This is a genomic window from Rhizobium sp. P1_C7 (assembly GCF_056406295.1).
On record NZ_JBFUAL010000025.1, the window covers coordinates 1 to 54,794 of the forward strand.

A 54,794-nucleotide genomic window follows, 5' to 3' on the forward strand; every position below is an offset into this window, starting at 1 on the left:
GCGTCCTCCGTTTGCTTAGCGGTCATTGCGCAGCTTCCGCTCGCCAACAGAATACACGCACGGCTTACATGGCAAAGCGTGGCAACGACTGCCATATCGGGCCTCCTGTCGATGGCCCTGGGTATGACACTCCTGCTATTCGCTCTGTCCGGTGGCCACGTCGGGATCGTATCGACGATATCCGCCACCACTCCTGTTCTCGTGCTCCCCATGAATTGGATGCTCACGCGAGACCTGCCAGCGTTGGGCGCCTGGATCGGCGCGGGAACGGTCCTGCTGGGGATGGCCCTCATTTTCGCATAGTAGCGCGCAGCCTGCGGTCGCTCGCGATGGCACGCCGGCGTTCAGCTCCGCCGTACCCGCGACTTGGCGATCTCGACGATGTCATCCCGCGATGCCGTCGCGCTCTGGTCAGTTTTGAAGTTGTAGGTGTATCGTGTGTGCCGCCGCTCTCCGGTGCGAGCCAGTGAGCCGATCTCGACAAGTTGCTGAAGGTCACGCGTTGCCGTCGCTCGCGATGTGGCAGTGATCGAAATGTAATTTTCCGCGCTCAGCCCGCCTTTGAAACCCTCGATACCCTCTCCATCTTTTCGTGAAGCTTCGATCGCGACCTCTTTATAGCCTTGAAAATCTGCCATTTGGCAGTATATTGGCTGTCAGATGGAGATTGCCATGGTCGTAGCGCAAGCAATTCGTGATAATGGGGCGCCGCAATCACCGGTAAATCTAGGCGATGAGGCGGCCCGCAAACGGCTTACCCCCGCAGCAGTATCAGGTGTTGTTCGACTGGCCGAGATATGGCGCTTAACCAGCGTCGAGGTCTGCGCCCTCATGGGTGACGTGTCAGAGCGCACGTGGTTCAGAATGAAAAAGGGCGATTGGAGCGGGAGCCTCTCTCAAGACACGTTGACCAGGGTCAGCGCGTTGATCGGCATCTTCAAAGCCCTCCGACTGCTTTTCTCTGAACCACTCGCCGACGAATGGGTCAAACTTCCAAACAAGGGACCGCTTTTCGAGGGGCGCCGGCCAATCGACGTGATGATCGACGGCGGTATCCCAAAGCTGCTTCTTGTGCGACGCCACGTTGATGCGTTGCGGGGTGGGCTGTGATCGAGCCGGCTCGCACGGATACTGTCCAGCGAGATACAGTCCGCCTCATATCGACCGCTAGGCTGAAGGAACCAGCGTTGCTGGCTCTCGCGCCAAATCATGGCGCCATGGAGGATCTGGCCGAGTTGGAGGGCGCTACCAGCGGCCGCCTGCAAGCCCAGGAAGGTGGCCTGTTAGACCTCGATCCGAAAGAGCTCGTCTTTGGCCGTCCCGGCCATACATTCATCAAYGCCGCGTTTACATACACGCGCCCCGGCGGCAACCGGTTCAACGATGACGAGCGCGGTGCGTGGTAYTGCGCATTTTTGGCGGAGACGGCATTAGCCGAGGTCACTTTTCATCTGRCAAGAGAACTGGAAGCAATCAACCGCTTCGAGAACGTTACAGACTAAGCAGAATTGATCTCTGATTTTGTCGGGCATTTCCACGACCTTCGCGGCGATGCTTTTTTGACAGACGACAGCTTAAACGCCGCCACGGCCGTCGCATATCCCGCGGGACAGGCATTGGCCAGATGGCTTCGCAAAGTGAAGGACAGTCCGGGCCTGATCTATCCTTCCGTGAGATCATCGGGGGGCGAATGCCTCGTGGCATTCCATCCCTCACTGGTTCAAAACCTACGCCAAGGCGGAACATGGAGGCTTGAATGGCAGGGTTCTCCGGAACCGGACATCTCAAGGCTTTAGATGAGCTCGAAATCGGCCGCAGCAGATTTTGAGGCGCCGGAATCGATTCCTTGACCTTGTCCGACAAGGCCTGCGTCACGATCAGGTTGGGTGCATCCGGCATCTTGGTGAAGGCTGATGTCATCCAGGAACTGCGAGCGGATGATGCAGCCATCGCGCCAGATCTTAGCGATCGTGGGCATTGGCAGCGACCAGTTGAATTCGCGCGAAGCTTCCGCCATCACGGCAAAGCCCTGCGCATAGGCGCCGATCGAGGCGGCGAAAAGCGCCAGTTCAAGGTCCTTTTCAAGTGCGGGCCATAGGCGATCGGGAAGTCACACTTCGGTTACCGATTTCTCAGGTGTCCGGTTGAATACCGCGATCTTATTGCCTTTCTATGCGATGTTGAGCGCCAGGTTGGAACCCATGACCGCAAGGCCGATCAGCCCGATTTCTGCCTTTTCCATGCCTCAATATTTCTTGACGTTCGAATTGATCAGAACGCGAGCTGGACTTTCATCGACTTCGTACGGTCGCCGGCTGCTTCGAAGGCGCTCACGGCATCCTCGAGCGGATAGGTGCCAGTCAGCAGTGGCTTCAGATCAACCCTGCGCTGATTGATCAGATCGACCGCAAGGCCGAACTCTTCCTGGAACCGGAATGTCCCTTTCATCTCGATTTCCTTGGCAACCACCATGTTCTGCGGGATGGAAACATCACCACCCAGACCGAGCTGAACAAGCGTAGAGCGCGGACGCAGGACCTCAAGGCCGGAACGAACCGCCCGCTCATTGCCGGATGCCTCGAACTGCACGTCGAAGTATCCCTTGTTCGTGGAGTAGGCAGAGAGCTCTTCCGGATGATGGGCAACGTTGATGACGCGGTCGGCGCCAATCTCCAGAGCTTTATGCAAGACCGCGTCCATTACGTCCGTCGCGACAACTTCACGCGCGCCATGCGCACGCGCCGCTATGATCGCCAGTGCTCCGATCGGACCACAGCCTGAGACGAGAACGCGCTTGCCGGTGAGCGGGCCGGCGCGGTTGACGGCGTGAAGCGTCACGGCGAAGGGTTCGGCCATGGCGGCTTCGTTGATCGAGATGCCATTGGCGACCTTGTGGCACTGCCAGGCTTCGGCAACCAGCCGCTGGCGGAAGGCGCCCTGGATGTGCGGCATGGGCATGGCGGAGCCGTAGAACCGCATGTTCAGGCAGTGGTTCTGCTCTCCGCGCAAGCAATATTCACAGGCATTGCATGGGCGACTGGGCGAGACGGCCACTCGATCGCCAACGGCAAACGCCGAAACGCCCTCACCCAACGCCTTGATCGTTCCCGCCACCTCGTGTCCGAGGATCATCGGCTCCCGGACACGTACCGTCCCGAAGCCGCCGTGATTATAATAGTGGAGGTCGGAACCGCAGATGCCGCCAGCCTCGATGGCGACCTCTACCTGTCCGGTCCCAAGGGCTTCGACCGTGCGTTCTTCGACGCGCAGATCCTTGGCTGCGTGAATGACGATTGCTTTCATGATCTTGTCCTCACACGACGGGCGTCGGCAGGGATTTGCCGGCAAAATGCGCCGCAAGATTGTCGCGGACGAGTTGCCCCATGGCCCTACGGGTCTCAACTGTGCCCGACCCATGATGCGGCTGGAGCACGACATTGTCGAGTTCCAGGAACCGTAGATCGATCGTCGGCTCGTTGTAGAAGACATCCAGGCCGGCGGCTTTGATACTACGATGCTGGAGGGCCGTGATTAGCGCTTCTTCGTCGACGGTTGACCCGCGTGACACGTTGATAAGGATACCCTCCGGTCCCAGCGCCTCGAGCACTTTCCGATTGATAATGTCCTTAGTCGCATCTCCGCCGGGAACGATGACGATGAGGAACTCGGCCCAACTGGCCAATGCGATCAGATCGGGCTCGCGTGCAAATGATACCTTGGGCTGCGGATTTCGGGAGAAGTAACGAATGTCGCATCCGAACCCGGCGGCGCGGTGCGCAAGCGCCTGACCGATGCGGCCCATTCCCACCACACCCACTCGCTTTCCGCTAACGCGTGTGACGAGCGGCATGGCGGTTTTTCCCCACAATCCGGAACGGACGAACGCATCACCGTGGGGTATCAGCCGCGCTGCAGACAAAAGCAGCGCGATCGCCATGTCGGCCACGTCCTCCGTCAAGACGTCGGGCGTGTTGGTAACACGAATGCCGTTTTCGCGCGCATGCGCAAGATTAACCGCATCCGTACCGACGCCATACACCGAAACCACTTCGAGCTTGGGAAGGCTCTGCATCAGCTCCGCGGAGGCGCCGAGTTCACCGCGCGTGGCGATGGCCCGGACGTTTCCGCCGACGTCTTTGACGAATGCTTCACGATCGGTAGCTTCGTACAGCTTGTGAACCACATACCTGTCCTCAAGATCGACCATATCCCATTGCGGATAGGGGCCAGCGAGCAGGATTTCGGGCTTGGACATCCGTTCCTCCGTCAGATTGTTGTATCGCCGCGCCTATAGGCAATCGTTGCAGCGTGTGCGATGGCGGTCGAGGCGATCCGCTCGACCGGCTGATTAATTTCGATGGTGATGACGTCGCGTTCGGCGGTCGGCAGTTCCAGAGTCTGCAGTTGGCTGTCGAGAAGCGAAAGCGGCATGTAATGTCCGTTGCGGGCGGCCAATCGTGTCGCCAGCGTTGCGCGTGATCCTTGAAGGAAGACGAAGGTCACGGGTCCGGCAGCCCGTACCCTCAAGAGATCTCGATAAGAGCGCTTGAGCGCCGAACATGAGATGACCGTTTCCCTGCCGGCTTTCAGTTCATCCCCGAGGTTCTCCAGCCATGGCCAGCGGTCGTCATCGTCAAGGGCGATGCCCGCTCTCATCTTCTCGACGTTTCCTTCCGGATGCCGGCTGTCGCCCTCGATGAAGCGGTAGCCGAGCTGGGAGGCAAGCAGTTTGCCGACCGAGGTCTTCCCGCATCCCGACACCCCCATCACCACGAGGGGGCCGAGCTTCGGACTAGAGACAAGTTGTGATGCCGCCGTCGACATAAAGCGTGTGTCCGTTCACAAAGGAGGAGGCCTTGCCGGAAAGGAAAACGGCAGCACCGACGAGCTCATCGACGTTGCCCCAGCGGGCGGCCGGCGTGCGTTTTTCAAGCCAGGCGGAAAACTCGGCGTCATCGACGAGCGTCTGATTGAGCGGCGTCTTGAAGTATCCCGGCGCGATCGCGTTGATCTGAAGACCATATTTGGCCCAGTCGGCACACATGCCACGCGTCAGGTTTTTTACCGCACCCTTTGTCGCCGTGTAAGGTGCAATTCCGGGACGAGCGAGTTCACTCTGGACGGAGGCGATATTGATGATCTTACCACCACCGCGTTTGATCATGTAACGGGCGACAGCCTGACCGACGTAGAACACGCTCGAGACGTTCGTCGCAAGAAGGGCCTCCCAGCGGTCGGCCGGAAAGTCCTCGAGCGGCGAGCGAAACTGCATACCCGCGTTGTTCACGAGAACGTCGATCGACCCGATCTCACGCTCGATTTTGTCGACGCCTTGTTCTACCGCCTTGGCGTCGGTGACATCGAAATCGGCGGTGGCAACTTGATGCCCCGAATTGCCGAGATCTCTCGCGGCCACAGCCAGCTTTTCCGGATCTCGCCCGTTCAGGACAAGGCTCGCACCGTGCTCGGCAAGCCCCTTCGCCAATGCCAGCCCAATGCCCTGAGACGAACCGGTTACCAGGACCCTCTTTCCGGAAAGATCAAAGAGCGGATAGGTCATTTCTCACTCCATAGCGCCACGTGGGCTCAGGCCGCTACGACCAATCCCTTGGCCTTCAGCACGGCCTCTAGATTAGACACTTCCACGACTGACTTTCCAGCCTTGTAGGCAGCGATGTAGCCGGCCTCCGCATCTTCGCGCGCCTGTGAAAGCTTGGCGACATCCAGCACCTCATTCTTCCTGACGACAACGAGGCCGTCAGCGTCACCGACGATAATGTCACCCGGATTGATAATTTCGTCCCCGATCGTGATCGGCTCGTTTGTGGCTCCAAGCGTTTCTTTCACCGTACCCTTGATGCACACGCTCAGAGAGAACACCGGGAAACCGAGCTCGCGGAGCTGAACCGTGTCTCGAACACCCGTATCGGTGACGAGGCCACCGATACCTTTCGCAAGGCAGGCGTTTGCCAGCACGTCCCCGAAGGAGCCAGCCTCTTCATATTCGCCTGCTGAAACCACGATGATGTCGCCAGGCTGGGCGTAATTGATCGCGACCTGGAGCATGATGTTATCACGCGGCGCGCACTTGACGGTGAATGCAGGGCCGCAAAGCTTCATGCCATGATCAACCGGCTTGATGCGCGACGAAAGCGCACCCTTGCGGCCCTGCGCTTCGTGGATTGTAGCAGGCGAAAACTTTGCGATGGCGGCGATCTCATCCTTAGATGGACGCTCGATCTTCTGGTTCAGCTTGATCATCTTTTCCTCCATTGCGGCCAGACGATCCTCGCCTGCCCGATACTGCCAGCGTTTTATCAAGGCGCCGATCCATCGCGCAAATATATGTTCTTGATGTCAGCTATAACTTATCTGTATGCAACAGCATTGGGCGCAACGCCACGTCAACAGCTGCATCCGTCGAAATGCAGCAGCGAGGGTGACTTGAAACGAGGAAGGCGAGCAGAGCCTAGTGCAGGATCTGGCTAAGGAAGAGCTTGGTGCGCTCGTGCTGCGGATTGTCGAAGAATTCGGCCGGTGAATTCTGTTCGACGATCTGCCCCTGGTCCATGAAGATGACCCGGTTGGCCACCTGACGGGCAAAGCCCATTTCGTGGGTGACGCACAGCATCGTCATGCCTTCTTCAGCAAGCCCGACCATCGTGTCGAGCACTTCCTTGATCATTTCAGGGTCAAGCGCCGATGTGGGCTCGTCGAACAGCATGATCTTCGGGTTCATGCASAGCGAGCGSGCAATCGCCACGCGCTGCTGCTGGCCGCCCGAAAGCTGGCCTGGATACTTGTTCGCCTGCTCGGGGATYTTGACRCGCTTCAGGAAGTGCATCGCGACCTCYTCGGCCTGCTTYTTCGGCATCTTGCGCACCCAGATCGGCGCCAGCGTGCAGTTTTCCAGGATTGTCAGATGCGGGAAGAGGTTGAAGTGCTGGAACACCATGCCGACCTCGCGGCGCACCTCGTCGATTTTCTTGAGGTCGTTGGTGAGTCCCACGCCCTCGACGACGATCTGGCCCTTCTGGTGTTCTTCAAGACGGTTGATGCAGCGGATCATCGTCGACTTGCCGGAGCCAGACGGCCCTGCGATGACGATGCGCTCGCCATTCATGACCTTGAGATTGATGTCGCGCAACACGTGGAAATCGCCGTACCACTTCTGAACGTTTACAATATCGACTGCTGGGATCGTGTTTGACATAGAGCGTTGTCCGAAAGGGCCTGTTAGCGGGTACGGTTGACGGCGGACAGGAAGGAGCGAACCTCAAAGGGCGCATCTTCGGAGAAGAAGGCGGCCGGCTCGCCGTTGAACTTGAGTTCGCCCTTCTTCAGGAACCAGATTCGATCCGAGACCTCACGGGCAAACCCCATTTCATGGGTGACGCACATCATCGTCATTCCCTCCTCGGATAATTTTCTGAGGAGCTTGAGAACCTCGCCGACCATCTCCGGGTCAAGCGCACTTGTCGGTTCGTCGAGAACGAGAACCCCGGGAGTGAGCACAAGCGACCGAGCGATCGCGACGCGCTGTGATTGACCCCCAGATATATCCGCCGGAAGCGATTTCGCCCGATCGGCAAGCCCGACGCGTGTGAGCATATCCATCGCGACCGGAGCTGCGTCCTTTCGGGACTGCCCCAGAATACGCTGCAGCGGCAGCATGACGTTTTCGAGCACGGTCAGATGCGGGAACAGGTTGAACTGCTGGAAGACGAACCCGATACCAGCCCGCAGCTTGTTGACATCGACGCCGGCGGCATGAATGTCGGCGCCATCGATCGTGATCTTGCCTTCCTGGATCGGCTCAAGCCGGTTGACGGTTCGCGCGAGCGTAGACTTTCCAGAGCCGGAAGGTCCGCACAGCACGACGGTACTGCCTTTGGGAACGGCCGCCGATATCGACGTCAGGACCTTGAGAGCGCCGAACCACTTGGAGACATTGCTGAACTCGATCATGCCAGCGCCTCCACGACGACACGTCCCGTCCGTCTCTTGGCGATCCGGCGTTCGAGCCAGTTCGTCGACTGCGAGAGGCAGAAGCATAAGATGAAGTAGGTTGCGGCCAGGATGCCAAAGATCTGCAGCGGCTTGGTCACTTCGTTCGAGTTGACCTGTAGCATCACGTAGGAGAGTTCCGAAACGGCGATGATCGAGCCAAGCGAGCTTTCCTTGATGATCGTCGTCAGCTGATTGATGATGCCCGGAATGACGTTAAAAAGCGCCTGCGGCAAGACAACCCGGAACGTCGTCGGAATGTATCCGAGGCCCAACGCCTTTGCGGCTTCAGCCTGTCCTGTCGGCAGGCCCTTGATTCCTGCGGCCACGATCTCGCCGAGGTAGGCGGTCTGATAGATCACGATGGCCACCACGAGTGTTACCGTCGCGTCGATTGGAAAGCCGATCAGCATTGGCAGCGCAAAGTAAGCCCAGAAGATGAGCATCAATAGCGGTATCGCCCGCACGGAATGCACGAAGCCTGCGGCGAGCTCCTGAAGCCAGACCACATTTCCCGTTCGCGCGAGCGCAACGAGAACGCTGCACGGAAGTGTCGCGAAGAGGCTGACAAAAGAGATAATAAGGGTAAGCGCGAGGCCACCGAGCTTCCCATGCGGGTATTCGCCGATGAGCAGCATCAATCCATATTCTTGAAGAATTTCCAACATTACTTGACCCGCAACTGGAAGCGCTTTTCGAGCCGGGACGAGGCCCACATGATGGCGAAGGAAATAGCCATGTAGATTGCAGTAGCGATCCCGTAGGCTTCGAATATCCGGAACGACTGCTCTTCCACATATCGCGCCTGATAGGAGAGTTCCGCGACGCCGATCGCGGCGCCAAGGCTCGTCGCCTTGAATAGGATAAGTGTCTGGCCGAGAAGTGCGGGCAGAGCGAGCCTCCATGCCTGTGGCAGGATCACCCACCGCATGGCGCCGAGATAGGTGAGGCCAATCGACCTAGCCGCCTCCATCTGTGCCGGATGGATCGATCGCAGCCCGCTTCGGAAATCCTCGGACATATAGGCAGCTTTGTTGAGGGCGAGAGCGACGATCGCATAACCCATCTCCGCACCGATATCATTGAGGAAATCGTTGATGGAGTCGGGCAGGATCACTGCAAAACCGAAATACCAAACAAAAAGCTGGATCAGGATCGGCACATTGCGATGGTACTCGACAAAGGCGGCGACCAGGAAATTGGTTGGCTTGAATTCGGTCGCCCGAACAACGGTCAGGATGACCGCCAGGACCAGTCCGAAGACCCAGGAGACAACGAATAGGATCATCGTTGTCTCCAGGCCCTGCAGGATCATGTCGAGATACTGGCCCTGCAGGACCTTGCCGAAGTCGAGTTGGTAACCCATGCAATTAGGCCTTCGACAATCAGTTGGTAAACCAGGTTTCCTGGGGCTTGCCGAATTCGAACTTACGGGTGGATTTCAGCTGCGAATCCTTGCCGAGCCACTTGTCGTAAAGCTTCTGCCCTTCTCCTGAAGTCTCGAGTTGCGCAAGAAAATCATTGGCGGCCTTCACCATTTCGGGCGAACCCTTGCGAAACGCAAAACCTGAAGGCATCGACAGAAGCGGTTCATCCAGGAAGCGGAGCGCCTTGATCCCATCGCCGGCATTGCGCTCCACAGCCTTGCCCTCGGAATAGCGATAGACTGTCGCCTTCACCTTTCCCTGCTGGAGAGCCAGGAACGAAGCGGCACTCGTCTCGAAGGACAAGACGCGGGCTTCCGGAAGCCGCTTTTCGGTGAGCGGAATGAGAACCGAGCCCTTCACGAGACCGATACGTTGGCCCGAGAGGTCGTCGACCTTTTGGATGTCGGACTGGTCGAGAACCACAAAGTTGAAGTCTTCGGCGATGTATGCGCCGCTAAAATCAACCTGCTCTGCGCGCTCCTTGCTGTAGCTCAGGAGAGAGGCGAGCACATCGACGCGACCCTGCACCAGTTCTGCCATGCGGGTCTGGGGCGAAACCGGGACCAGTTCGGCCGTCACTCCGATCGCTTGGGCGAACTGCCGACAAATGTCGATTTCATAGCCGGCCGGCTCGCGCGTCTTGGGATCCTGGAACCCGAGGGGCGGCGAATTCGTCAGAACACCGCATGTGATCTTTCCGGCTTTCTTGACGTCGTCCAGCTGGTTTGCGGAAGCAGAATGGGTTAAGGCGGCAATTCCGATGACGGAAGCGGCAAGCAGTTTCGTAAAGCTCATGATATCCTCCTACAGAGCGTCCTCTTGCTGGCTAATCATTTAAGTTGCTTGCGCTATTCACACAAATATATATTGAAGATGGCAGTTATAAGAATCCGTTATGGGGCATCAAGAAGAGCGTGGCACTCGATCTCCTGAAACTGCGCTACTTCTCCAAGATCGCCGAGTTTGGCTCGTTCACGCGAGCCGCGCACGAGTTGGGCGTCGCCCAACCCGCGCTCAGCCTCCACATGCGCTCTCTCGAAGAGCAGCTTGCGGTTCAGCTATTGACCCGCACGCCGAGAGGCGTTGTGGTGACCGAAGCTGGTACCACGCTTCTGACGCACACCCAGGCCATACTCAAGGCTCTAGACCAGGCCGAGGCTGCGACGAAGGAGCAAGCGAAAAACCCGACGGGCGACGTTTCCCTCGGTGTACTTGCATCCATCGCGCCTTTGATTGCCGTTCCCATTCTGAAAATTTGCGAGGACCGGTTTCCGAAGATCAGACTGACGATCAGCGAGGGCGACAGCCAGACCTTAAGGGGTGCGATCGAAACAAAGGCGCATGATCTCGCCGTCAACCTTGGTGAGGTTGCTCGTCCTACGGCATCTCCTCTCTTCGACGAGATGCTCTACGCCGTCGGTCCGGCTGGGCATTTCACCCCTGACGAGTCATCCATTTCGATCCGCCAGGCGCTGGATCTTCCGCTCATTTTGCCGACGCGCCGGCACGGTATCCGAATTCTACTCGAACGTGAGTCGCTCATCTTGGGAAAGGCGATCAACATCGTGCGCGAAATCGAGGGCCTTGCGAGCACCAAGGCCGCGATCGGTGCCGGTTTCGGCTTCACTGTTCTTGGCCGCGGAGCAATCTTCGAAGATTTCCAGAAGGGCGCCCTGTCGGTGGTTCCGCTGGCGGGCAAGGGATTTACGCGACGCCTCGTTCTCGATAGTCCTGTCGATCATCCTCAGACCAAGGCCGTCATCGAGGTCAGAAATATCCTGCTCGAAGTCGTGCACAATCTTGGCGAGCAGGGAAACTGGTCGTGCATCGCGTAGGAGCGGGCATGGCGCCTTTGAGGCTTAGCCGTCGACTGGCCCGATCGCCAGTTGGTAGTCGGCCCTATCAACATTCGCCCCCTGACCGATGACGAAGGCTCAGGCTTTGGTTAGGCTGCTTGGCTTATGTGCCGCCCGTCTACCGGACTTCGTACGTTCGACGATGTATTCCGGGTTGGATTTTGAAGCTTTGACCTCATGGCCTTTAATTTCGTCGCCGTGGTCTGCTTTTTGACGACTTTGCCTTCGGTTCTTCCTTGGCTCGTCTCCCGGCTCAATTTGTCACCCTTTTTCAGCTCGCTCATTTTGCTCCTTCCAATAGCAGCGGGACGGCGAGGAGAACGGCGAAATTACGCAGCCGATGCTGCGTCATCTTCCGATGGTGCCCTTTTTCTAGGTAGCTTCGGTGAATTCCCGATATAGCTCGATCGTGGGCAGATGTGCATCGATCGTCTCGCGGACCTTCGCGGCCATCGGCAGGTTGTTTTTCTCGGCTTCCCACACATCCGTGAATCGTCCGACAGTCTCGCGTGCGGTGTCGAGGACCAGCTTTTCGGACAGCGCCGACTTGGCGGCCAGATGCGCAAGCTCGTCCTTCGATAGCTCCGCCATTCTTTTCGTGCGTGAAAAGTTAAGCGCGGCCGTATCCTCTCCTTCGATATAGGGGATGGTTGATAGCAGGTCGTAAGCCGGCGAGAGCGCAGGAGTGCGGCGATCGGGATAGATCAGCGACCAGTTCTTCAGATGCATGTCGCCATTGCCGATCAGCGTGCTGAAGACCAGCCGGCGGATGAACTCCGCCACGTCGGCCCTGCTCGTCTCGATGCCGAGCACGCGGGCGATCATCCGGTAATTCCCCTTGCTGTACTTGTCATCCGGCTTCACGCCGAACACCTGCGCAAAATCCTCGATATGCACAGGACCCTCCGGCGTACGGTCGAAGCGCCTAATGGCGAGCGCCTGCCCGTGCAGTTCGCCCACGCCCTGTGGCAGGCCGCTCACCGCATCCAGCTCGACCAGCTGGATCTCCGGTACGTCCATGCCCATCATGCCGGCGATTGTCATCATGGAGAATTCGTTCTCAGGCACGCCGCTATACTGCTGGGAGGGCAGCTTCACGATCCATGATCCACCTGTACCCTCGGCCGGAATAGTCAGGCCGCTTCCCTTCGCGGTGTTCTTGAAGGCCGAGAATTTCAGCTGCACACCGGCCAGCGAAAAGCGTAACGCATTCGGTCGGGCTTCAACAGCCGCCTGCTCGTCATCGGGCGGGAGGTCATCGCCTTCGGACGGATGTACCGTCACCGCACCAGGCAGGTCGGGGCCGAGCATCCAGAGCAGGAAGAATTCCCGCGTCTGTTTTACGCCCGCGCGCTCGGCGAGGTATTTGCGAAGCGGCCCTTCCGGTAGCAGATTCGAAAAGAAAGGCGGGACGACCATGTTATACGGCCGGAACTTGGTAATCAGAGCGCCGAACGGGTCCTTAAGGGATAGGCTGAGCGTCGGCCGCTTCTCGTTTTCGATATAGTTCTCGTTGAATGCGAAGATGGTGCGCCCGTCCTGCAGGTTCGTCAGGGTCGCTACCGGTTCGCCGTACAGCCTGACATCCAGTACCGTGACCTTAGGCATCATCGTCCTCCTCATCCAGCGCATAGGCCGAGCGCGGGACAGCGTCATCACGGTCGCGATGCACCGCGGCGTTACGCAGCTGCCTGATCTCGTGGCCTAGAGCGCGCAATTCCTGCCGAGACAGCGATTGGGTCAGGACGGTTTCGAGACGCTCGGTGGCCCGTCTCATACTATCCAGCTCATCTGCAGAAAGTGGCAGATGGCGTAAGAGCGCCAGACTGTCTTTGAAAGCATCAGCTTCAGAGGCTGAGGCAAATCCATCTTTGTACTGCGCAAACCACTTCTCGAGACGCGCCACCAATCTCCGCTGGTCGGATGTCAGAATGTCACTCGATGCCGAGGTGCTATCGAGGATGTTGCGGATCGCCGGCATCAGCTTCTTCGGCGCAAGGATTATTTCGAGGTCGAGCGCGCGTGCCACATCCACCAGGCTGCCAAGCCCAGGTTCCATGATACCCCGTTCAATCTGGGAAATGTGGCTCTGCGTCAGGCCCGAACGTGCGCTCAGCTCACGTTGGCTTACCTTCTGCCCTTCCCTGGCTGAGCGTAACTGCTGCGTTATATGCTCTGTCTTATATGCCATGATCATTATCCTGCATCACATGATACGGTATATGCAGGATAATATATAGAGAATTCTGCGCGGATCTGCAATATTGATATACAGAACGGTATCATTGCACTAATTTATATATAATCATATATCCGTACGAGGTATTGGCGTATCGTACAGCCCTAGCTTCTGTAGCCACCCATCAGGGGCGCAACATATCGGCCTGTGCAGACCCTGCCGGCATCGTATCCGCCGTGAAAGGAACATTGATATAGGCCTGCCCGTCCGGTTGCGGTTGCGCGTGCACGCCGAATTCCTCGAAGCAGGGATTTTTCCGGTTTCTCCTTGCGGCCAACGAAACGGCAGTCGAGCGTCCCACCTGTCCGCCCCGTGCCTCAGCTCCGTCGTCATTCGACGCGGGAGGCGGATGTGTAACGGGAACTGCCATGGAGAGCGACAAACTCTCGACCTAGCAGATGCGCGACTTCAAGAAAACGCAGGAGCCGAGCGGCCGGGCGACGTTAAAGGCGTCGAACCGCCGCCGCTTCGTCATCCAGAAGCATGACGCGAGCCGACTGCATTTCGATCTTCGGCTTGAGCTTGATGGGGTGTTCCGATCCTGGGCGGTAACCAAGGGACCGTCGCTCGATCCGCACGAAAAGCGTCTTGCCGTCGAGGTCGAGGATCATCCCCTCGACTACGGCGACTTCGAAGGCACGATCCCGAAAAGGCGGGTATGGCGGCGGCACGGTGATGCTCTGGGACCGCGGCTACTGGGAACCCGAAGGCAACAAAAGTCCCGAAAACGCGCTGGCGTGCTGCGGCGGGCGCAAGATCATCATCGAGACCTTCGAGCGCGACAACCACGCCCAAGCACCGCCATCCGCCGCCTCAACAACACGGCCCCAAACGCCATGACCGCGACCCGCCCGTCACGCACCATTCCTGCCCAGGAAGCTCATCGCCCCGGAAGGATAACTTCGTGCGCCTGCGTCGAACGTCGCAACCAAACACACCAAGATCGACCTCGCTGGAACCAACAGGCCGGAGCATGCGCGGCACCGGCGAAGTTCGCTCCGACCTCACCATGGTCATTACCAGCCTCAGCCGCACTTGCCGAGCAGCACCCAACGAAAACGACAAATCCCCATGAACCGGGAACCGCGCTTTCCATCCCGCGGGTTCTTTCACTGGAGGCTTTCGGACGCCTAACCGACGCCAGGCCAACGCGTGGAGCGGCGCCGGCATCCGAAACCCATCACAATAGGAGGCGTTGTGCTGTGCAACCTAACGCGATTTTCGCGCTCTATGCCGGAAAGCATCGACGAACGCCGAAAAGGCCGGCGAGGGATTTCGACGGTTCGGATAATAAAGGTGATAGCCTTGGAAGGTCGGGCACCACTCCGAGAGTACCTGCCGCAGCCGTCGGCTTTCGACATGTCGCAGGACGAGGTCCGTGGGCACGTAGGCGAGACCGATGCCGTCCAATGCAGCGTCAATCGCGGGGGCGATGTTGCTCAAGGTAAGCTGACCTTCCACCCGCACGCTGAACTCACGGCCGTCTCGCTCGAATTCCCAGGCGTAAAGCCCGCCGGACGTTGGAAGCCGCAGGTTGACGCAGTTATGGCCTGTCAGGTCCTGCGGGCTTGACGGCGGCGCATGCCGCTCCAGGTAGTCAGGCGATCCGACAACGGAATACGACACGTCGGGTCCTATGCGCACGGCCACCATGTCGCGGGCGATGGCCTCGCCGAGCCGCACCCCGGCATCGAACTGCCGCTCGACAATGTTGGTGAAACCATTGTCGACAATGATCTCCACGGTGATATCAGGGAAGTCCCGCAGGAACGCCGAAAGCCGAGGGCGGAACACGAGCTCGACAGCGTCATCGGGGCAGACGACCCGGATGTCGCCGGACGGCTTCCCGCGTAGCGCGCTTATGGCGCTGATCCCGGCGGCGATGCTTTCAAAATGGGGCTGGATGCTCTCAATGAGACGTTCCCCGGCCGCCGTGGGTGCCACGTCGCGCGTGGTACGGGAAAGAAGCCGAATGCCCAGCCGCGCCTCGAGCGCGCTGACTGTGTGACTGAGGGCCGAGCGTGTGAGACCCAGCCTGGCGGCGGCGCGCGTGAAGCTCCGCTCCCTGGCAACTTCCAGAAACGCTCTCATCTCAGTGAATTCGTCCCGCCGCACTGGTGAATCTCCTTCACATCTACATGCACATTGTAGCTTCTAGTGCACGTTAGCTCGTTTGGCTATCTGTTGTGGCAAGCAGATAGGAGAGCGCGGAATGGCCATCGAGCTGACAGTGAATGAGATGACTTCGCCCGAAAGCGCGGCGACACCATGGGCTGCTGTGACATGCCTGTCGCTCCTCACCTTCCTCCTGGTCGGATTGGAGTTCCTGCCAGTGAGTTTGCTGACCCCGATCGCCCGAGACCTCTCGGTGTCGGAAGGTCAGGCCGGACTGGCCATCACCATGTCAGGCGTCTTCGCGGTTCTCACCAGCCTCTTCGGAAACGGCCTCCTGTCGAAGGTGGATCGGAAGGCGGTGGTGTTGTTCTATAGCGGGATTCTGGTCATCTCGAGTTTGGCTGTCGCTCTCGCTCCCAACTTCGCCGTCTTCCTGGTGGGCCGGGCGCTTGTCGGCGTGGCAATCGGAGGCTTCTGGTCGTTGTCGACGGCCATCCTCGCACGTCTAGCCTCGAAGGTTGACCTGCCGAAGGCCATCGCTCTACTCCAGGGCGGTACCGCGTTCGCCATCGTCATCGCGGCCCCTCTCGGCAGCTTTCTCGGAGGACTGATCGGCTGGCGTGGCACGTTCCTGATGACTGTTCCGATCGGACTTGCCGCACTGGTCTGGCAATTTGCCGTCCTGCCGAAGATGCCGGCGACGGCGACGGTATCGGTGGGGAAAATCTTCGGGCTTCTGCGCAACCGCACCTTCGCCATCGGTATGGCTGCGACCGGCCTCGCCTTTATCGGCCAGAACTCTCTGTCGATCTACCTCCGCCCATTCCTCGAAGGCGTCACGGGACTGGACGTGAACGCCCTCTCCATGGTGCTCCTTGGCCTCGGCCTCGGCGGCCTGACTGGTACGACTCTCATCGGGTTCGTCGCCCGGCGGCATCTCGCAACCCCGCTGATCGGATTGCCAGGTGCGCTTGCGATCATCGCCCTTCTGCTGATCGCGCTTGGGCCATACGCAGCTGTCACGGCTTTCCTGCTCGTGGTGTGGGGCTTCTTCTCCACGCCCATTCCGGTCGCCTGGAACACGTGGATGGCGGCGATCATTCCCGGCGAGCTCGAGGCGGCGGGGGGACTGCAAGTCGCGTTGATCCAGCTAGCAATTGCGGGAGGCGCTTTTGCGGGCGGAGTGCTCTTCGACACTGCGGGATGGTGGAGCCCGTTTCTGCTGGCTGCCTGCCTTCTCACGGGCTCGGCATTGCTCGCGGCTCTTGCCAGCCGCCGAACATGAAAAACCTTCCGAAACCTCGAAACCAGGAGAACATCATGTCTCAGGGAATAGAAAACAAAGTCGTCGTTATCACCGGCGCGAGCAGCGGACTTGGAGAAGCAACAGCACGCCATCTTGCTGAGCGAGGTGCCGCCGTGGTGCTCGGTGCCCGGCGACGCGACCGCATCGACGCGCTGGCCAGCGAACTCATTTCGAAAGGCCACAAGGCCAGGGCGGTTCAGACCGATGTCACAGACAGGCAGCAGGTCAGCAACCTGGTGGATACAGCGGTCCACGAATACGGTCGCATCGACGTGATGCTCAACAACGCCGGCCTGATGCCGCTGGCCCCTCTCGAACGCCTCAAGGTGGACGAGTGGGACCGTATGATCGATGTCAACATAAAGGGTGTGCTCTACGGCATTGCCGCCGCGCTGCCGCACATGCAGGCGCGGAAGTCCGGCCACATCATCAATGTCTCCTCGGTCTATGGACATGTGGTTGATCCGGGTGCCGCGGTTTATTGCGCCACCAAGTTCGCCGTCCGAGCACTTTCCGAAGGGCTGCGAAAGGAAGTGAAGCCCTACAATATCCGGACGACCATCATCTCGCCCGGAGCCGTCAGCACCGAGCTTCTCGAGCATATCAGCGAGAAGGACATCCGGGCCGGAACGAAGGAATTCGTCAGCAAGATCGCGGTCGGCGCGGACACGTTCGCCCGGGCGGTCGCCTTCGCCGTGAGCGAGCCAGACGACGTCGACATCAACGAAATCCTGTTCCGGCCCACGGCACAACCGGTTTGACAGGACCGAGGATGACAACGACGCTCCCGCTTCTTACCCGACGAACCGCTGTCCGCGGGGCCTTGGCGGCCGCGGCGTTCCCGTTCGCGGGCGCGTGGGCAGGAGGGACGTGGCCAGCCAGGAGCCGACCGACGTGAGGATCAGGGTGACGGTCGACGAACAGTCGCTTACGGCCATGCTCTACGACAATCCGTCGACACGCGACCTAGCTTCGATGCTTCCTTTGCACGTCAAAATCGAGGACCACGGCAGGAAAGTGAAGCGGGGATGATCTGTGGAGGACCCGGCGCTGAGGAGCCGCGCCTGCCCTCTCATCCGCGAAAAACCGGCAAAAGCGACCGGAGTTTCGGTGTCCGCAGGAACAGTCCACCCCAAACGAAGAGGCCGAGATAGACGCCGAAGAGCTGATGCGAGAAAAGCGGCGTGTGATGTTGCAGGTTCACCGCGATGGCGCCGCCGAGATACGCCGTAATGAGGATTGCGCCGAGCGGCGCTGTCTGGGGAATCGTGTAGAGAACGACCGCTGCCAGGAGGATCACTCCGAGCAAGCGGACCTGGTCCTCGTCGAATCCCAAGGCGCTCGACGCTTCGACTGAAACCGACGCGCCTGCTAACTTCATGCCAGCGTCCATCAGCAGGAACAATATGGCCAGCACCGTCAGCGCCCAGCCCCCGTAAGTCATCAATTTTTCTGCGGTCATCGCGTGCTCCCTTTCAGCATCCGCGTCCCTAACCAACTAAAATTTAGGCGGATTCTATCGAACCCAGCCGTTCTGCTTGAAGGCGTGCCAGATCGCCATTGCGTGGCCATGCCCAAGTCCGAAATCCTGCTTCAGCCAGTTCACCACCTGCGTCGCCTTGACGCCGGGACCGGTCAGCCCCTTGGTTTCGGCGATCGCATAGAAATCCTGTGGCTGCTTGCCGGTCTTGGCTTGGATATTGTCGAGATAAGCCTGAAAAGTCATGGCTGGCACCCTCCGCACAATTTTGCTATAGTCTGCTATATCGGATATAGCAAGATACATTGAATGACTCAAGTGCCATCCAAACGACGTTATTCCTCGCAGCAGCGGACAGAAGCGGCTGAGGCCAATCGACAGAATATTCTCGATACAGCGCGGCGGCTGTTCGTGGCCCATGGCATCAGTGACGTGACCATCGCGCGCATTGCCGCCGAGGCCGGCGTTGCCGGCTCGACGGTCTACGCACTGTTTGCTTCGAAGGCAGGCCTGCTGCGCGGCTTGATGGAGCGCTCCATGTTCGGCGCCCGGTTCAACGAAGCCCGAACGCGGCTATCGGCCGTGACCGATCCGGTGGAGGCGATCCGGCTGTCAGCCGGCATCGCGCGCGCAATTTACGACAGCGAAAGCGAAGAGTTGAGCTTGCTGCGCGGCGTTTCGACATTTTCGGAAGAACTGAGCCAGTATGAGCGTGAACTGGAACAGACCCGGCGGGATATGCAGGCCGATCGCATCGACAGATTGTTCGCCGCGGGACAGGCTCGGCAGGGTCTTACCCCCGACGATGCCCGCCAGATCCTCTGGATGTATACAAGCCGTGAGGTCTATCGCATGCTTGTTCGCGAAAGCGGTTGGTCGCCAGACAAATACGAGCGCTGGCTGTCTCAGACACTCGCCGAAGCCCTAGCGAATCCCACCTAAAAAGGCGAGCGCTCGCCGGGCGAACCCGTCGGATCATGTTTGTGCATGCAGGCGCTGCATGGGTAGCGCAGGTCATCAACCAATTGGCGGTCGACGTCAGTCCTGAGGCGACCGTTGCGACAAGGCGCCCTAGATGTGCAGGCTCTGGAGCGAATGATTGATGAACGTGTGCGTTTAATTGCGATCACCTGGCTTCCCACCAACGGTGGGGGTAAACCCTGCCGGTGAAGTGGGCCGGATAGCGAAGGCTTATGGTATTCCATATTTACTCGACGCTTGCCAAGCAATTGGCCAGATGCCGGTCGATGTCAGGAAACTTGGTTGCGATATGCTTTCAGCGACAGGCCGTCTTGAGCCGTTCCGCGATTTCAGCATCCGGAGCCCGCGACCGCGCAGAGATAGCTCTCCCTCCCCCGGCGTCGTCATTGCCTAAGCTTGATCGCCTCGCTCTGGATGAGCTAGCCTTTGCAGAAGCCGCGTCCACGCCGTCATTCCAAGCCTAAAATTTGAGAGGCGCAGGAACTCGTTTGGTGCGTGATAGTCTTCGTCTGATGTTGAAAATGAAAAGAAGACCGTCCCCACCCCAAGATGCTTTTGGAACACACCGCAAATGGGAATTGTGGCGCCCATGGCAACGCGTAGCGGACGGGAGCCGAGCAACGGCTCAAGCACATCCTCAGCGATCGCGAGCGCCGGCAAATTCTGATCGAGACCGAAGGCGACCGTGCCGGGGCCGTGATTTTGTATATCCAATCTATATCCGGACGGCAGCACCCGCCGAAGATGCGCCGCTATTGCCTCGCGGATTGCATCCGGTTCCTGGCCACGTACCAATCGACACGTGATTTTGGCGGATGCGGTTGCGGGAATGATTGTCTTCGTCCCTGGCCCTGCATAACCACCAGAAATACCGTTGAATTCCAGAGTCGGCACGAGCCACTGGCGCGCCAGAAGTTCCTCGCCGCTGGGCAGGGGGGCCGGTCGTTGGGCGCCGATCTCGTCGAAGTAGCGCCCGACATCGAACCCCGCTGCGCGGATCGCCTCGCCGATTGCCGGGTCCGGAGGCAGTGCGGTGGAAGCGAAGCCATTGACAAGCACATTCCCGTCATCGTCGTGCAGCGTCGCCAGCATTCGCGTCAATGCGAATACGGCGTTCGGTGCGCTGCCGCCGTGCCGACCGGAATGGAGATCCTTCACAGCACCGTGGACCGTCACCTCTAGCGCGGCAAGGCCTCGCCCGGCGACCGTGACCGAAGGCAGGTCAGGTCGCCACATGGCGCCGTCGGCGGAGACGACCACGTCGCAAGCCAGCCGCTCCTTCAGCATCTCGACCGCCGCCTCGAAATGCGGACTACCCGATTCCTCTTCGCCCTCGATGAGGAATTTCAGATTGAGCGGCAGGCCGCCGCCGACCGCATCAAAGGCACGGGCGACAAGGATCGGGATGAGAAGCGGCCCTTTGTCGTCGGAAACACCGCGCGCATAGAGCCGGTCCTCGCGGATGGTGGGCTCGAAGGGCGGACTGTGCCATTTGTCGAGCGGATCAGGTGGCTGGACATCATAATGGCCGTAGACGAGCACGGTGGGCCTGCCCGGCACTTTCGGCCCTTCAGCGAAGACCACCGGATGGCCACCGGTCTCCACGACTTCGACGGTAGGAAGACCGGAGCGAGCGAGCGCGCCGGCGACGAATTCGGCGGCCGCCCGGATGCCGGAGCCATAGGCCGCGTCGGTCGAGACACTCGGCAGCCGGCAAAAGGCCTTGAGTTCTTCGACAGCCGCCTCGTAGCCGGCGACGAGATAACCTTCGACCGCCTTCGTCATTTGCCGCCATCCACGCTGAGAATCTGTCCGGTGATCCAGCCGGCCTGTTCGGAGGCAAAGAACATCACCGCGTTGGCGATGTCGTCGGGAGCGCCGAGCCGCTTCATGGCGATGTTCTGGAGCAGGCGTGCCTGCCCCTCCTCGCCCATCGCGTGCCATTGCCGCTCCGTGGTCGGATTGGAGCGGACAAACCCCGGCGCCACGTTGTTGACGGTGATCCCGAACGGCCCGAGCTCATGCGCGAGCTGCCGGGTGAGGCCGATCTGCCCTGCCTTGGCGCTGGCATAGGCCTGGATGCCCGTGAGACTGATGCCGAGGCCGGCGCCGGACGAGATGTTGATGATGCGCCCATATTTTCGGGCCTTCATCGCCGGTACCGCGGCCTGGCTCACATAGAACGTACCGGAAAGGTTGACGTCGAAAATCGCGCGCCAGTCGCCTTCCGAGATGTCCTCGATCGGGCGTCCGACCTGGCCACGCACGCCGCCGGCATTGTTGACGACGATGTCGATCGCACCCAAGTCGCCTACCGTCTTCTGCACCGCTTCGCGGTCGCCCACATCAAGCACGAAGGTCTCGATCGTCTCGTCACCGAGCTTGGTCGTTTCGGCCAAGCCCTCGACATCGAGATCGCAGGCATACACGCGAGCGCCATTGGTCTGAAACGCGAGTGCAATGGCACGACCGAAACCGTGCGCCGCGCCAGTGACCAGGACTGTCTTTCCGGAAAAATCAATGTTCATGCTATCTCCAGGACCCACTATGCGGGCTTTGCCGCGCGAGCCAATTCGGCGATGTTGTCGGGCGAGAAACTGCGCTTGCCGTCTTCCAGTTCGATGATCATGTCGATCAGCCGCGCTGTCATCGGTGTCGGCACGCCGACCTGCAGACCGGTGTCGACGATCGGGCCGAGTTGCGGCTTGACTTCAGTGCGGCGCTTACGGATTGCCAGGTCGCGCCAGATGCCGGAATGCGACTTGGCCGAACGACGGTTGAACGCCACCATGTCATCGAGGCTCGCGTCGATCAGAGCCTGCGATGCGCCGGGGGCAAAAGCGTGCGGATCGAAGCCGTTGAAGGCTTCCGTGGTGACGCCGTTGGCGCGGGCGACCGCTCCGACTTCCTGTCCGAGCGCAGTCAGCACCGGGCGGAAGGCGGGGTTAGCGTAGCAATCCGCAATGGCGTCATTGGTGAGAGCCGTCGCGAAGAGCTGGGCGCCATAGATCAACTTGCCCCAGAGGTAACCCCAGACATTGTTTGTTAGAACCGCGTTTTCCTCGAAATCGAGGAGCACGCGGTGCAGTGCGGTGAGCCGCTCGCTGGACCTACCATCGAGTTCGCCCACAACAACCGCACCACGTCCGGAATATTGCACGACGCCCGGCTCAAGATAGTCGGCCCCGAAATTGACGAAGCATCCGATCGTTCGTTGCGCGCCGACGATTTCCTTGATCACCAGCTCGTTGAGCCCATTCTGCACCGACACGACATAGCCGTGCTCGGCAAGGTGCGGCTCAAGCGCGCGGGTCGCGGCCTCGGTGTGCTGCGCCTTGACGCTGAGCAGAATGCAGTCGAAGCGCCCTTCGACGTGTTCCGGCAGATACGCCTTGGCGCGTACCGTGTCCTGGAAGATGGGCCCGACGATCTGCAGGCCCTGTTTGTTGATGGCTGCGACATGCTCCGGCACATTGTCCACGAAGATCACGTCATGACCGGCGCGAGCAAGGCCGGCGCCGATCGAGCCACCCATGGCGCCCGCGCCCCAGATGAGAATTGCCATGACTTATGCCCACCCTTCTTCGAGAAGGGCGCGGGTTTCGAGTACAGCTACATCCCAGATAGCCTGCATCTCGTCGTCCGGGCGCTCGTAGTAGCCGCCGAAGTTGCCGTCGCCGAGCATCTTGCGTACACCGGCCGGATCAAGCACACGCATCTTGGCGAGGTCGACCATCGGCTTGCGCTCGCTTGGCTGGGTTATGCCCGCCAGTCGGGTCCAGGCGAAATTCTCCATCCAGGAGGCATGTGATGCGACCGTATCGATCTCCACGACCTTGGCATAGGTCTTCGGCGCGTTCCACCAGTTGTGGAACTTGACCTGGATGCCCGGATTGTCGGCCATCCATTCGATCGCGACATTGCCTGCCGTCGAGTTGCCGCCATGACCGTTGCAAAGCATGATGCGCTTGAACCCCTGACGGGCCATGCCGTCGAGAATGTCGCGGATCAAGCTGATGTAGGTTGCATTGCGCAGGCTGATCGAGCCCGGATAGTCGAGGAAATAGGGGGTCACACCATACGGCTGAACCGGGAATACCGGAATTCCGAGCGGCTCGGCCGCGTCAAGAGCAACCTTTTCCGAGAGAATGGAATCGACGGAAAGGGAAAGCCCAGCATGCTGCTCGGTGCTGCCGAGCGGCAGGACGCAGCGATCATCGCGCTTCAGGTAGACGTCAACCTGAAACCAGTTCATCTCAGATATTTTCATGGGGTATCCCTCTCTTGGGCAGCATCGTCACCGCGCTGCGCACTTTGGCCAATGGTTGCATTGATTTGATGGACGAACGGCAAGACCAGCCGTTCGATGTCGCCGGGATCCGGGGCATGGCGGTATTCAAGAGTGCGCATGCTGGGTGGCACCTGGTCTCGGACCCGCTCGGCGCCGGTCGAAAAAACGACGACGTCAGCGCCCTTCAGGGCGTCGGCAAGGGCCGGATCGTCGAGAACTGCGGAATTCACATGCTCCACGTGGGCCGCGAAACGCTGCACGCCAGATTTCAGAATCGGCAAGAAGTCGGGAAAGAGCGAAACGACCAAAACACGCGCTAGCGGATCAAGCGAAGCCAACGACAGGCGAGTCGTTTCCGATGGAATAAAGCGGATGGACACGACTTTCGTTGTCGGAAGCAATTCGGCGACTTCGCGATGCGTATTGGTGAAGGTGAGCGCCAGATCGGCGGACGCCGCGCGATGCAGAATAGTTTCATCCGACTTGATGTCGTCGATGATCATTGGCTCCACGGTGACGCCGTTGCCAAGCCGAGCTGCAACAACCTTTGCGTAACTTGCGGTGGCCTCTGTGAACAAGCCGATCATGACCACGCTGACCTGATTGCCCAGACTGATGCGGTAGTTGAGGCGCGCATTGATCATGGCCGCGATATCCGATGGTCGCATGCCAAGTTCGATGACCCGGTCGACAAGGTCATCGATCTGCCGATGCAGGGAAAGCACTGCGGGTTGGGCAGCCATCCGAGCTTGCGAGCTATCCGCCACGAACGTACCGGCTCCAGGCCTGGTTTCAATGAGCCCGTCTTCCTTGAGGCCACGATAGACGAGACTGACAGTCATCGGCGCGACGTTGAAGGATTGGGCGAGCTCACGCACCGACGGCAGCGCCTGCCCGACCTGCAGCTCGCCGCAGGCAATGCCATATTCGATCATGCCCTTGATTTGCGCCCGTAGCGAAACCTGCAGATCGCGATCGATGCGAAAGTCCATAGCTCACCTCACTGTACTTAACGACTATCACGCTTTTCAGGGGCGGCGCAACCCGGCATATCGCGCCGACCTCAGGGATAATTACGATAATGCCAGCATCCACAGGCGCTTTCGCGTATTCTACAATAACCGTTGACAGCAGTTCGAACCCGTGAAACGCTATAACCAACTAGAACACTTAATGGAGAACAGCGATTATGAAAGCTTTTGCATTAGCAGCACTGGCGGCTTCCCTCATGCTCGGCGCCAGCCACTCCGCCATGGCGGTGGAGCGCGGCGGCACCTTGACGTATGGTCGCTACGCCGACAGCCTGTTCCTTGAGCCGGTGCTCAATGACGGCAATTTCGATATTTGGATCCTCACCAATCTCTATGATACCCTCATTCTTCCGACGAAGGACGGCCAGGGTCTTGAGCCCGGCCTTGCAACGGACTGGAAAGTCGCGGACGACGGACTGAGCGTCGCGCTGACACTGCGCAAGGGTGCCAAATTCGCTGACGGTTCGCCGATTACGGTCGAGGATGTGAAGTGGTCGCTTGAGCGCGCCGCGACACCGGATCGTGGCGTCTGGAATTTCACGCTCGGTGCTCTTGATCATGTCGAAACGCAGGGCGACGACAAGATCATCCTCAAGCTCAAGCATACCGACCCGGCCATCCTGACCGCGCTCACCGTTTTCAACAGCGGCGTCATGCCGAAAAAGCTGTTCGAAGCAGCTCCCGGCAACACCGACGAGGAGAAGGCCAAGGCATTTGCCGAGCATCCGATCGGCTCGGGTCCGTTCATGGTCCAGTCCTGGCAGAAGAATTCCGACATGAAGCTGGTCCGTAACCCTTACTACTGGGCTATGGGCGAAGATGGAAAGCCCCTGCCCTACCTCGACGGCATCGACTTCCAGATCGTTCCGGACGATGCAACGCGTATTTTGAAGCTGCAGTCGGGTGAATTGCAGGGCGCGGAGTTCATTCCCTACGCCCGTGTGGCCGAGCTCAAGAAGTCCGACAAGGTCAACATGGAGCTCTTCCCATCCACGCGCATCGAGTTCGTGACCTTGAACGTGCGACCGCAGATCGACGGCAAGGACAATCCGTTGGCCAACGAAAAGGTGCGTCAGGCGCTAAGCTACGCAACCAACAAGCAAGCGATTATTCAGATCGTGACGCACGGCGTGGGCTCCCAGATGACGTCGTTCATGTCGAGCGCAACGCCGCTCCACACCGGAGACAAGCCGCTCTATCCCTACGATCTGGCCAAGGCAAAGCAGCTGCTCGCTGACGCCGGGTTCCCGAACGGCTTCGAAGCGAGCTTGCTGGTGCTCGCCGGCAACCAGGACGAGGTAGGCATTGCCACCGCGCTGCAGCAGATGTGGTCGCAGGTCGGCGTGAAGCTCACGCTGCAGCAGGTCGACAACGCCACGCGCGCCGACCTCTATCGCAAGGGTACCTTCCCGATGCGTCTGAGCGCCTGGACCGACGATATCGCCGATCCGAGCGAAATCGCCTCCTATTTTGCCTACTCGCCAACCATCCAGGCGCTCCACAGCGGTTGGAAGAATGACGAGGTCGACAACCTCTTCAAGCAGACGCAGTCCGAGACGGATCCGGCCAAGCGCAAGGAGCAGTACGCCAAGATCCAAGAGGTGTTCAACGCGACCGGTCCGACCGTACCCCTCTATGAGACGCCCTATCCCGTCGCACTCGGCAAGAACGTCCACGATTTCGTCCAAATCCCGCTCGGCAACAACGTGTTCCGTGCGACCTGGCTGAGCAAATAGTGTCATCGCGCGCGCCCAGGTCATAGACCATGGGCGCGCGTCATCTGTCTTGTTTTCTTGCCGTGGAGTCCGCAACCATGACGCTGCTCTCCTATGTCGGTCGGCGATTGTTACAGCTCATCCCGACATTGCTCATCATCCTGGTTGTGGTGTTCACGCTGGTGCATCTACTCCCGGGCGATCCCGCAAGCGCCATGCTTGGCGATCGCGCGCTGGATTCCGATGTGGCGCGCATCAACCGGGAACTTGGCCTCGACCGCCCGCTTCCGGTGCAGTTCCTCTATTTCGTGCGAGAGGTTGCGAGGGGCGATCTGGGCAATTCCATTGCCAACAAGGTGCCCGTCATCGACCTGATCGTGCAGCGCATGCCAGTCACGCTATTACTCACTGCGATGGCCGCCTGCATCTCACTGCTGCTCGCCGTGCCGCTCGCCTTTGTCGCGGCGCTGCGCCACGACACCGCAACCGACGCCGTCATCCGCGGCGCCTTCCAGGTGGGCCTGTCGACACCTGTGTTTTATCTCGGTCTTCTACTCCTCACGCTATTTGGGGCCACCTTTCGCCTGTTTCCCATCGGCGGCTATGGCGATGGTTTCTTTGACCACGTCTATCACCTCTTCCTGCCGGCCTTGACCTTGGCCCTTAGTATGTCCGCAGTGCTGATGCGCAATCTGCGTGCGGCTATCATCGGCGTGCTCGGTGCCGAGTATGTCGACTTCGCCCGCGCGAAGGGGCTGAAGGCGCGGGTGATCCTGATCCGCCATGTGCTACGCAATGCGCTGATCTCGACGGTGACGCTCTTCGGTCTGTCGATAGGCACGCTGCTCGGCGGTGCGGTCGTTACCGAGACTGTCTTCGCCGTTCCCGGCGCGGGACGACTGATGATCGACAGCATCTTCGGCCGCGACTATCCGGTTGTGCAGGGCATGACGCTCATGCTTGCCATCCTGGTGTCGCTGACCTTCCTGCTCACTGACATCGTCCAGGCAGCGCTGGACCCGAGGATTTCGCGATGAGCCTCGCCGCCACGTCCACACCGCTCCGCATCCGGCGCATGAAGCTGCCAGCGACGCTCCTTGTCGGCAGCGCCATTCTGCTGGTCAGCCTCTTTTTTGGCCTTTTCCCGCAACTCGTCTCGCCCTTCGACCCGAACGCCTTCGATTACAATGCGCTTCTCGCTCCGCCGAGCGCGGAGCACCTGATGGGAACGGACAGCTTCGGCAGAGATATGCTGTCGCGGGTCATCGCTGCCTATGGACTTAATCTGCAGATCGCCATCTTCGCGACGCTGCCTGCCATTGTTATCGGTGTGCTGGTCGGCGCGCTCGTTGGCTATGCCGGCGGCATAACGGAGGTGATCTTCGGCCGCGTCGTCGATGCAGTGGTTACCTTCCCGTTCATGGTGCTGGTGATCGCCATCGTCGCCGTGCTTGGCCCCGGCCTGGTCAATATGTATATCGCCGTCGGGGCAGTAAACTGGGTGTTCTACGCCCGCTTGGTTTCGGCCGAGGTGAAGGTGCAGAAGCGGCTCGACTATGCCGATGCCGGCCGCGTCATGGGTTACCATCCCCTACGCATTATCTTCCGCCACCTGCTGCCCAATTCCATAACCCCCGCGATTGTCTACTGGATGACCGACATGGCATTGGCGATCCTGCTCGGGTCGAGCCTCGGCTATCTAGGTCTCGGCGCTCAGCCGCCAGCCTCGGAATGGGGTGTGTTGATCGCCGATGGCAAGAATTTCATAGACACAGCGTGGTGGATCTCCGTGTTCCCAGGCATCGCCATCGTCATCACCGGCCTGGGCTTCTCCCTGCTCGGCGACGGTCTTGCTGAACTCCTGAGGACCCGCAAATGAACGCTGGAACCGCAACAGCGCCACAAGCCGCGCTCTCCGTCAGAGACCTGACCACAACCTTCGTCACCGCGAAGGGTCGCGTCACCGCCGTCGATCATGTCAGCTTCGACGTCATGTCGGGCGAAGTCCTTGGTCTCGTCGGCGAATCCGGCTCGGGAAAAAGTGTGACACTGCGCTCCATCATGCGGCTCGTGCATGCGCCGGGCTCCGTCGCTGGCCAAGTGATTTGGCGTGGGCGCAACCTCGTTGCGCTTCCCGACCGGGACATGCGCCAGATCCGCGGTGGCGAGATCGGAATGATCTTCCAGGAACCGATGACCGCGCTCAATCCGGTCCTGTCTGTGGGTGTGCAGATCGATGAAAATCTGAAAACGCACACTCCGCTCGACCGCGCTGCGCGCCGTCGTCGCGCCGTCGAGCTGATGGAGCTGGTCGGCATTCCCGAAGCGCGTCGTCGCCTCGACGACTATCCGCATCAGTTCTCGGGGGGCATGCGCCAGCGCGCCATGATCGCGATCAGTCTCGCAAGCAATCCCAAGCTGCTGCTCGCCGACGAGCCCACCACCGCCCTCGACGTGACCATTCAAGACCAGATCCTGCGCCTCATCCTTGAGCTTAAAGACGAACTCGGCATGTCGGTCGTCTTCGTCACGCACGATCTCGGCGTCGTGGCGTCGATCTGTGACCGCATGGCGGTGATGTATGCCGGCCGTATTGTCGAAGCCGGTCCGGTGGGCGCGGTATTTGGCGAGCCCCATCACGCCTATACGCGCGGCCTACTGGGTTCGGTGCCGCATGCCGGCGCGGAGCGTACCATGCTGCTTTCCATCGAAGGGACGCCGCCGAGCCTCGCGGCCATTCCACCCGGCTGTGCCTTCAATCCGCGTTGTACCTTTGCCACTGATGTCTGTCGCGAGTTCATCCCCGCCGTCAGCGCGATCGGATCGGCACGCCTTGTTGCCTGCCATCATCATGATCGCGTCGCTGCGGCCGGAGGGCTACTGGCATGAGCACGAAATCGAACGACGTCCTGATCCGAGCCGACGAGGTCACCAAACGCTTTCCGCTACCGCAGTCCCTCTCAAGCCGCTTGCGGGGCCAGCCTGGGCCGGCCGTGCATGCGCTGAACGGTGTGAGCTTCGAGCTGCGTCGCGGTGAGACACTTGGCATCGTCGGCGAGTCGGGATGTGGCAAGTCGACATTGGCTCGCGCACTGGTACGTCTGCTGACCTGCGATGAGGGCAAGATACTGTTTGCTGGCAGTGATGTTGCGACCTTCAACGGAGCCGCGAGGCGCGATTTCAATCGTCGCGTCCAGATGATCTTCCAGGATCCCTATTCCTCGCTCAACCCGCGCATGACCGTGAGCCAGGTGCTGAGCGAGGCACTCAGCGTCCATAAGATGCGGCCCAAATCCGAAATCGGCGCGCGGATCGCGGAACTGCTCGATCTCGTGCGGCTTCCTGACGATGCGGCCGACCGCTACCCGCACGAATTCTCCGGCGGGCAGCGCCAACGCATCGGCATTGCGCGGGCGCTCGCCGTCGAGCCCGAGGTGCTCGTCGCCGACGAACTGGTTTCGGCGCTTGATGTTTCGGTGCAGGCGCAGGTCGTGAACCTGCTCCTCCAACTTCAGGAAAAGCTTCACCTGACCGTCGTCTTCGTCGCACATGACCTGCGCCTGGTTCGGCACATCTCGCACCGGGTCGCAGTCATGTATCTCGGCCGCATCGTCGAAATCGGACCGACGGAGGCGCTGTTTTCGGCACCGCGCATGCCCTACACCAAGGCACTGCTCGACGCCGCGCCGGATCTGAAGCCCGGACAGCGGACCGCCCGCGTCGTGGCGCAGGGCGAATTGCCGAGCCCGATCAACCCGCCCAAGGGCTGCCCTTTCAATACGCGCTGTCCGCTCGCGTTCGACCGCTGTTTTGCCGAGCGGCCGCAGCTTCGAGCCTGCGGACCGGATCATCAGACCGCCTGCCACCTCACCGAGTTCGGCTTGCCGGACGCGAGCCAAACCCTGTGCGAAGACAAAGCAAATTCATGACATATGCCCTTTTCCAGACCCGTATGGCGCAAGTAAACGACCTGCTCAGCGTCCTCAACCTTCTCGCCTGGGATGCCCGCACCCAGATGCCGCCCGGCGGCATCGTCACCCGTGGCAATCAGGTAGCGACGCTGACGTCGCTTGCCCGCGACCTCGCGACCGGCGAGGACATGAAGGCGGCGATCGCTTCGGCGCGCGAGGAGGTCGAGCGCAGCGGCGACGCCACCGCGCGGCGGGCCCTTCAGCAGGCCGAGCTGGAGATCGGCACGCTGTCACGCATCCCGGCCAAGATCGTCGCCGAGATGGCGGAGCTCAAGACGCTCGCCCATTCCGCCTGGGTCGATGCCCGCGCCCGCAACGATTTTACCGCCTATGCGCCGATCCTTGAGCGCATGTTCGCCATGCAGCGCGAGATCGCCGAGGCGATCGGCTACGAGGAACATCCTTACGACGCAATGCTCGGGCTCTATGAACCGGGCATGACGCTGAAGCAGTTGCACGGCGTGCTGGAGCCGCTGAAAGCGGCGCTGGTCCCGCTGATCGACAAGGCGACCTCAGCGCCGCGGCCACGCATGGATTTTCTCTCCCGCTCCTTCCCGGTCGCCGCTCAGAAGGCGTTCGGCATGAAGATGGCGGAGAAGTTCGGCTACGACCTGCAGCGCGGCCGGCTGGACGATACCGTGCATCCCTTCGAAATCTCCTTCACCCGCAACGACGTGCGCATCACCAGCCGCTTCCGCGAGACCTGGCTTCCGGGCGGCATGTTCGCCCTTTGGCACGAGGCCGGGCACGGCATGTACGAGCAGGGTGCCGCACCTGAAATCACCCGCACGATCTTCGCGACCGACGTCGTCAATCTTTATGCGGTCGCAGGCGCGAGCTTCGGCATGCACGAGTCGCAATCGCGCCTTTGGGAAAACCGCGTCGGCCGCTCGCGGCGCTTCTGGGAGCTGCATTTCGGCGAACTGCGCGATGCCTTCCCCGAGCAGCTCTCCGACGTGACGCCGGAGATGTTCTGGCAGTCGGTCAACACGGTACGGCCGGATTTCATCCGGGTCGAGGCCGATGAATTGACCTACGACCTGCACATCATCCTGCGCACGGAAATCGAATCCGCGATGATGGCCGGCGAGGCCAAGGTTGCGGATTTGCCGGCCATGTGGAACGAGCGGATGAAGCGTTATCTCGGGCGCGACGTGCCAACGGATACGCTGGGCGTGCTGCAGGACGTGCACTGGTCGCACGGCTATGTCGGCAGCTTCCCGACCTACACGGTCGGTAACATCATGGGCGCGCAGTTCTTCGATGCCGCCGTGACGCAGCAGGACATCGCGACCGGCCTCGATCAGGGCGACTATGCGCCGCTCAAGAACTGGCTGACGGAAAATATCTACCGCCACGGCCGCGCTTCGTCGCCAGCCGAAACGCTCGAACGCGTTATCGGCGGTCCGCTCGACATCGCGCCTTATGTGCGACAGCTCACCGAAAAGGTCGCGGCGCTGACCGCCTAACTGGAGAGAACGCACGTGGCCGGACCAGCGATTGCAATCCACGGTGGATGCGGCGTCATGCCGATAAGTGGTCTTTCTGAGGCCGACTGGGAGGCTGCCCGTCAAGACCTTGCCGCTGCGCTTCGGGCAGGCTGGCAGGTTCTCAAGGGAGGGGGTACCGCGTTTGACGCCGTCGAAGCGGCTGTCGTCGTCATGGAGGACTCGCGGCATTTCAACGCCGGACATGGCGCGGCGCTGAACGCAGCGGGCGAACATGAACTCGACGCTTCGATCATGCGCGGCGACGACCTTGCGGCGGGAGCGGTTACGTTGGTGCAGCATGTGCGCAATCCAATCAGAGCGGCGCGCGCGTTACTCGAAGCCGGCGGCGCCGTGATGCTCGCAGGCGCGGCTGCAGACGCGTTCGCCAAGGCCGCTGGCCTGGAGATGGTCGACCAGAGCTATTTCACGACCGAGCGGCGTGTGCAGGCACTGGCCTCCCTCCAGCAACGCGCCCGCGAAGGCACCAGCCGCACGGCAAGCGAAGCGGAAAAGCACGGCACGGTCGGCGCGGTCGCACTCGACGTTAACGGGCATCTCGCGGCGGCCACGTCCACGGGCGGCTACAACAACAAGCCCGTGGGGCGGATCGGCGACAGCCCGATCATCGGCGCCGGCACGTATGCGCGCGACGGCGTTTGCGCCGTGTCCGGCACCGGGGCGGGAGAGTTCTTCATCCGCCATGCGGTCGGCCACGAGATCGCGAGCCGGGTCGCCTATCTGAATGAGAAGATTGCTGGAGCCGCCCGGCACGTGGTTCTTACCGATCTCGCCCGACATGGCATCGGCGCCGGTGTCGTTGCCATCGATGCGGCTGGCAACGTTACCGCGCCTTTCAACACTGAAGGCATGTTCCGGGGGTGGATTACACCCGACGGCCACCTTAGCGTCGGCACCCATGCCGATATCACCTCCCTTCCGCTCTGAGGTTCTTCCCATGGTCATCGTCACGGCCGATATCTACGACACCTACCATGCGCAACTCAGGGTCTGCGAACTGCAGTTCCGTTCCTTCGGTCAGCATATGTCGTTCTACGGTGAGTGCTCTACGCTGACGACCTTCGAGGATCATACGCCGGTGCTGGTGGCGCTCAGCGAGCAGGGGCGGGGCCGGATTTTGATGGTCGATGGGGGCGGATCGCTGCGCATCGGCGTCATGGGCGACCGGCTGGCCGCGATCGGCGCCGAAAGCGGCTGGGCCGGGCTCGTCATCAACGGCGCGATCCGCGACAGCCTTGGCATCAATGCTCTGCCGCTCGGGGTCAAGGCGCTCGGCACCACGGCCCGCCGCGGCTGGAGCCCCGGACCGTCGCAGCGCGACGTTGCCGTCGCCTTCGGTGGAATGCAATTCAATCCCGGCGACTGGATTTATGCCGACGAGGACTGCGTCCTTGCGAGCGCCACGCCGCTCGACATTGGAAACCTTCACCCCGCTTCACCGACTTCGGAGGAATAAACCTTGAAAGAGCTACCCTCGTTCCGCACCGGCAAACCCCGCGTCGAGCACGGCTATGTCACGCCGATCGACGGCGTCGAACTGCCCTTCACGATCATCGAGGGACGCGAACCGGGTCCCCGCCTGCTGATCACGGCGGGCGTTCACGCTTCGGAATATTGCTCGATCGAGGCGGCCGTGCGCATGCAGACCATGCGGCCGGAGGACATCAAAGGAACACTTGTCGTCATGCCGATCCTGAACGGAACGGGTTTCCGCAAGCGCAGCATTTACATCATGCCCGAGGACGGCAAGAACCTAAACCGCCAGTTTCCCGGCCGCGCCGATGGCACGCTCAGCGAACGGCTCGCGCACTGGCTGACCTTCGAGGTCTACACGAAAATCGATGCCTATCTTGATCTGCATGGCGGCGATCTGGACGAGTCCCTGATGCCATTCACCATCTATCCGCAGGACAGCGAGGCTTCTCGCGCCATGGCGGTTGCCTTCGGGATTCCCATCGCCATCGCTTCTCAGTCGCCGAACCACTCGACCGCGGGTGCCTGGAGCGCGGGCGTACCGAGCATTCTGCCAGAAGTCAGCGGCAACGGTCTCTGGAACGACGATCTCGTTCGCCAGATGACCGATGGCATCGAGCGGGTCATGAAGCATATCGGCATGCTCGATCGGCCGGTTGCGCCTGCGCCTCAGGTAGATCCGGAATTCGTGACAATGTGGGTGCCGACGGCGACTGCGACCGGACTATGGTATTCAGCACATGAAGTAGGCACTGAAGTCTCCGAAGGCCAAATGCTTGGCGAAATCCGAGACGTTTTCGGCAAGTCGCTCGCGACGGTCCGATCGGAAAAGACGGGCAAAATCGTCTATCGCCTTTCCAGCCTCAGCGTGAATGAGGGCGAGGCTTTACTCGGCGTCGGTACTCCACTGGCATTCGCGTAATCCGGACCTGGCCGAACTCGTCAGAGGTAAGGCTGCCCGTGCCATCGGTTTTCGCGGCCTCCCTCATGAAGAGCCAGCCGATCGCCTTCAACAAAGATCAGCGTTTCAATTTCCTGAAGCTGATATTCGTGTCGCTGGTCCTGTTGATCGACGTCCTGCTGACCGGCAGCTGGAGGCAACTATCCTTGGGCAATGGGGCGCCGTTGGTGCTTTCGGGACATATAGGGATCTTCGTTGGCGACACTATTCTCTATAGCGTGCTGAACCGTCTGGGCCCACGACGCACCGGCGTGCTGTTTGCGATGAACGCGCCGATGAGCGCCGTACTTGGGTGGGTTTTTCTGGGTGAGACGATCTCGTTGATCGCTCTGTCCGGCATAGCACTGGTCACCATTGGGGTCATGATTGCCATCCTCTATGGTAAGCGATCTAACCGGCATCACCCTTGGGAAGCCGTCCAAGGGCCGCTGCCGATCGCAATAGGGCTCGGCCTGATCGCAGCCCTTGCGCAAGCCATCGGCTCAATCCTCGCCMGACCCGTTATGCAAGCGGGRTTCGATCCCGCGCTCGGCTCGCTGTTGCGTGTAGGGGCGTCCTCCGTTTGCTTAGCGGTCATTGCGCAGCTTCCGCTCGCCAACAGAATACAYGCACGGCTTACATGGCAAAGCGTGGCAACGACTGCCATATCGGGCCTCCTGTCGATGGCCCTSGGTATGACACTCCTGCTATTCGCTCTGTCCGGTGGCCACGTCGGGATCGTATCGACGATATCCGCCACCACTCCTGTTCTCGTGCTCCCCATGATATGGATGCTCACGCGAGACCTGCCGGCGTTGGGCGCCTGGATCGGCGCGGGAACGGTCCTGCTGGGGATGGCACTCATTTTCGCATAGTAGCGCGCAGCCTGCGGTCGGTCGCGATGGCACGCCGGCGTTCAGCTCCGCCGTACCCGCGACTTGGCGATCTCGACGATGTCATCCCGCGATGCCGTCGCGCCGTGAGTTGGTCGAAACCAATGTCAGGAGATTTGGGTGCGACAGCTGTGTAGGAAGCCAATCTGTTATTTGGTTAGACGAAACGCAGCGGTTGCGCCGGCGATAACGATCAGAACGCGAGCGATATGATGCAGCACAACGAACGGGACCTCGATATGAAGTGCCACAGCCACAAGGCTCATCTCGGCGATGCCGCCCGGTGAATAGGCAAGAACAAGCGCAGCCAACGGAACGTCCGTCGCAGCAGAGATCGAGCACGCAAACAGCATTGTAATGGTGAGCAGAAGAACAGTGGAGCCGACCGACAGGAACATGACCCTGAGGATGGCGGCAGGCGACGCGCTGGCAAAGCGACTACCAATTGATGCGCCTATAACGACCTGCGCAAAGGCGATCGCCGAGGTCGGCAGCACGAAATCGGTGACGGAGAAATAATGCAGGGCCGAGCTTATCGCGAGCGGGCCCGTGAGATAGCGGGCGGGAAAGCGAAGGGCTGCCCCGAGTGCGCAACCGCCGATAACGCAGCCTGCGAACCAGCCGATATCGGTCAATTCGACGGACGCAAATGTCACGAACGCCTTGCTGTCGGTTCCGAGCGAACCGCCGGACAGCAATGAGACGATAAAGGGAATGGAGAAGACCACGAGGAAAATGCGGGCGGAATGGACAAGGGCGATCATCCTCTCGTCGCCGCCGCGTTCCGATCCGAGGATCACCATCTCCACCACGCCACCGGGCATGCCGGCGAAGTAAGCCGTTGCGTGATCAAAACCGGCGATCCGCCGGAAATAGAGATAGGAGGCGCCGCCCGCGACCGCGATGAAGGCGACGAGGCCAAGGAGCGGGACCAGCCATTCCGCCCAATGATCGAACATTCCGGTGTGAAACGAGGCGCCGATCATCGCGCCGATCATTGCCGTCATCGGGGGCCTGGCGAAGGGCGGAACAGACATCGGGGCGCGAAGCAGCGCCGCCAGTCCCGTTGCGAACATCGCGCCCAGCAGCCACGGCAGCGGCAGGCCGAAACGCCACATGGCAAATCCGCCGATCGCGGCAAGCGTAAGCGTCAGGACGAGACGGCCGCTCGATTTCAAGGGCCCGATCAATGATGTCATGACTTGCTGCAGTTCACATCGTTTTCCAGAAGGATGCCGGGGATGTTCGAGGCTAGCTTCCAAACGCCGTGTTTAATTCGTCGATTGCTTCGCACGTCAACAGCGATGATGAAAAAGAGCTTCGTCGTCTCTTCCAGTTCTCGTAGGCATGGACAGCCTCTGCCAATGTTTTTCCTGAAACAATCGGCCCGTAATTCGCAAGCAGCATTGCACGGTGCTCCGTGGCGGCGATGCGCACGGCCCCGGCGAGCTTTCGGTCTCCCGGGCGGCAGTAGGGCAAAAGCGGCAGTTCTCCGACCCGCATGACATGATAGGCGATCAGGGGTGGCAGCACGTTTCCGGGGTCCGCCTGACACAGGCAGGAAACCGCAACGGAATAGGTAGAATGCAGATGAACGATTGCCCCGGCTTGGGGCCTCTCCTGGTATACCGCCAGATGAAAAAAACGCTTCCTTGGACGGTGGGTCTCCAGCCATCATTCCCCCACTTGTTCCGACCGAATGCCACCGAGAACCAGTTCCCTCATCCGGTCGACGGCCGCTTCCGGTGCAGTCAGCACGGGGGCGTCGATAACGGAACGAACCCGATCCGCCGCTCGCGATGTCGAGAAATGCGCAAGCATAACCGCGTGGTGACCGGCCATTTCAGGCGCCCTTTCGGCGATCAGCCGGTTATGTGCGTCGGCATCCCCCTTTCGCAGGAGATCGATCGCCTTGTCGACAACGATCGTATCGAGTGTGGCAGCCGAACCGGTCTCCGCGACAAAAGCATCGAACTCTGCCGTCATCGTCACCACTGCAGGTGCAAACGTCGCCAGCATGCCAATACTGCTCCCCAGCGCGAGTGCTGCGCGAAACATAGCTTCGTTGGGCTTCAGGACCGGAATGGAAAAGGTGGCGATCATGCGGTCGATTGCGGGACCGAAGGCCGAGCAGGTGACGAGAATGCCGTCCGCACCCATGCCGGCGCCATAGCGACCAAAGGTCACGAACCGCTCGATCATTTCCTCGGAGAGGTCATGAGCTTTCGCCCGGTCGACGGTCAGCCCGTCGTCGAGAATATTCACTGTTTCCGCTTCGCTCCAGCGCGCGCTGAAAGCTTTCTGGATCGGCTCCATCGCGACGGGTGTCGCGTGGAGCAGCACGATCCGGGGTCTTGCAGTCATCCTGGCCTCCTGAGACCGTTTTCACCTCCGGGCATTGATGGAGCCGCCCGGCGGGGGGCCGATCGTCACCCGAGAAACGTCTTGTCCTGAAGCCTTCTCAAGCTCCAGAGCATCGAACCCTCGGGCTCCTCCACCATATCGTAGGTGATCAATGTTCCGGCCGGAATATCGACCGTGGCGCGGTTGCCGGTCAATAGATGCGCGCAGGCGAGTTTCCCGGGCGCGACCGGCACTGCGGGCACGATGCGGGCCGTCAGCTGCGGATTGTGGTCATTGCCGAAGGTCTCGCCCGCCGTGATATTGCGTGCGGCGACCTTGATGAGATCAAAACGCGGCAGGTAGTCATCCGAACCGGTGTCGATGTTGAGGAGGCCTGCCATCAGGATCGAGCTCGACGTTTCTACACCGCAGAGATGATAGGGCCGATAGATGACGGCAGCCGTGTCGTCATAGTTAGCGATCTGGCCCTTGGTGGTCAGCACATGGTTCGAATAGGCGTTGTCACAACGGACGACGAGGAAGACACCGCCGCCAAGCCCTGATTCATCAGGTCTCCTGAGGCAGGTCGCGAGGTCGATGACCCCTGCCCTATCGAAAATGCCGCCATGCTTGCGTTCGCAATAGGCAACCGGGATTTCGGTAATGCGCAGGGGCGCATGCACGAGCGTGTCCACGGCAGGCGAAAGACCGGTATAGTTTGCCGCGATGGTGATCTCGCAGAGATCGTAGGCTCCCGGTTGTGGAAGGCCAGCAAGGATCTTGCCCCGGTGGGCGATATACTCGGCCGCTTGTCCTTTCGGGATCGAGCCCAGATATTTGCGATCCTCCGCGGACACTGTGATCGTCGCGACCGAGGGAGCGTGGATCTTCTTGTCGGTCTTGATCGTCACCGTGCCCTGGAGTTCGTCGTAGATGAACTCGCCATCCGTTGCCTTGCCGCCGCTGATGACCGTCAGACCGATCGACTTCGCCCATTCGTACAGCTGGATGAGCAGGCCATGCTGGTCGCCATCAACCGGCGTATAAACGACACCAGCGTCCTTCGCGAGTTTCTTCAGGATCGGGCCGATAGCCACATCGCAATCCTTTGTGATCATCGCAACATGCTTGCCGTTCTCCATCGCCTTCACGGCGTAATTCGCGCTGGCTTCCGGCACGCCAGTGCTCTCGCAGACAATATCGACGGCGGCGATCTCGGCGATCAGCTCGCAGCGGTCGGTATAGACCCGGTTGCCGCGCGCGATCTGGGCGTCCGCATCCACTGCCGTTTCGCAATAGACAGCGATGGCCGGATCGACGCCTGCTTTTTCATAGGCCGCCTTCGCAGCGCTCAATGAAATATCGGCGACGGCGACAACCGACATCAGAGGGGTATGGGGATCCTGCGTGGCAATGGCGGTTCCATAATTTCCCGCACCGATTATGCCGACGTTGACGTGCTTCTTCTTGGCAAATTTCTTGTAGAGATGATGGTAGACCATAATGTCGACTCTCTCGGTAAAATTGAAATTCGGGACGGCCGGGCTGTCATCTGGGCACCCGGCGTGTTTGAAGTCATATTCATTGGCCAAGGAGAGGCCTTCGGCGGCGATCCGGAGATCGCCTGCCGTTCCGGTTTCGAGAAACGGGCGGGTCTGCCCGTCACGGTGAAGACGTCGAGGCTTCAGTTCATGCCTTGGTCTCGGGCTTCTCGTGGCCGGACAGGTCCTCCAAGGCCCGGGCACGTCGATTGAGTATCCAGGGAACCACGAACAGCGCCGCGCTGAGGATGAAGATCACGATCGCGATCGGGCTCTGGAAGAAGACACCGACGTTTCCGTCAGAGGCGACGAGCGTCCGGCGAATACCACGTTCCAGGATCGGCCCGAGGATCATTCCAAGCACGAGCGGTACAGGCGGGTATTCCAGCTTCATCATGAAATATCCGACGACACCGAAACCGATGGCCAGCGCCACTTCGAACATCGAATTGTTGATCGAGTAAATGCCGAAGACGATGATCGCCATCACGGCCGGGAACAGATATCCGGGTTTGACGAATGCGCAGGCGGCCAGAAGCGGCGTGAGCAAGATCGTGATCGCCACCAGCGCGAGGTTGCCAATGTAGAAGCTGCCGAAAATCGTCCAGACAAAATCGGATTGCGTCTGGAACAGCATCGGGCCAGGCTGCAGGCCGATCATCAGCAGGCCGCCCATCAGCACGGCTGTTGTTCCGGAGCCAGGGATGCCGAGTGCGAACATCGGGATCATGGAGCCGTAGGATGCACTGTTGTTTGCCGCCTCCGGTGCCGCCACGCCTTCCAGCGCGCCCTTGCCGAAGAGTTCGGGCGTCCTGGAAAAGCGCTTGGCGAAAGCATAGGAGATCATCGTCGCAGCAGTTGCCCCTGCCCCGGGCAAAACGCCGACAAAGAAGCCGATCAGCGAGCCGGAGATCAATTCACGCCAGCAGCTGAGCGTATCTTTTGCGCGCGGGATGAGTTCGCGGAAACGGAACCGCGCGATATTGCTGTCGTCGCCGGTTTCGAGCGGCGAACCGTACATCTCCGCCAGGCCGAACAGTCCCACGGCCAGGATGGAGAATTCGATGCCATCGAAGAGGCGCACGTCGCTAAAATCGAAACGCGGCAGTCCGACGATGGGGTCGAGACCGATGGTGCCAATCCACAGGCCGAGAAAGAGCGAGACAAAGGCCTTCACCGGGTCCTTGCCTCCGAGAACGCTGACGAGCGAGAGAGCAAAAACCATCAGCGCTGTCATCTCGACGGGGCCGAAGGCGATCGCGGCCCGGGCAATGGTCGTGGCGAAGGCTGTCAATAGCACCAGGCCGATCAAGCCTCCGATGAAGGACGCAGCGACGCTGATGCCGAGTGCTGCCCCAGCTCTGCCCTTTCTTGCCAACTGATAGCCATCCAGCACGGTCATGGTGGCGGAGGCGTCTCCCGGAATGCCAAGCAGGATGGCAGTGACCGCGCCGCCATATTGCGCGCCGTAGTAGACGGCGCCGAGTGCGGCAATCGCCGCCGTTCCATCGAACCCGACCGCAACCGGTAGAAGGATCGCAACCCCTGCGGTCGGGCCCAGCCCCGGCAAAGCGCCGATAAAGAGGCCAAGGATCGAGCCGATCAGGATGGCCAGCAGCATCGAGGGATCGGAGGCCGCGACGAGGCCATTGAACAATAGTCCCCAAGTGTCAAACATGACGTTTTTCCTTCAGTCCGCTCAAAGGAGCGGAACGGCAAGCAGGATGCCGAAAATGAAATAGAGTACGGCCGTCATGCCAATGGAGACGACTGCGAGCACCGCGTAGAAACCAAGCGTACGGCGGCCGAAGATCACGCCGATGGCGAGCATCAGCACGAATGCCGAGACCATCATGCCGATCATGCCTGCGAGCCAGACGAAGACCGCCATGGCTGCGCTGCACAGCAAGACCCTGATCATCTCGGAAGTCTCGATGGTCGCGAGCATCCCCGTTCGCCGGATGCTCGCGACCAGGTTGATGCCTGCGGACAAAGCGAGGCCAAGACCGATCCACAGTGGAAAAAATCCGGCACCAGGGGTATCGGCATCGACATACCCGTAGGATATGCCCTGCCAGGCGATATAGATGCCGAGAACGACGAGCAGCGCCGAGGCGCCTATGTCGAGATTGCGAACTTGAATCATTTTCCATGTCCTCCTGACGACCGACCTCCCCGGTCGGCCGCCATGTCATTTCGCGGATCTGCCACTTCCCTGAGAGGCAGCCCACCATGCTACTTGATGAGCTTCAGCTTGTGCATCATGGTCTCGTAGCGCTTGCTGGTCTCGACCATTTGCGCACCGAATTCGGCGCTGTTCATGTACAGCGGCACCTCGTTGAAACGGTCGATATACTCGGCTTTCCATTCCGGGCTTTCTGCCACCGTCTTCAACACGCCTTGCCAAAATGCGACCGCTTCGGGCGGTGCGCCGCCGGGCATGATGATGCCGCGTAGCTGCGTATGCGTGATGTCGTAGCCGAGCTCCTTGAAGGTCGGCACATCCGGCAGCGAACTCATGCGCTCGGGAGCGGTCACGGCGATCGGACGAATGGTGCCTCCCTTGATCTGTTCCAGGATCTCGTTGGGGTTGCCGAACATCATGTCGAGATGGCCCCCGAGAACGGCTGCCATCACTTCGCCTTCGCCATCATAGGGGACGGCCTTGATTTCCGCTCCCAGCTGCTCGTTCGTCATGCTGGCTAGAAGTGCGGGATCGGAGACCGCACCAACCGTACCGATTGTCAGTCCCTTGGCGACCTTCAGATCCTCGACGGACTTGATCGGCGAGTTTGCCCTGACGGCGAAGATATACGGCGAGCGCGCAATGGCCGCGAGCGGCGTAAAATTCGTGTAGTTGATCGGCATCTTGCCGAGCAACGGTGTCGTGAAAAAGCTCACTCCGACGCCGCCCAGAATATAGGGGCTGCCTGCTTGCCCGTTGATGTAGCTGTAGCCGATCGCGCCAGAACCTCCTGTCCTGTTCTCGACCAGCACGTTGACAGACAGCAGCTTCTTTTCGTCGAGGACCTTCGCCAAAGTGCGCGCGAGGATATCGCTGCCTCCGCCGACACCAGCGGCAACGATGTAATGGATATCCTTCGTCGGATAATCGTCTGCATGGACAGTTGACGTCATCAGAGCGGGCATCGCCATGAACGCCATCCCCATCGCAAATTCGCGACGGTTAATTCTAACCAGTTTCAATCCCATTTTTTCCTCCCATGGGCCCCATAGATATCCGATATCCAGTCGGACACTCGCGAGCATTTGCGACCGGTCAGGCTACCAGCCATAGCCCAATACCTCCCCGCGATACTCCGTGAAAAAAGACTAGCGCGCGCCCTCTGGTAACACAAACCGTAAAATCCTAATGATTGGTCAGCTTTCGCAACCAATAGGATTCGCCATGGATGTCATCGGTAATGTGAATATGAAGCTGCTACAGACCTTTCTTGTGGTCGCCGAGCACGCAAGTTTTCGTCTTGCTGCAGAGATTCTGCACCGGTCGCATTCATCGGTGAGCGCACAGATCATGCAGCTTGAAGCGCAACTGGACATCTTGCTGTTCGAGCGAACGACGCGAAGCGTGAAGCTGACGGAAGAGGGTGCATATCTACGCGACAGTGCCAGAAAGGCCCTCTATGAGATTCAGCTTGGATTGCGTCGCATACGCGAGGCGAACGATACCAAGCGGGGTCAGCTGTCCCTCGCCAGCTCACCCAATCTGGCGTCGATCCACTTGCCGCCTGTGTTGACGGAGTTCGTACGGGACTTCCCCGAAATCGCCGTGACTGTGCGCGAATTGACCTCGCTTGATCTTTACGAAGTCGTGCGAAAGAAAGAGGTCGATTTTGCAGTCGGTCCGCAGGACCAGGACGACACGCTGGATTTCACGACCATCATGATCGAGCCGCTGCATGCGCTTGTACCCAACCATTTCCTCGATGGCCCGCGGGACACCATTACGCTCGCCGAGCTCTCTCAATATCCGATGCTGCTTCAAACGACGGCGACGGCCATGCGCAGGCTCGTAGACGGCGCGATGCAACAGAAAGGATTGCAAGTGCCGACGCGATATCAGTTCATCCAGGCGGAAACGATCATCGCCATGGCCGAGGCTGGTCTGGGAGTTGCAATTCAACCGGCGTCCCGATTGACAAAGATCAATCCGGCCAAGGCTAAGATTCTCAAGCTCGTTGAACCGACAATCGAGCGCGCAATGGCCCTCATCACCTTACGCAATCAAAAACTCTCCCCGGCTGCGCAGCGCCTTGCAGATAAAATCGTCCGGGACGTGCGGGCTATGACAGGCTACGGCTGATCGCCAATCGCAATCTATAGGAGAGCGGTTTATCTAGGATAACTCCGTACTTTCCGCACATCCTGTCGCAATCCCCTAATGACCGATAATGTTAGCGGGACCGGCCATGACTATCAAAGCTGAGCGACTGTGGGGGCTGCCGGCTGCCCCTCTTCTTCCAGGAGGAGCTGTTCCGTCAGCGCGCGATCGGTATGTTCCCAGCGGTATGCACCGATAGGCGAGTTCGCCGTGTCCTGAAGATCCAATGTGGAGAGCCCGGCTTTCAAGGCGAAAGTGGCACTTGCAGCATTGAGGGGTGAGCAGACCCTTTTGGAACTGTCGCAGCAGTTCGACGTGCACGCCAATCAGATCAAGCAGTGGAAGGACCAGCTCATTGAGGGGGCGACGGGTGTTTTCGGAGACGAAGTCAAAGCGGAACCGCCAGGTCCAAACGTCGATATGACAATGCATGCCAAGATCGGAGAGCTGACGCTGGAGATCGATTTTTTATCCGGTGCTCTGCAAGCCGGGCTGCTAAGCGGAAAGAAATGATCGTAAACCGGCCCCTCAAACCAGCGCCCCTCGGAAAACCGCGTGTCCACGTGAATATTCGGGAGCACGAGGCTCTCGAACCGCTCTTGATGAACTTTGGACCAGTTTGTCAGCTTTTACCCCCTCCCGTCTTGCTGCTCGCCTCAGAGCCGCTTCATCCATCCAAGACCGGCAACCGTTTCCCCCGCCGGCCGATATTCGCAACCGACATAGCCGCGGTAGCCGAGCTCATCGAGCGCTGCGAAAATCCTGAAATCGTTGAGTTCGCCGGTTCCTGGCTCGTTGCGCTTCGGCACGGAAGCGATCTGCACATGCCCGATGAGAGGCATTGCCTGCTCAAGGCCGAGAAGCACATCGCCGTGGATGACCTGCCGGTGATAAATATCGAACTGCAGCTTGACGTTCTCGTGGTTCAAATCGGTGATGACGCTTATTGCACGATTGAAATCGTTGAGGAAGTAACCTGGCATGTCGCGACTGTTGATCGGCTCTATCACAAGGCCGATGCCATCTTGCGCCGTCGCATCGGCAGCATAGCCGAGCGCGTCGCGGTATGTGGCGATTGCAGCCAGATTGTTCACATCCGCGATCCCGGCCATCATGTGCAGGAGCGGTGATCGGATGATCTTGGCGTACTCCAGCGCCTTGCGCACCGCATGGCGGAACTCGTCGCGGCGCTCCGGCAAGGCCGCCAGGCCCCGCTCGCCCGCCGCCCAATCACCGGGCGGCATGTTGAACAGAGCCTGCTTCAATCCGGCTGCTTCGAGCTTTTCGGCAACAACATCAGCGGGATAATCATAAGGGAAGAGATACTCGACCGCCTCGAAACCGGCATCGGCTGCGGCCTGGAAGCGGTCGAGAAAATCATGCTCGTTGAACATCATCGTCAGGTTTGCTGCGAAACGTGGCATCTCAGTTGTCTCCGTCCATGCCGGGCAATTGTAGGCCGGCAATCGATGCGAGCAGGCGGGCCACGGATGAATCGTCATCACGGCCCATGCCGGCCGCCTCGGTCATTACAAAGAGCTGCAAGGCGGCACTGGCGATCGGGAGCGGAAACTTCTGCTTGCGGCCGATGTCGGACACGATGCCGAGATCCTTGGTGAAGATCGACACGGCGCTATGCGGCGTGTAGTCGCCTGCCACGACATGTGGAATGCGGTTCTCGAACATCCAGCTGTTGCCCGCCGATTTTGTGATGACGTCGAAAACCCGCGAGATATCGAGGCCGAGGCTCTTGGCAAAGGTGATGGCTTCGCAGGCCACCGCAATGTGGACGCCAGCCAACAACTGATTGACGATCTTGAACGAAGAGCCGACACCGACATCGTCGCCCAGTTCGTAGACCGTTGCCGCCATGGCATCGAGTGCTGTTCTTGCAGCGGCAAAGCTCTCAGGCGAACCGGATGCCATCACCGTCAACTGCCCGGCTTCGGCCTTGACCGAGCCGCCGCTGATCGGTGCGTCGAGATAGAGCAATCCCTTCTCCGCCGCTCTAGCGGCAAAGTCCTTCGCCTCGGTTGGAGCGATGGTCGCCGATGAGATGATCACCGACCCGGGCGCTAATGCCGCCACGGCGCCACCGGCACCAAAGAGCACCGTTTCCGTCTGTGCTGCATTGACGACGACAACGAGCGCGATAGTGGCGCCCTTGGCGGCCTCGGCTGGTGTCGAGAATGCCTTGCCGCCGGCGTCTGTCAGGCTCTTCAGTGCGGTTTCTCTGATGTCGCAACCGGAAACCGTGTGGCCGACGCGCAGCAGCGAGCGGGCCATGCCGAGCCCCATCGAGCCCAATCCGATGATGGCAATGTGAGTGGATCCGGCCATTAGCGATTGGTCCTTTCGAATCTGCGTATCAGCAACATGGAGAGTATGATCAGACCAAAGATGATCTGCCTGAAGGCTTCCGGCATTTGCAAGACCGAAAGAATGGAAGCCAAAAGCGTGATGAAGAGTGCACCGGCGACCGTTCCTGCATAACTGCCGCGAACACCGTGGATCGACGTGCCGCCGATAACCACGGCTGTGAGCACCGGCAGCATATAGGCGTCGCCCATACCCTGATAGGCCTGGTTGGCGTAACCGGCCAGAAGGATCGCGCCGATCGCGGCAAAGACGCCGGCGGCAACGAATTTCGGGGTTGTCACCAGCCGGATTTGTTGTCGGGTGCCGGCGAAGAGCACTCCGGCCGGATTAAGTATCCTGTGCATGCGCTGACAGGGCAGTCAATGCGCACAGTGACGCCGCCAGATGATGGCTCCCTGATCATTCCTCACGGTGTTTTCCTCCCGAAAACCTTAAAAGCAGCTCCCAAAAGCACTATCTCAGCGCTAACATAAATATTGTAATCACATCCTCTAGCAATCTTCAATCGAATTATGTTAGCGCTGAGATAACCAAAATGACGAATGAAGAACACCAGGTGGGAGGGAGGCCGGAGTGACGCAATATGAAGTGCCGACCCTGACGCATGTGGCAAGGCTTGCCGGTGTCAGCGAAAACACGGTGTCGCGTGTCGTCCGCAACAAGGGCGCGATTGCCGACGAAACCCGCAGCCGCGTGGTCAAGGCCATCGACACGCTTGGCTATGTTCCCAACCGGGCGGCAGGATCGCTTGCCTCTTCCGCCTCACTGCTGATTGGCGTCCTCTTGCCGTCGCTCTCCAACATCGTTTTTCCCGAAGTGCTGCAGGGTATCCACGCGGCACTGGCGAAGACCGCCTTCCAGCCGATGGTTGGCGTCACCAATTATGATGCGGACAAGGAACAGGACATCCTGTCATCCCTGCTGGCATGGCAACCAGCCGCGATCATCACCACCGGCTTCGACCACACCGACGCGACACGGCGGATGCTGAACAACAGCCGCGTGCGTGTCGCAGAGCTGATGGATATCGACGCCGAGCCGATCGACGTGGCCGTGGGACTTTCGCATCGCCAGGCCGGGTATGCTGCGGGACAGCACCTGATTGCTCGTGGTTACCGCCACTTCGGCTATGTCGGCCACGACTGGACTGCCGACCGCCGTGCCCGGCTGCGCTATGAAGGCTTGTGCCTTGCCTTGTCGGACACCGGGTTGGCGCTGGAGGCAGAGGAGCGGTTCGACGGACCAAGCTCGACCATGGCCGGGCGCGATACACTTGCCGCACTGCTGGTCCGCAAACCGGATGTCGATGCGGTGGTTTTTTCCAACGACGACATGGCTGTCGGCGGCTTTTTCCAGTGCCTGACGGCCGGGATCGTGGTGCGCGAGCAACTGGCACTGTTCGGTTTCAACGGGCTGGATATCGGCCAGGTGCTGCCAATGCCGCTTTCCACCGTGCGATCGAACCGTTTCCTGATCGGCAAGACGGCGGTCGAAAAGCTGCTGGAAAGCTCGGTTCGACCCGGTGAACGGGTGATCGTCGATACAGGCTACGACATCATCGAGGGCGCAACGGCCTGAGAACCTTTATATTTCTGGGAGCGAGTGAACATGCTGTTAGGCGCAGTAGCGGATGATTTGACCGGAGCGACCGACCTCGCTTTGACATTGTCCCGAGAGGGAATGCGGACGGTTCAGGTGGTTGGCGTGCCGCCCGCCGATTTCCATTATGGTGACGCCGAGGCCGTTGTCGTCGCGCTGAAATCACGAACGATCCCGGCCGAGGAGGCGGTGGCTCTGTCGCTGGATGCATGCATTCGCCTGACTGCGGCGGGGGCCGAGCAGATCATCTTCAAATATTGCTCGACCTTCGATTCGACGCCTGAGGGCAATATCGGCCAGGTGGCCGAAGCGCTCTATGATCGCCTCGGCGGCCCGTTGACGCTGGCCTGCCCCGCCTTTCCGGCCAACGGAAGAACAGTCTATCGCGGCCATCTGTTCGTCGGCGACATGCTTCTGTCTGACAGCCCGATGAAGGACCACCCGCTGACCCCGATGACGGATTCGAACCTTGTTCGGGTGCTGCAGCAACAGACGAAGCTGCCGGTCGGGCTTGTGACCAGCGAAGTGGTCGGCAAGGGAAGCGAAGCCATCGGCGCCGCCTTCAAGGCATCGATCAACAAGGGCGAAAAGATCGTCGTGATCGATGCGATCACCGACGATGACCTTCGATCGATCGGACGTGCGGCTGCAGAAATGAAGCTGATCACCGGCGGCTCTGGCATCGCCATCGGTCTGCCCGACAATTTCCGCCGCGCCGGCAAGCTGGCGCGCGACCGCTCGGCAGCGACCATCGCGGCGCCGCAAGGCGCTGCCGTCATGCTGGCCGGGTCATGCTCGACGGCGACCCGGCGCCAGATCAGGACGGCAATTGACGCCGGCACCCCGGCGCTGAAGCTGGAACCACTCGACATCGCTGCCGGCCACACGACGGCGGCCACGGTCGTCGACTGGGTAAGATCCGTCACCGACGCCATCCCGCTCGTTTACTCCAGTGCCGAGCCCGATGATGTCAAAAAGGCGCAGCAGGCACTCGGCCGTGATCATGCCGGCGAACTGGTGGAGCAATTGCTGGCGGAGGTGGCGATCCGCCTGACGAGCTGCGGCTATTGCCGCTTTCTCGTGGCCGGCGGCGAGACCTCCGGTGCCGTCGTGAACCGCCTCGGCGTCCAGGCTCTGTTCATCGGCCCGGAGATTGACCCCGGAGTTCCCTGGACAATCAGCATCGGCCGCGAGGAGCCTTTGGCCCTGGCGCTGAAATCCGGCAACTTCGGCAGCGACGACTTCTTCCTGAAGGCATGGGACATGGTGCGATGACGGCGATAATCTCCGAAGAAACGAAGCTGCGCGACGACATTGCCCGCGTTGGAAAATCACTGTTCGACCGGTCCCTGACATTCGGCTCCACCGGCAATATCAGCGCACGGCTGAGCAATGGCGACCTGCTGATGACACCGACAAATGCCTCGCTCGGCAGCCTCGACCCCGAGCGTCTGTCCCGGTTCACGGCGGAGGGTGTTCACGTTGATGGCGACAAGCCCACCAAGGAAGCCTTTCTGCACCAATGCATGTATTGCCAACAGAAGATGAGCGGCGCGGTGGTGCACCTGCATTCCACTTATGCGGTAGCCGTCAGCATTCTTGAGGATGTCGACCCCGCCGATGTCCTGCCGCCGCTGACCGCCTATTACGTCATGCGCGTCGGAAAATTGCCGCTGGTCGGATACTACCCCCCGGGTGATGTTTCACTTGCCGAGGCGGTCGCTGACAAGGCAAAGGACAGCCATGCGGTTCTGCTCGCCAATCATGGGCCGGTGGTCGCCGGCAAGACGCTGCAAGACGCTCAATATGCGACCGAAGAGCTCGAAGAGACTGCCAAGCTCTATCTCCTGCTTAGACCGCACAATATCAGGCCGCTTTCGCCCACGCAAAAGCGTGAACTGCTGGGGGCCAACTCAGCAAGAACATAGGTTCGCTTTGCTCTTGATAGGAATCGAACCGCGTGCGGCATAAGATTTGACGAAGGCATTGGAATTTACGCAACGAGATTCCCAAAAACAGAGAATCTCGCCAAATTGGCCGAGCGCTGTCTCTATTTGCCGCCGGAACCAAGTGGATGCACGTTCCGCCTCCGCACACCTGGCAGAATACATAGCATCTCGAACAGCAGGTTCCTCGCAGTAATTGCCGTGTTTCCTGAGGGATCATAAGGTGCGGACACCTCGACCAAATCACAGCCGACGATATTTAGCCCCCAGCAACCGCGGATGATCTCCAATGCTTGGATCGTGTTGAGGCCGGCGATTTCCGGCGTGCCCGTACCGGGCGATAGAAGGATCGAGGCTGTCGATATCAAAGGAAGCGGGAGGTCGCGAAGCCCGGTCGTGTCGCCTTGATAATCAGATAGAGGAGCTAATCCGGGTATTCGTCACAAACGGTTGAAACACAACATTTCAGCCGCAGACGACTCTCAGTTCAGGAATTTCTTTCCTGGCGCGTGACCAACCCCTGGGTCGCGCGACTGAAGCGGCATCCGGCGGGAACGTCCCACCTCTGCCGAAGGACCATGAAGCGGTTTTGCGCTTCGCCCGGCCGACGTCTTGGGTCGCCGTCCGGGTCCGGACTTGCGCCCCGACGATCCTCGCGCTGCAAGCGCCCTCTTGTGGTACTCCTTGTTCAGTCCATTCCACTCCGTCGATACATGCCTCAACACATTCCTCACGGGTAGATCATCAGCGATCGCCTTCGCCTACGCCTTTTCCTTGCGCTTGATGTCGGTCTTCTTGCTGGCAATCCTGGCGGACAAATCCTTCATCCGGTCGCAGCCCAGCTCGGCCACCGACTTGAGCTTCGCCTGACGTTGCCTGTGGGCCATGTCGAGATGTGTCGCAGGCAGGCCAAGATGCTGGTAGAACGAGACCTTCAGGTCGCCCGTCCATTCCCGCCCGGCTTTGAGCTTCCCCAACAGCAAACGCTCTGTCTTGCTCATCAAAGCGGTTATTCGTCGAGAACGAGCGACAACGAAGGGCCGTCTCCCTCGCGTAAATCCAGCCTCGTCTCGAACGTCCTGATCAATTTCCGCCGCGCTGAAGTCTTCGCAATGGAAAACAGCTCACGGCAAAAACGGTCGGCCGCAAGTGCTCGATATAGGAATCTATTCAGAACACTGTGGAGTGACTGTCAACTGTTTGAGACGAATACCCGCTAATCCTTATCAACGGCTGCGATACCGAGCGTCAACGTCGTCGATCGCGTTAACATTACCGACAGACCGTCCAGCGGTGTCAAAGCTCTGCGCCAGAAACGCGTCCGCAATCGCCTTGGCGAGCTCCGCCCCGATGACCCGCGCGCCCATCGTGATGATCTGCGCATTGTTCGAGAGTGCGGCGCGTTCGGCGGAATAGGTGTCGTGCGTTAGAGCGGCCCGAATTCCCGGAACCTTGTTGGCGGCGATAGACACACCGATGCCTGTACCGCAAACAAGGATTGCCTTGTCATAGGTCCCATCGATGACGGCGCATCCGACCCGTTCCGACAGGTTCGCGTAGAACGCGTCCGATCCCGCAGGTGTTCGGGAAGCGTCAACGACGTTGTAGCGGTCTTTCAGGTGATCGAACAGCACTGCGGCGAGTCCTTCGCCGGCGCTGTCCCCTGCAATGGCGATTTTCATTCTTTGCTTCCTTCTAGTTTGATGCTGCATCTCGCGAGAATTTCCAGATAGCCTTCGACGCTCCAAGCCGACCGGCCTATGAAGAGGCCATCGATGACCGGGCAGCAGATGAGCTCCTCGCAGTTTGAAAGGTTCACAGAGCCGCCATAGAGGCACGGCACCCGCCTCCCTAGAATTTCGCCTGCGACGGCCGCGATCTCAGCATGTCGCACGCTGGCATAGTCCACTGTTGCCGGCACTCCGCGTTCTCCGATCGCCCAAACGGGTTCGTAGGCGAACAGGACTTCCGCTTCTCTGTGTTCACGCGAGAGCATTGATAGAGCCACGCGAACCTGGGTGTGGAGAACCTCGGATGCTCGCCCGGCCTCTCGTTCGGCCAGGCTTTCTCCGACGCAAATGAGAGGAACGAGCCCGTGTTTGACCGCGGCGGCGGTTTTTCGCGCGACGGTTTCGTTTGTTTCACCGAAATTCTGTCTCCGCTCGGAGTGTCCCAATTCGACGATGTCGAGATCGCAGTCCTTCAACATCAATGGGGAAATCTCGCCTGTCCAGGCACCATGATCGTCCCAGTGCATGTTCTGGGCCCCGACTAGCACCCCGGTGCCTTTGAGCGCGGCCTTAACCTCCCGAACGCAAGTGAATGGCGGAATAACAAAAGGCTGGATGTTGGTAATGCCGGTGGCTTTCGAATCCTTAAGTCCCATCGCGAAGCTCAGAGCTGCGACGAGCGTCTTGTTCATTTTCCAGCTAGTTCCGACCCACTTTCGCAATGCATTGTTCATGGCTGCTCCTGCCGATCCGCGCCGGTCCTATGTCCCCCACCGAGCGCTTGCGCACACATTGCGAGGGATACCGCTCCAGCATCCGGGTGGCAAATTCTTTATATCGTCCGCAAAATTTTGTATACAGAATTCAGAAGACTTGATTTGAGCCGCTAAATCCCCTATCAGTTTTTACCGATGGAGGAGACCATGAGTTCAAGTAGAAGCCACTTGCGAGCCGTTATTGCACCCGCCTCGGGTCATTCCACGAGCGCTGGCTGCCAGGCTTCGGAACGCTGTGACTTCCGCATTTTCTTTGCAGTCTCGACACTCTGGTCTCGTGGGCCCCATCGCAGGCATCGGCATGACATCTCGTCTATCCATAGCGACCGCGTGTCCAAATCAGAAAAACGCGGTGGAGGCGCAGCATCTGCCGCCTGAATACTTCATCAGAGCATGTCGGTGCTGGGAGGCTTGCACCGTTTTCCATCTAAAGGAGGAAGAAGATGAAAACTCTATCGATAGGACTAACTCTAGCCGCCGCACTGACGGTCGCGGGACAGGCGCTCGCCTTTGAGCCGACGCGCCCCGTCGAATTCGTCGTGGCATCGGGTGCCGGTGGCGGTACCGACAATTTCGCCCGTACCATCCAGGCAATCATCACCAAGCACAATCTGATGAACAAGCCGATGGTCGTTCTCAACAAGGGTGGCGGCAGCGGCGCGGAAGCCTTTCTCTATGCAAAAAAGAACGAAGGCGACGTCAACAAACTCTATTTCGGCACCAACAATGCCTACCTTCTCCCGCATGTCGCCAAGATGGCCTATTCAATCGAGGACCTGAAACCGGTGTCGGCGCTCGCCTTCGACGAGTTCCTGATCTGGGTGAAGGCTGACTCTCAATACCAGACGCCGTCGGCTCTGATCGACGCGGCCAAGTCTGCGCCGGGCAAGATCACGTTTGCCGGCAGTCAATCCAAAGATACGGACGAAACGCTGGTGGCGCTGATCAGCCAGGTGACCGGGGCGAAGTTCAAGTATCTGCCGTTTAACGGCGGCGGCGAAGTCGGCGTGCAACTCGCCGGCGGCCATGTGGAAGCCAACGTCAACAACCCGAATGAAAACCTCGGCCAGTGGCAGGCGGGCGTCGTGAAGCCGCTTTGCGTCTTCGACGACAAGCCGATGGCCAAGAGCGATCCGGTTCATGACGGCAAGGGTTGGGGCGACATTCCGATCTGCTCGTCCGCCGGGATCCCGATCAAATCCTACAAGATGCCTCGCACGGTCTGGGCCGCCGCCGGCACCCCCGACGATGCCGTCGCCTACTATGCAGACGTGATGAAGAAGGTCAGCGAGACGCCCGAATGGGCCAGCTATATCAGCAAGACCTCGCAGGCCGCAGATTATTATGACCCTGCAAAGCTGCAGGAATTCATCGGCAGTAGCCAAGCCGATGCCGTCAAGGTCTTCAAGGACGAAGGCTGGCTGGTTCAGTAAACGGGTTTCGGGTCCGGCGCCTTCGAAAGAGTCGCCGGGCCGCATTACCTCGCAAGATTGACGCAATGGGACCGGGCAGCGACAGGCGGGTCCCTTCGGCGAAGGAACCTGATCATGCATATCAAGCGCCTCCACATGGAAGTCATCACTGCTCTTTGCCTCGGCGCCGTCGGCGTGGCGGGTGCAACGGGTTCGTTGGAACTGGGAGTGAGCTGGGGTGACTCCGGCCCCATGCCGGGATATTTCCCCTTTTACGTCGGTCTGATCGTGATTGCAGCCAGCATCGGTTGCCTGGTGCAGGCGCTTGTTCAGGCAAAAAGCGTCGATCTGCGCGAGACCTTCCTTGAATCGGAGCAGACCATGCGTCTGCTGTCCTTTTTCGTTCCGATGGTTTTGTTCGTTGTGGTGACGATCTTTCTCGGAGTCTATGTCGGCACCACGCTCTACCTGTTCTACGTCGCCTGGCGCCAAGGCAAGTACAAGCCCTACATCGCGCTTTTGATCGGCATCGCCTTCTCTGTCGCACTTTATCTGGTTTTCGAGACTGCCTTCCAGGTCCCGCTTCTCAAGGGACCTATCGAAGACATGCTCGGCATCTATTGAGCCGGGACCATTTCAATGGCAAATTTCGACCTGCTTATGCATGGCTTCGGCATCGCGCTGACCCCAATGCACATCATGCTAATGATCGTCGGCGTGTTTCTCGGCCTGATCGTCGGCGTCCTGCCCGGTCTCGGCGCGCCGAACGGCGTATCCCTGCTGATCCCCCTTACCTTTTCCATGGATCCGGTCTCGGCTATCATCCTTCTAGCATCGATGTATTGGGGCGCTCTATTCGGCGGCTCGACGACCTCCATCCTGTTCAATATTCCGGGTGAACCGAGTTCGGTGGCAACGACATTCGATGGCTATCCAATGGCGCATAGCGGGCAATCGACCCGAGCGTTGACCTTTGCCTTCGTCTCGGCGGGCATTGGCGCACTGATCGGCGTGCTCGTCATTACCCTTCTGTCGTCGTGGGCCGCCAATTTCGCGTTGAAATTTGGGGCGCCAGAATATTTCGCTGTCTATTTCCTCGCCTTCTGCGCCTTCATCGGCATGGGGAGTGCCTCGCCGTTGAAGACAGTCGCCTCGCTTTGCGTCGGGCTGCTGTTCGCCAGCGTTGGCATGGACACGGTCACAGGGTCACTTCGCTTGACGTTCGGCCTCGACGTTCTCATCAGCGGCGTCAGCTTCCTTGTCGTCGTCATTGGTCTGTTCGGCATAGGTGAACTGCTGGCAACGGTACAGGACGGCCTGCATTTCCGAGGCGTCTCGTCTCGGATCGATCCGCGCGACGTGTTCAAGGCCATCTGTGAAATGCCGCGTTACATCACGACGATCATCCGCTCGTCGGTGGTCGGCATCTGGATGGGCATCACTCCCGGCGGCCCGACCGCAGCATCCTTCATGAGTTACGGCCTGGCGCGGCA

The 54,794-nt window shown here is 59.9% G+C and carries 58 protein-coding genes and 8 pseudogenes (1 of these 66 running past the window's edge); 28 read left to right on the plus strand and 38 right to left on the minus strand.

The features are described from left to right. Positions 1-303 (plus strand): EamA family transporter (locus AC1D2R_RS27220; RefSeq protein WP_477972282.1); only part of this gene is annotated, 303 nt, incomplete at its 5' end. Between the two features lie 41 nt (positions 304-344). Here AC1D2R_RS27220 and AC1D2R_RS27225 read toward each other — a convergent pair. Next, positions 345-581 (minus strand): annotated as a pseudogene (locus AC1D2R_RS27225) (hypothetical protein); the annotation flags it as partial. A gap of 91 nt (positions 582-672) precedes the next feature. Between AC1D2R_RS27225 and AC1D2R_RS27230 the strand changes: the two are divergent. Together AC1D2R_RS27230 and AC1D2R_RS27235 are read left to right on the plus strand one after the other, a co-directional pair. Beyond that, complete coding sequence (locus AC1D2R_RS27230; protein ID WP_477972284.1) at positions 673-1,110, plus strand: antitoxin Xre/MbcA/ParS toxin-binding domain-containing protein; 438 nt, start codon at positions 673-675, stop codon at positions 1,108-1,110. A gap of 107 nt (positions 1,111-1,217) precedes the next feature. Next, positions 1,218-1,796: pseudogene (locus tag AC1D2R_RS27235) on the plus strand (RES family NAD+ phosphorylase). Here AC1D2R_RS27235 and AC1D2R_RS27240 read toward each other — a convergent pair. From AC1D2R_RS27240 to AC1D2R_RS27295, 12 genes and pseudogenes are all read right to left on the minus strand, one after another. Further along, positions 1,771-2,109 (minus strand): annotated as a pseudogene (locus AC1D2R_RS27240) (NADP-dependent phosphogluconate dehydrogenase); the annotation flags it as partial. The pseudogenes AC1D2R_RS27235 and AC1D2R_RS27240 overlap by 26 nt on opposite strands. A 61-nt stretch (positions 2,110-2,170) precedes the next feature. Next, a complete protein-coding gene (locus tag AC1D2R_RS27245) occupies positions 2,171-2,242 on the minus strand; it encodes an NAD(P)-binding domain-containing protein (RefSeq protein ID WP_477972404.1) in 72 nt (23 codons plus the stop codon). A 29-nt stretch (positions 2,243-2,271) separates the two neighbouring features. Next, complete coding sequence (locus AC1D2R_RS27250; RefSeq protein ID WP_477972286.1) at positions 2,272-3,303, minus strand: L-idonate 5-dehydrogenase; 1,032 nt, start codon at positions 3,301-3,303, stop codon at positions 2,272-2,274. A 10-nt stretch (positions 3,304-3,313) separates the two neighbouring features. Further along, complete coding sequence (locus tag AC1D2R_RS27255) at positions 3,314-4,255, minus strand: 2-hydroxyacid dehydrogenase (RefSeq protein WP_477972288.1); 942 nt, start codon at positions 4,253-4,255, stop codon at positions 3,314-3,316. 11 nt (positions 4,256-4,266) lie between these two features. Further along, on the minus strand, positions 4,267-4,824 hold the full coding sequence (locus AC1D2R_RS27260; RefSeq protein ID WP_477972290.1) for a gluconokinase: 558 nt from the start codon (positions 4,822-4,824) through the stop codon (positions 4,267-4,269). Then, positions 4,793-5,560: an SDR family oxidoreductase gene (locus AC1D2R_RS27265; protein WP_477972292.1), complete on the minus strand. Its 768-nt coding sequence runs from the start codon at positions 5,558-5,560 to the stop codon at positions 4,793-4,795. The genes AC1D2R_RS27260 and AC1D2R_RS27265 overlap by 32 nt, the downstream gene beginning before the upstream one ends. Before the next feature lie 26 nt (positions 5,561-5,586). Beyond that, positions 5,587-6,261 carry a 4-carboxy-4-hydroxy-2-oxoadipate aldolase/oxaloacetate decarboxylase gene (locus AC1D2R_RS27270; RefSeq protein ID WP_477972406.1) on the minus strand — a complete coding sequence of 225 codons (675 nt, stop codon included), beginning with the start codon at positions 6,259-6,261 and terminating at the stop codon, positions 5,587-5,589. A gap of 208 nt (positions 6,262-6,469) precedes the next feature. Then, the gene (locus AC1D2R_RS27275; RefSeq protein ID WP_477972294.1) at positions 6,470-7,213 is read right to left on the minus strand and encodes an amino acid ABC transporter ATP-binding protein; all 744 of its coding nucleotides are present in this window, start codon (positions 7,211-7,213) and stop codon (positions 6,470-6,472) included. A gap of 23 nt (positions 7,214-7,236) precedes the next feature. Further along, positions 7,237-7,968, minus strand: a complete 732-nt coding sequence (locus AC1D2R_RS27280) for an amino acid ABC transporter ATP-binding protein (protein WP_477972296.1) — start codon at positions 7,966-7,968, stop codon at positions 7,237-7,239. Continuing rightward, positions 7,965-8,675, minus strand: a complete 711-nt coding sequence (locus AC1D2R_RS27285; RefSeq protein WP_477972298.1) for an amino acid ABC transporter permease — start codon at positions 8,673-8,675, stop codon at positions 7,965-7,967. Before AC1D2R_RS27285 ends, AC1D2R_RS27280 begins: the two co-directional genes overlap by 4 nt. After that, a complete protein-coding gene (locus tag AC1D2R_RS27290; RefSeq protein WP_477972300.1) occupies positions 8,675-9,373 on the minus strand; it encodes an amino acid ABC transporter permease in 699 nt (232 codons plus the stop codon). The genes AC1D2R_RS27285 and AC1D2R_RS27290 overlap by 1 nt, the downstream gene beginning before the upstream one ends. Positions 9,374-9,392: 19 nt before the next feature. Then, positions 9,393-10,229 carry a transporter substrate-binding domain-containing protein gene (locus AC1D2R_RS27295; RefSeq protein ID WP_477972302.1) on the minus strand — a complete coding sequence of 279 codons (837 nt, stop codon included), beginning with the start codon at positions 10,227-10,229 and terminating at the stop codon, positions 9,393-9,395. Positions 10,230-10,348: 119 nt separating this feature from the next. Here AC1D2R_RS27295 and AC1D2R_RS27300 point away from each other — a divergent pair, with 119 nt between their 5' ends. After that, positions 10,349-11,269, plus strand: a complete 921-nt coding sequence (locus tag AC1D2R_RS27300; protein ID WP_477972304.1) for a LysR family transcriptional regulator — start codon at positions 10,349-10,351, stop codon at positions 11,267-11,269. Between the two features lie 99 nt (positions 11,270-11,368). Here the strand turns inward: AC1D2R_RS27300 and AC1D2R_RS27305 are convergent. The 3 genes and pseudogenes from AC1D2R_RS27305 to AC1D2R_RS27315 all read right to left on the minus strand — a co-directional run bounded on the left by AC1D2R_RS27305 (position 11,369) and on the right by AC1D2R_RS27315 (position 13,481). After that, positions 11,369-11,574 (minus strand): annotated as a pseudogene (locus tag AC1D2R_RS27305) (hypervirulence associated TUDOR domain-containing protein). 88 nt (positions 11,575-11,662) lie between these two features. After that, positions 11,663-12,898: a type II toxin-antitoxin system HipA family toxin gene (locus tag AC1D2R_RS27310; protein WP_477972306.1), complete on the minus strand. Its 1,236-nt coding sequence runs from the start codon at positions 12,896-12,898 to the stop codon at positions 11,663-11,665. Next, positions 12,891-13,481 (minus strand): helix-turn-helix domain-containing protein, encoded by a 591-nt coding sequence (locus tag AC1D2R_RS27315; protein WP_477972408.1) that lies wholly within the window; start codon positions 13,479-13,481, stop codon positions 12,891-12,893. The genes AC1D2R_RS27310 and AC1D2R_RS27315 overlap by 8 nt, the downstream gene beginning before the upstream one ends. Before the next feature lie 446 nt (positions 13,482-13,927). Here AC1D2R_RS27315 and AC1D2R_RS27320 point away from each other — a divergent pair. Continuing rightward, positions 13,928-14,267: pseudogene (locus AC1D2R_RS27320) on the plus strand (DNA polymerase ligase N-terminal domain-containing protein); the annotation flags it as partial. A gap of 471 nt (positions 14,268-14,738) precedes the next feature. Here the strand turns inward: AC1D2R_RS27320 and AC1D2R_RS27325 are convergent. Then, positions 14,739-15,644 carry a LysR family transcriptional regulator gene (locus AC1D2R_RS27325; RefSeq protein WP_477972308.1) on the minus strand — a complete coding sequence of 302 codons (906 nt, stop codon included), beginning with the start codon at positions 15,642-15,644 and terminating at the stop codon, positions 14,739-14,741. Between the two features lie 97 nt (positions 15,645-15,741). Between AC1D2R_RS27325 and AC1D2R_RS27330 the strand changes: the two genes are divergently transcribed. From AC1D2R_RS27330 to AC1D2R_RS27340, 3 genes are all read left to right on the plus strand, one after another. Then, the gene (locus AC1D2R_RS27330) at positions 15,742-16,929 is read left to right on the plus strand and encodes an MFS transporter (RefSeq protein ID WP_477972310.1); all 1,188 of its coding nucleotides are present in this window, start codon (positions 15,742-15,744) and stop codon (positions 16,927-16,929) included. Between the two features lie 35 nt (positions 16,930-16,964). Beyond that, positions 16,965-17,711, plus strand: coding sequence for an SDR family oxidoreductase (locus tag AC1D2R_RS27335; protein WP_477972312.1), 747 nt, complete (start codon positions 16,965-16,967; stop codon positions 17,709-17,711). Between the two features lie 109 nt (positions 17,712-17,820). Then, a complete protein-coding gene (locus tag AC1D2R_RS27340) occupies positions 17,821-17,982 on the plus strand; it encodes a cyclophilin-like fold protein (protein ID WP_477972314.1) in 162 nt (53 codons plus the stop codon). A 40-nt stretch (positions 17,983-18,022) separates the two neighbouring features. Here AC1D2R_RS27340 and AC1D2R_RS27345 read toward each other — a convergent pair whose 3' ends face one another. After that, the gene (locus tag AC1D2R_RS27345) at positions 18,023-18,412 is read right to left on the minus strand and encodes a DoxX family protein (protein WP_477972316.1); all 390 of its coding nucleotides are present in this window, start codon (positions 18,410-18,412) and stop codon (positions 18,023-18,025) included. A gap of 54 nt (positions 18,413-18,466) precedes the next feature. After that, positions 18,467-18,676: a DUF4287 domain-containing protein gene (locus AC1D2R_RS27350; RefSeq protein WP_477972318.1), complete on the minus strand. Its 210-nt coding sequence runs from the start codon at positions 18,674-18,676 to the stop codon at positions 18,467-18,469. A gap of 63 nt (positions 18,677-18,739) precedes the next feature. On the opposite strand from AC1D2R_RS27350, the gene AC1D2R_RS27355 reads away from it, so the two are divergent. Both AC1D2R_RS27355 and AC1D2R_RS27360 read left to right on the plus strand, forming a co-directional pair. Continuing rightward, positions 18,740-19,372: a TetR/AcrR family transcriptional regulator gene (locus AC1D2R_RS27355; protein WP_477972320.1), complete on the plus strand. Its 633-nt coding sequence runs from the start codon at positions 18,740-18,742 to the stop codon at positions 19,370-19,372. Between the two features lie 123 nt (positions 19,373-19,495). After that, a pseudogene (locus AC1D2R_RS27360) lies at positions 19,496-19,721 on the plus strand (aminotransferase class V-fold PLP-dependent enzyme); the annotation flags it as partial. A gap of 80 nt (positions 19,722-19,801) precedes the next feature. Here the strand turns inward: AC1D2R_RS27360 and AC1D2R_RS27365 are convergent. The 5 genes from AC1D2R_RS27365 to AC1D2R_RS27385 are packed head-to-tail and all read right to left on the minus strand — an operon-like array spanning position 19,802 to position 24,694. Continuing rightward, complete coding sequence (locus AC1D2R_RS27365) at positions 19,802-21,196, minus strand: dipeptidase (protein ID WP_477972322.1); 1,395 nt, start codon at positions 21,194-21,196, stop codon at positions 19,802-19,804. After that, positions 21,193-21,939: an SDR family NAD(P)-dependent oxidoreductase gene (locus AC1D2R_RS27370; RefSeq protein ID WP_477972324.1), complete on the minus strand. Its 747-nt coding sequence runs from the start codon at positions 21,937-21,939 to the stop codon at positions 21,193-21,195. Before AC1D2R_RS27370 ends, AC1D2R_RS27365 begins: the two co-directional genes overlap by 4 nt. 17 nt (positions 21,940-21,956) lie before the next feature. Next, complete coding sequence (locus AC1D2R_RS27375) at positions 21,957-22,976, minus strand: ketopantoate reductase family protein (protein ID WP_477972326.1); 1,020 nt, start codon at positions 22,974-22,976, stop codon at positions 21,957-21,959. 3 nt (positions 22,977-22,979) lie between these two features. Then, entirely contained in the window at positions 22,980-23,681 is a 702-nt protein-coding gene (locus tag AC1D2R_RS27380) for a creatininase family protein (RefSeq protein ID WP_477972328.1), read from the minus strand. Continuing rightward, positions 23,678-24,694 carry a GntR family transcriptional regulator gene (locus AC1D2R_RS27385; RefSeq protein ID WP_477972330.1) on the minus strand — a complete coding sequence of 339 codons (1,017 nt, stop codon included), beginning with the start codon at positions 24,692-24,694 and terminating at the stop codon, positions 23,678-23,680. The genes AC1D2R_RS27380 and AC1D2R_RS27385 overlap by 4 nt, the downstream gene beginning before the upstream one ends. Before the next feature lie 197 nt (positions 24,695-24,891). Between AC1D2R_RS27385 and AC1D2R_RS27390 the strand changes: the two genes are divergently transcribed. From AC1D2R_RS27390 to AC1D2R_RS27435, 10 genes are all read left to right on the plus strand, one after another. Beyond that, positions 24,892-26,469: an ABC transporter substrate-binding protein gene (locus tag AC1D2R_RS27390; protein ID WP_477972332.1), complete on the plus strand. Its 1,578-nt coding sequence runs from the start codon at positions 24,892-24,894 to the stop codon at positions 26,467-26,469. 77 nt (positions 26,470-26,546) lie between these two features. Further along, a complete protein-coding gene (locus AC1D2R_RS27395) occupies positions 26,547-27,485 on the plus strand; it encodes an ABC transporter permease (protein ID WP_477972334.1) in 939 nt (312 codons plus the stop codon). Next, positions 27,482-28,327, plus strand: coding sequence for an ABC transporter permease (locus tag AC1D2R_RS27400; RefSeq protein WP_477972336.1), 846 nt, complete (start codon positions 27,482-27,484; stop codon positions 28,325-28,327). Before AC1D2R_RS27395 ends, AC1D2R_RS27400 begins: the two co-directional genes overlap by 4 nt. After that, entirely contained in the window at positions 28,324-29,337 is a 1,014-nt protein-coding gene (locus AC1D2R_RS27405) for an ABC transporter ATP-binding protein (RefSeq protein ID WP_477972338.1), read from the plus strand. Before AC1D2R_RS27400 ends, AC1D2R_RS27405 begins: the two co-directional genes overlap by 4 nt. Further along, a complete protein-coding gene (locus AC1D2R_RS27410) occupies positions 29,334-30,377 on the plus strand; it encodes an ABC transporter ATP-binding protein (RefSeq protein WP_477972340.1) in 1,044 nt (347 codons plus the stop codon). The genes AC1D2R_RS27405 and AC1D2R_RS27410 overlap by 4 nt, the downstream gene beginning before the upstream one ends. A 23-nt stretch (positions 30,378-30,400) precedes the next feature. Continuing rightward, the gene (locus AC1D2R_RS27415) at positions 30,401-31,888 is read left to right on the plus strand and encodes a carboxypeptidase M32 (protein WP_477972410.1); all 1,488 of its coding nucleotides are present in this window, start codon (positions 30,401-30,403) and stop codon (positions 31,886-31,888) included. 15 nt (positions 31,889-31,903) lie between these two features. After that, positions 31,904-32,854 (plus strand): isoaspartyl peptidase/L-asparaginase family protein, encoded by a 951-nt coding sequence (locus AC1D2R_RS27420; RefSeq protein ID WP_477972342.1) that lies wholly within the window; start codon positions 31,904-31,906, stop codon positions 32,852-32,854. Positions 32,855-32,864: 10 nt separating this feature from the next. Next, positions 32,865-33,383, plus strand: coding sequence for a ribonuclease E activity regulator RraA (gene rraA / locus AC1D2R_RS27425; RefSeq protein WP_477972344.1), 519 nt, complete (start codon positions 32,865-32,867; stop codon positions 33,381-33,383). A gap of 3 nt (positions 33,384-33,386) precedes the next feature. Beyond that, a complete protein-coding gene (locus AC1D2R_RS27430; RefSeq protein ID WP_477972346.1) occupies positions 33,387-34,322 on the plus strand; it encodes a succinylglutamate desuccinylase/aspartoacylase family protein in 936 nt (311 codons plus the stop codon). Positions 34,323-34,387: 65 nt separating this feature from the next. Next, entirely contained in the window at positions 34,388-35,215 is an 828-nt protein-coding gene (locus AC1D2R_RS27435) for a DMT family transporter (protein ID WP_477972412.1), read from the plus strand. Positions 35,216-35,382: 167 nt separating this feature from the next. Here AC1D2R_RS27435 and AC1D2R_RS27440 read toward each other — a convergent pair whose 3' ends face one another. The 7 genes from AC1D2R_RS27440 to AC1D2R_RS27470 form a co-directional block, all read right to left on the minus strand. Then, complete coding sequence (locus AC1D2R_RS27440) at positions 35,383-36,432, minus strand: AbrB family transcriptional regulator (protein WP_477972348.1); 1,050 nt, start codon at positions 36,430-36,432, stop codon at positions 35,383-35,385. Between the two features lie 52 nt (positions 36,433-36,484). Next, positions 36,485-36,904, minus strand: coding sequence for a class II aldolase/adducin family protein (locus AC1D2R_RS27445; RefSeq protein ID WP_477972414.1), 420 nt, complete (start codon positions 36,902-36,904; stop codon positions 36,485-36,487). 3 nt (positions 36,905-36,907) lie between these two features. Beyond that, complete coding sequence (locus AC1D2R_RS27450; protein WP_477972350.1) at positions 36,908-37,597, minus strand: aspartate/glutamate racemase family protein; 690 nt, start codon at positions 37,595-37,597, stop codon at positions 36,908-36,910. Positions 37,598-37,662: 65 nt separating this feature from the next. After that, complete coding sequence (locus AC1D2R_RS27455; protein WP_477972351.1) at positions 37,663-39,078, minus strand: NAD(P)H-dependent oxidoreductase; 1,416 nt, start codon at positions 39,076-39,078, stop codon at positions 37,663-37,665. A 187-nt stretch (positions 39,079-39,265) separates the two neighbouring features. Next, on the minus strand, positions 39,266-40,795 hold the full coding sequence (locus AC1D2R_RS27460; RefSeq protein WP_477972352.1) for a tripartite tricarboxylate transporter permease: 1,530 nt from the start codon (positions 40,793-40,795) through the stop codon (positions 39,266-39,268). Between the two features lie 21 nt (positions 40,796-40,816). Further along, positions 40,817-41,263 carry a tripartite tricarboxylate transporter TctB family protein gene (locus AC1D2R_RS27465; RefSeq protein ID WP_477972354.1) on the minus strand — a complete coding sequence of 149 codons (447 nt, stop codon included), beginning with the start codon at positions 41,261-41,263 and terminating at the stop codon, positions 40,817-40,819. Between the two features lie 89 nt (positions 41,264-41,352). Next, on the minus strand, positions 41,353-42,330 hold the full coding sequence (locus tag AC1D2R_RS27470; protein ID WP_477972356.1) for a Bug family tripartite tricarboxylate transporter substrate binding protein: 978 nt from the start codon (positions 42,328-42,330) through the stop codon (positions 41,353-41,355). Positions 42,331-42,490: 160 nt separating this feature from the next. On the opposite strand from AC1D2R_RS27470, the gene AC1D2R_RS27475 reads away from it, so the two are divergent. Together AC1D2R_RS27475 and AC1D2R_RS27480 are read left to right on the plus strand one after the other, a co-directional pair. Then, on the plus strand, positions 42,491-43,441 hold the full coding sequence (locus tag AC1D2R_RS27475) for a LysR family transcriptional regulator (RefSeq protein WP_477972358.1): 951 nt from the start codon (positions 42,491-42,493) through the stop codon (positions 43,439-43,441). Between the two features lie 246 nt (positions 43,442-43,687). Then, positions 43,688-43,927: pseudogene (locus AC1D2R_RS27480) on the plus strand (transposase); the annotation flags it as partial. A 188-nt stretch (positions 43,928-44,115) separates the two neighbouring features. On the opposite strand, the gene otnI reads toward AC1D2R_RS27480, so the two are convergent. The 3 genes and pseudogenes from otnI to AC1D2R_RS27495 form a co-directional block, all read right to left on the minus strand. Then, positions 44,116-44,883, minus strand: a complete 768-nt coding sequence (gene otnI / locus AC1D2R_RS27485; protein WP_477972360.1) for a 2-oxo-tetronate isomerase — start codon at positions 44,881-44,883, stop codon at positions 44,116-44,118. Position 44,884: 1 nt separating this feature from the next. Next, a complete protein-coding gene (gene ltnD, locus AC1D2R_RS27490) occupies positions 44,885-45,799 on the minus strand; it encodes an L-threonate dehydrogenase (RefSeq protein ID WP_477972362.1) in 915 nt (304 codons plus the stop codon). Continuing rightward, a pseudogene (locus AC1D2R_RS27495) lies at positions 45,799-46,125 on the minus strand (ABC transporter permease); the annotation flags it as partial. The gene ltnD and the pseudogene AC1D2R_RS27495, both read right to left, overlap by 1 nt. Before the next feature lie 286 nt (positions 46,126-46,411). Between AC1D2R_RS27495 and AC1D2R_RS27500 the strand changes: the two are divergent. Genes AC1D2R_RS27500 through otnC form a run of 3 tightly spaced genes read left to right on the plus strand, consistent with a single transcriptional unit; the run spans position 46,412 to position 49,365 of the window. Beyond that, a complete protein-coding gene (locus AC1D2R_RS27500) occupies positions 46,412-47,416 on the plus strand; it encodes a LacI family DNA-binding transcriptional regulator (RefSeq protein WP_477972364.1) in 1,005 nt (334 codons plus the stop codon). Positions 47,417-47,446: 30 nt separating this feature from the next. Continuing rightward, the gene (gene otnK / locus AC1D2R_RS27505) at positions 47,447-48,712 is read left to right on the plus strand and encodes a 3-oxo-tetronate kinase (RefSeq protein ID WP_477972366.1); all 1,266 of its coding nucleotides are present in this window, start codon (positions 47,447-47,449) and stop codon (positions 48,710-48,712) included. After that, positions 48,709-49,365, plus strand: a complete 657-nt coding sequence (gene otnC, locus AC1D2R_RS27510; protein ID WP_477972368.1) for a 3-oxo-tetronate 4-phosphate decarboxylase — start codon at positions 48,709-48,711, stop codon at positions 49,363-49,365. Before otnK ends, otnC begins: the two co-directional genes overlap by 4 nt. A 122-nt stretch (positions 49,366-49,487) precedes the next feature. On the opposite strand, the gene AC1D2R_RS27515 is transcribed toward otnC, so the two are convergent. From AC1D2R_RS27515 to AC1D2R_RS27530, 4 genes are all read right to left on the minus strand, one after another. Then, entirely contained in the window at positions 49,488-49,751 is a 264-nt protein-coding gene (locus tag AC1D2R_RS27515) for an arginase family protein (RefSeq protein ID WP_477972370.1), read from the minus strand. A 393-nt stretch (positions 49,752-50,144) separates the two neighbouring features. Further along, positions 50,145-50,384 carry a hypothetical protein gene (locus AC1D2R_RS27520; protein WP_477972372.1) on the minus strand — a complete coding sequence of 80 codons (240 nt, stop codon included), beginning with the start codon at positions 50,382-50,384 and terminating at the stop codon, positions 50,145-50,147. A 225-nt stretch (positions 50,385-50,609) separates the two neighbouring features. After that, a complete protein-coding gene (derI, locus tag AC1D2R_RS27525) occupies positions 50,610-51,065 on the minus strand; it encodes a D-erythrulose-4-phosphate isomerase (RefSeq protein WP_477972374.1) in 456 nt (151 codons plus the stop codon). Then, positions 51,062-51,847, minus strand: a complete 786-nt coding sequence (locus tag AC1D2R_RS27530; protein WP_477972376.1) for a triose-phosphate isomerase — start codon at positions 51,845-51,847, stop codon at positions 51,062-51,064. Before AC1D2R_RS27530 ends, derI begins: the two co-directional genes overlap by 4 nt. 485 nt (positions 51,848-52,332) lie before the next feature. Here AC1D2R_RS27530 and AC1D2R_RS27535 point away from each other — a divergent pair, with 485 nt between their 5' ends. From AC1D2R_RS27535 to AC1D2R_RS27545, 3 genes are all read left to right on the plus strand, one after another. Continuing rightward, positions 52,333-53,322, plus strand: coding sequence for a Bug family tripartite tricarboxylate transporter substrate binding protein (locus AC1D2R_RS27535; protein WP_477972378.1), 990 nt, complete (start codon positions 52,333-52,335; stop codon positions 53,320-53,322). 114 nt (positions 53,323-53,436) lie between these two features. Then, positions 53,437-53,925: a tripartite tricarboxylate transporter TctB family protein gene (locus AC1D2R_RS27540; protein WP_477972380.1), complete on the plus strand. Its 489-nt coding sequence runs from the start codon at positions 53,437-53,439 to the stop codon at positions 53,923-53,925. Positions 53,926-53,940: 15 nt separating this feature from the next. After that, positions 53,941-54,794, plus strand: the 5' portion of a protein-coding gene (locus tag AC1D2R_RS27545) for a tripartite tricarboxylate transporter permease (RefSeq protein WP_477972382.1). 664 nt of this gene lie beyond the right edge of the window; only the first 854 of its 1,518 coding nucleotides appear in the window; the start codon lies at positions 53,941-53,943; the stop codon falls past the right edge of the window.

Excerpts from the sequence above, each read along its gene's own strand:
- AC1D2R_RS27230 (WP_477972284.1), top strand. The coding sequence starts at position 673 with ATGGTCGTAGCGCAAGCAATTCGTGATAATGGGGCGCCGCAATCACCG.
- AC1D2R_RS27250 (WP_477972286.1), bottom strand. The coding sequence starts at position 3,303 with ATGAAAGCAATCGTCATTCACGCAGCCAAGGATCTGCGCGTCGAAGAA.
- AC1D2R_RS27255 (WP_477972288.1), bottom strand. The coding sequence starts at position 4,255 with ATGTCCAAGCCCGAAATCCTGCTCGCTGGCCCCTATCCGCAATGGGAT.
- AC1D2R_RS27260 (WP_477972290.1), bottom strand. The coding sequence starts at position 4,824 with ATGTCGACGGCGGCATCACAACTTGTCTCTAGTCCGAAGCTCGGCCCC.
- AC1D2R_RS27265 (WP_477972292.1), bottom strand. The coding sequence starts at position 5,560 with ATGACCTATCCGCTCTTTGATCTTTCCGGAAAGAGGGTCCTGGTAACC.
- AC1D2R_RS27270 (WP_477972406.1), bottom strand. The coding sequence starts at position 6,261 with ATGATCAAGCTGAACCAGAAGATCGAGCGTCCATCTAAGGATGAGATC.
- AC1D2R_RS27280 (WP_477972296.1), bottom strand. The coding sequence starts at position 7,968 with ATGATCGAGTTCAGCAATGTCTCCAAGTGGTTCGGCGCTCTCAAGGTC.
- AC1D2R_RS27285 (WP_477972298.1), bottom strand. The coding sequence starts at position 8,675 with ATGTTGGAAATTCTTCAAGAATATGGATTGATGCTGCTCATCGGCGAA.
- AC1D2R_RS27290 (WP_477972300.1), bottom strand. The coding sequence starts at position 9,373 with ATGGGTTACCAACTCGACTTCGGCAAGGTCCTGCAGGGCCAGTATCTC.
- AC1D2R_RS27295 (WP_477972302.1), bottom strand. The coding sequence starts at position 10,229 with ATGAGCTTTACGAAACTGCTTGCCGCTTCCGTCATCGGAATTGCCGCC.
- AC1D2R_RS27310 (WP_477972306.1), bottom strand. The coding sequence starts at position 12,898 with ATGCCTAAGGTCACGGTACTGGATGTCAGGCTGTACGGCGAACCGGTA.
- AC1D2R_RS27315 (WP_477972408.1), bottom strand. The coding sequence starts at position 13,481 with ATGGCATATAAGACAGAGCATATAACGCAGCAGTTACGCTCAGCCAGG.
- AC1D2R_RS27330 (WP_477972310.1), top strand. The coding sequence starts at position 15,742 with ATGGCCATCGAGCTGACAGTGAATGAGATGACTTCGCCCGAAAGCGCG.
- AC1D2R_RS27335 (WP_477972312.1), top strand. The coding sequence starts at position 16,965 with ATGTCTCAGGGAATAGAAAACAAAGTCGTCGTTATCACCGGCGCGAGC.
- AC1D2R_RS27345 (WP_477972316.1), bottom strand. The coding sequence starts at position 18,412 with ATGACCGCAGAAAAATTGATGACTTACGGGGGCTGGGCGCTGACGGTG.
- AC1D2R_RS27350 (WP_477972318.1), bottom strand. The coding sequence starts at position 18,676 with ATGACTTTTCAGGCTTATCTCGACAATATCCAAGCCAAGACCGGCAAG.
- AC1D2R_RS27355 (WP_477972320.1), top strand. The coding sequence starts at position 18,740 with ATGACTCAAGTGCCATCCAAACGACGTTATTCCTCGCAGCAGCGGACA.
- AC1D2R_RS27365 (WP_477972322.1), bottom strand. The coding sequence starts at position 21,196 with ATGACGAAGGCGGTCGAAGGTTATCTCGTCGCCGGCTACGAGGCGGCT.
- AC1D2R_RS27370 (WP_477972324.1), bottom strand. The coding sequence starts at position 21,939 with ATGAACATTGATTTTTCCGGAAAGACAGTCCTGGTCACTGGCGCGGCG.
- AC1D2R_RS27375 (WP_477972326.1), bottom strand. The coding sequence starts at position 22,976 with ATGGCAATTCTCATCTGGGGCGCGGGCGCCATGGGTGGCTCGATCGGC.
- AC1D2R_RS27380 (WP_477972328.1), bottom strand. The coding sequence starts at position 23,681 with ATGAAAATATCTGAGATGAACTGGTTTCAGGTTGACGTCTACCTGAAG.
- AC1D2R_RS27385 (WP_477972330.1), bottom strand. The coding sequence starts at position 24,694 with ATGGACTTTCGCATCGATCGCGATCTGCAGGTTTCGCTACGGGCGCAA.
- AC1D2R_RS27390 (WP_477972332.1), top strand. The coding sequence starts at position 24,892 with ATGAAAGCTTTTGCATTAGCAGCACTGGCGGCTTCCCTCATGCTCGGC.
- AC1D2R_RS27395 (WP_477972334.1), top strand. The coding sequence starts at position 26,547 with ATGACGCTGCTCTCCTATGTCGGTCGGCGATTGTTACAGCTCATCCCG.
- AC1D2R_RS27400 (WP_477972336.1), top strand. The coding sequence starts at position 27,482 with ATGAGCCTCGCCGCCACGTCCACACCGCTCCGCATCCGGCGCATGAAG.
- AC1D2R_RS27405 (WP_477972338.1), top strand. The coding sequence starts at position 28,324 with ATGAACGCTGGAACCGCAACAGCGCCACAAGCCGCGCTCTCCGTCAGA.
- AC1D2R_RS27410 (WP_477972340.1), top strand. The coding sequence starts at position 29,334 with ATGAGCACGAAATCGAACGACGTCCTGATCCGAGCCGACGAGGTCACC.
- AC1D2R_RS27415 (WP_477972410.1), top strand. The coding sequence starts at position 30,401 with ATGGCGCAAGTAAACGACCTGCTCAGCGTCCTCAACCTTCTCGCCTGG.
- rraA (WP_477972344.1), top strand. The coding sequence starts at position 32,865 with ATGGTCATCGTCACGGCCGATATCTACGACACCTACCATGCGCAACTC.
- AC1D2R_RS27440 (WP_477972348.1), bottom strand. The coding sequence starts at position 36,432 with ATGACATCATTGATCGGGCCCTTGAAATCGAGCGGCCGTCTCGTCCTG.
- AC1D2R_RS27450 (WP_477972350.1), bottom strand. The coding sequence starts at position 37,597 with ATGACTGCAAGACCCCGGATCGTGCTGCTCCACGCGACACCCGTCGCG.
- AC1D2R_RS27455 (WP_477972351.1), bottom strand. The coding sequence starts at position 39,078 with ATGGTCTACCATCATCTCTACAAGAAATTTGCCAAGAAGAAGCACGTC.
- AC1D2R_RS27460 (WP_477972352.1), bottom strand. The coding sequence starts at position 40,795 with ATGTTTGACACTTGGGGACTATTGTTCAATGGCCTCGTCGCGGCCTCC.
- AC1D2R_RS27465 (WP_477972354.1), bottom strand. The coding sequence starts at position 41,263 with ATGATTCAAGTTCGCAATCTCGACATAGGCGCCTCGGCGCTGCTCGTC.
- AC1D2R_RS27470 (WP_477972356.1), bottom strand. The coding sequence starts at position 42,330 with ATGGGATTGAAACTGGTTAGAATTAACCGTCGCGAATTTGCGATGGGG.
- AC1D2R_RS27475 (WP_477972358.1), top strand. The coding sequence starts at position 42,491 with ATGATTGGTCAGCTTTCGCAACCAATAGGATTCGCCATGGATGTCATC.
- otnI (WP_477972360.1), bottom strand. The coding sequence starts at position 44,883 with ATGCCACGTTTCGCAGCAAACCTGACGATGATGTTCAACGAGCATGAT.
- ltnD (WP_477972362.1), bottom strand. The coding sequence starts at position 45,799 with ATGGCCGGATCCACTCACATTGCCATCATCGGATTGGGCTCGATGGGG.
- otnK (WP_477972366.1), top strand. The coding sequence starts at position 47,447 with ATGCTGTTAGGCGCAGTAGCGGATGATTTGACCGGAGCGACCGACCTC.
- otnC (WP_477972368.1), top strand. The coding sequence starts at position 48,709 with ATGACGGCGATAATCTCCGAAGAAACGAAGCTGCGCGACGACATTGCC.
- AC1D2R_RS27520 (WP_477972372.1), bottom strand. The coding sequence starts at position 50,384 with ATGAGCAAGACAGAGCGTTTGCTGTTGGGGAAGCTCAAAGCCGGGCGG.
- derI (WP_477972374.1), bottom strand. The coding sequence starts at position 51,065 with ATGAAAATCGCCATTGCAGGGGACAGCGCCGGCGAAGGACTCGCCGCA.
- AC1D2R_RS27530 (WP_477972376.1), bottom strand. The coding sequence starts at position 51,847 with ATGAACAATGCATTGCGAAAGTGGGTCGGAACTAGCTGGAAAATGAAC.
- AC1D2R_RS27535 (WP_477972378.1), top strand. The coding sequence starts at position 52,333 with ATGAAAACTCTATCGATAGGACTAACTCTAGCCGCCGCACTGACGGTC.
- AC1D2R_RS27540 (WP_477972380.1), top strand. The coding sequence starts at position 53,437 with ATGCATATCAAGCGCCTCCACATGGAAGTCATCACTGCTCTTTGCCTC.